Annotated in this window: 44 protein-coding genes and 1 pseudogene (2 of these 45 only partly in view); 31 read left to right on the forward strand and 14 right to left on the reverse strand. The window is 64.8% G+C overall.

The window, feature by feature from the left end:
* The 4 genes from SY91_RS27725 to SY91_RS27740 all read left to right on the forward strand — a co-directional run.
* Nucleotides 1-434, forward strand: partial view of a hypothetical protein gene (locus tag SY91_RS27725; protein ID WP_043888005.1) — the final stretch only. The gene continues 586 nt to the left of window position 1, outside the view; 434 of the gene's 1,020 nt are visible here — the last part of the coding sequence; the start codon falls outside the window, past its left edge; the stop codon is at nt 432-434.
* A 341-nt stretch (nt 435-775) separates the two neighbouring features.
* Nucleotides 776-3,820 (forward strand): ATP-binding protein, encoded by a 3,045-nt coding sequence (locus tag SY91_RS27730; RefSeq protein ID WP_043887999.1) that lies wholly within the window; start codon nt 776-778, stop codon nt 3,818-3,820.
* Nucleotides 3,821-4,488: 668 nt separating this feature from the next.
* On the forward strand, nt 4,489-5,145 hold the full coding sequence (locus tag SY91_RS27735; protein WP_023476986.1) for a response regulator transcription factor: 657 nt from the start codon (nt 4,489-4,491) through the stop codon (nt 5,143-5,145).
* A 190-nt stretch (nt 5,146-5,335) separates the two neighbouring features.
* Entirely contained in the window at nt 5,336-8,389 is a 3,054-nt protein-coding gene (locus SY91_RS27740; protein ID WP_023476984.1) for an ATP-binding protein, read from the forward strand.
* 113 nt (nt 8,390-8,502) lie between these two features.
* Here SY91_RS27740 and SY91_RS27745 read toward each other — a convergent pair whose 3' ends face one another.
* From SY91_RS27745 to SY91_RS27760, 4 genes are all read right to left on the reverse strand, one after another.
* Nucleotides 8,503-9,411 (reverse strand): fimbrial protein, encoded by a 909-nt coding sequence (locus SY91_RS27745; protein ID WP_260632460.1) that lies wholly within the window; start codon nt 9,409-9,411, stop codon nt 8,503-8,505.
* A 198-nt stretch (nt 9,412-9,609) separates the two neighbouring features.
* Nucleotides 9,610-12,243: a fimbria/pilus outer membrane usher protein gene (locus SY91_RS27750; protein ID WP_023476981.1), complete on the reverse strand. Its 2,634-nt coding sequence runs from the start codon at nt 12,241-12,243 to the stop codon at nt 9,610-9,612.
* Between the two features lie 195 nt (nt 12,244-12,438).
* A complete protein-coding gene (locus SY91_RS27755; RefSeq protein WP_043887994.1) occupies nt 12,439-13,182 on the reverse strand; it encodes a molecular chaperone in 744 nt (247 codons plus the stop codon).
* A 110-nt stretch (nt 13,183-13,292) separates the two neighbouring features.
* Nucleotides 13,293-13,889: a fimbrial protein gene (locus SY91_RS27760; RefSeq protein WP_023476979.1), complete on the reverse strand. Its 597-nt coding sequence runs from the start codon at nt 13,887-13,889 to the stop codon at nt 13,293-13,295.
* A 528-nt stretch (nt 13,890-14,417) separates the two neighbouring features.
* Here SY91_RS27760 and SY91_RS27765 point away from each other — a divergent pair.
* The 10 genes from SY91_RS27765 (at nt 14,418) to SY91_RS27810 (ending at nt 23,007) form a co-directional block, all read left to right on the forward strand.
* A complete protein-coding gene (locus tag SY91_RS27765; protein WP_043887990.1) occupies nt 14,418-14,960 on the forward strand; it encodes a hypothetical protein in 543 nt (180 codons plus the stop codon).
* Nucleotides 14,961-15,188: 228 nt separating this feature from the next.
* The gene (locus tag SY91_RS27770) at nt 15,189-17,357 is read left to right on the forward strand and encodes a TcfC E-set like domain-containing protein (protein ID WP_043887988.1); all 2,169 of its coding nucleotides are present in this window, start codon (nt 15,189-15,191) and stop codon (nt 17,355-17,357) included.
* Complete coding sequence (locus SY91_RS27775; RefSeq protein WP_023476976.1) at nt 17,354-18,040, forward strand: hypothetical protein; 687 nt, start codon at nt 17,354-17,356, stop codon at nt 18,038-18,040. Before SY91_RS27770 ends, SY91_RS27775 begins: the two co-directional genes overlap by 4 nt.
* On the forward strand, nt 18,031-18,510 hold the full coding sequence (locus SY91_RS27780) for a hypothetical protein (RefSeq protein WP_124478451.1): 480 nt from the start codon (nt 18,031-18,033) through the stop codon (nt 18,508-18,510). Before SY91_RS27775 ends, SY91_RS27780 begins: the two co-directional genes overlap by 10 nt.
* A 139-nt stretch (nt 18,511-18,649) precedes the next feature.
* Nucleotides 18,650-19,630, forward strand: coding sequence for a hypothetical protein (locus SY91_RS27785; RefSeq protein ID WP_124592500.1), 981 nt, complete (start codon nt 18,650-18,652; stop codon nt 19,628-19,630).
* Nucleotides 19,631-19,638: 8 nt separating this feature from the next.
* Entirely contained in the window at nt 19,639-20,187 is a 549-nt protein-coding gene (locus tag SY91_RS27790; RefSeq protein ID WP_023476974.1) for a hypothetical protein, read from the forward strand.
* A 23-nt stretch (nt 20,188-20,210) separates the two neighbouring features.
* Complete coding sequence (locus SY91_RS27795; RefSeq protein WP_185921242.1) at nt 20,211-20,429, forward strand: hypothetical protein; 219 nt, start codon at nt 20,211-20,213, stop codon at nt 20,427-20,429.
* Nucleotides 20,430-20,504: 75 nt separating this feature from the next.
* On the forward strand, nt 20,505-21,503 hold the full coding sequence (locus tag SY91_RS27800; protein WP_185921243.1) for a hypothetical protein: 999 nt from the start codon (nt 20,505-20,507) through the stop codon (nt 21,501-21,503).
* A gap of 8 nt (nt 21,504-21,511) precedes the next feature.
* Nucleotides 21,512-21,826 (forward strand): hypothetical protein, encoded by a 315-nt coding sequence (locus SY91_RS27805; protein WP_023476972.1) that lies wholly within the window; start codon nt 21,512-21,514, stop codon nt 21,824-21,826.
* 512 nt (nt 21,827-22,338) lie between these two features.
* Entirely contained in the window at nt 22,339-23,007 is a 669-nt protein-coding gene (locus tag SY91_RS27810; protein ID WP_043887984.1) for a hypothetical protein, read from the forward strand.
* Nucleotides 23,008-23,275: 268 nt separating this feature from the next.
* Here the strand turns inward: SY91_RS27810 and SY91_RS27815 are convergent, their stop codons facing one another.
* The 3 genes from SY91_RS27815 to SY91_RS27825 form a co-directional block, all read right to left on the reverse strand.
* Nucleotides 23,276-26,605 carry a GLUG motif-containing protein gene (locus SY91_RS27815; RefSeq protein WP_185921244.1) on the reverse strand — a complete coding sequence of 1,110 codons (3,330 nt, stop codon included), beginning with the start codon at nt 26,603-26,605 and terminating at the stop codon, nt 23,276-23,278.
* 279 nt (nt 26,606-26,884) lie between these two features.
* On the reverse strand, nt 26,885-29,587 hold the full coding sequence (locus tag SY91_RS27820; RefSeq protein ID WP_185921245.1) for a GLUG motif-containing protein: 2,703 nt from the start codon (nt 29,585-29,587) through the stop codon (nt 26,885-26,887).
* A 140-nt stretch (nt 29,588-29,727) separates the two neighbouring features.
* The gene (locus SY91_RS27825; protein WP_023476968.1) at nt 29,728-31,884 is read right to left on the reverse strand and encodes a ShlB/FhaC/HecB family hemolysin secretion/activation protein; all 2,157 of its coding nucleotides are present in this window, start codon (nt 31,882-31,884) and stop codon (nt 29,728-29,730) included.
* A gap of 348 nt (nt 31,885-32,232) precedes the next feature.
* Here SY91_RS27825 and SY91_RS27830 point away from each other — a divergent pair, with 348 nt between their 5' ends.
* The 11 genes from SY91_RS27830 to SY91_RS27880 all read left to right on the forward strand — a co-directional run bounded on the left by SY91_RS27830 (nt 32,233) and on the right by SY91_RS27880 (nt 45,201).
* Nucleotides 32,233-33,645: an undecaprenyl-phosphate glucose phosphotransferase gene (locus SY91_RS27830; RefSeq protein WP_023476967.1), complete on the forward strand. Its 1,413-nt coding sequence runs from the start codon at nt 32,233-32,235 to the stop codon at nt 33,643-33,645.
* 34 nt (nt 33,646-33,679) lie between these two features.
* On the forward strand, nt 33,680-34,915 hold the full coding sequence (locus SY91_RS27835) for a polysaccharide biosynthesis/export family protein (protein WP_052334997.1): 1,236 nt from the start codon (nt 33,680-33,682) through the stop codon (nt 34,913-34,915).
* A complete protein-coding gene (locus tag SY91_RS27840) occupies nt 34,915-35,403 on the forward strand; it encodes a low molecular weight protein-tyrosine-phosphatase (protein ID WP_043887977.1) in 489 nt (162 codons plus the stop codon). The genes SY91_RS27835 and SY91_RS27840 overlap by 1 nt, the downstream gene beginning before the upstream one ends.
* 7 nt (nt 35,404-35,410) lie before the next feature.
* Entirely contained in the window at nt 35,411-37,663 is a 2,253-nt protein-coding gene (locus tag SY91_RS27845; protein ID WP_185921246.1) for a polysaccharide biosynthesis tyrosine autokinase, read from the forward strand.
* A gap of 19 nt (nt 37,664-37,682) precedes the next feature.
* Nucleotides 37,683-38,861 (forward strand): non-hydrolyzing UDP-N-acetylglucosamine 2-epimerase, encoded by a 1,179-nt coding sequence (gene wecB, locus SY91_RS27850; RefSeq protein ID WP_023476965.1) that lies wholly within the window; start codon nt 37,683-37,685, stop codon nt 38,859-38,861.
* 28 nt (nt 38,862-38,889) lie between these two features.
* Nucleotides 38,890-40,134, forward strand: coding sequence for a UDP-N-acetyl-D-mannosamine dehydrogenase (wecC, locus tag SY91_RS27855; RefSeq protein ID WP_023476964.1), 1,245 nt, complete (start codon nt 38,890-38,892; stop codon nt 40,132-40,134).
* A 20-nt stretch (nt 40,135-40,154) separates the two neighbouring features.
* Nucleotides 40,155-41,423, forward strand: a complete 1,269-nt coding sequence (locus tag SY91_RS27860; RefSeq protein WP_023476963.1) for a hypothetical protein — start codon at nt 40,155-40,157, stop codon at nt 41,421-41,423.
* Nucleotides 41,420-42,667, forward strand: coding sequence for a hypothetical protein (locus SY91_RS27865; RefSeq protein ID WP_023476962.1), 1,248 nt, complete (start codon nt 41,420-41,422; stop codon nt 42,665-42,667). Before SY91_RS27860 ends, SY91_RS27865 begins: the two co-directional genes overlap by 4 nt.
* A 116-nt stretch (nt 42,668-42,783) precedes the next feature.
* Complete coding sequence (locus SY91_RS27870; protein ID WP_185921247.1) at nt 42,784-43,680, forward strand: glycosyltransferase family 4 protein; 897 nt, start codon at nt 42,784-42,786, stop codon at nt 43,678-43,680.
* A complete protein-coding gene (locus SY91_RS27875; protein ID WP_023476960.1) occupies nt 43,677-44,441 on the forward strand; it encodes a WecB/TagA/CpsF family glycosyltransferase in 765 nt (254 codons plus the stop codon). The genes SY91_RS27870 and SY91_RS27875 overlap by 4 nt, the downstream gene beginning before the upstream one ends.
* The gene (locus SY91_RS27880; RefSeq protein WP_185921248.1) at nt 44,398-45,201 is read left to right on the forward strand and encodes a heparin lyase I family protein; all 804 of its coding nucleotides are present in this window, start codon (nt 44,398-44,400) and stop codon (nt 45,199-45,201) included. Before SY91_RS27875 ends, SY91_RS27880 begins: the two co-directional genes overlap by 44 nt.
* 44 nt (nt 45,202-45,245) lie before the next feature.
* Here the strand turns inward: SY91_RS27880 and SY91_RS27885 are convergent, their stop codons facing one another.
* Nucleotides 45,246-46,262, reverse strand: a complete 1,017-nt coding sequence (locus SY91_RS27885; protein ID WP_023476958.1) for a 1-aminocyclopropane-1-carboxylate deaminase — start codon at nt 46,260-46,262, stop codon at nt 45,246-45,248.
* Between the two features lie 195 nt (nt 46,263-46,457).
* Between SY91_RS27885 and SY91_RS27890 the strand changes: the two genes are divergently transcribed.
* Both SY91_RS27890 and poxB read left to right on the forward strand, forming a co-directional pair.
* Nucleotides 46,458-46,958 (forward strand): Lrp/AsnC family transcriptional regulator, encoded by a 501-nt coding sequence (locus SY91_RS27890; RefSeq protein WP_023476957.1) that lies wholly within the window; start codon nt 46,458-46,460, stop codon nt 46,956-46,958.
* Between the two features lie 293 nt (nt 46,959-47,251).
* Nucleotides 47,252-48,973 carry a ubiquinone-dependent pyruvate dehydrogenase gene (poxB, locus tag SY91_RS27895; protein WP_023476956.1) on the forward strand — a complete coding sequence of 574 codons (1,722 nt, stop codon included), beginning with the start codon at nt 47,252-47,254 and terminating at the stop codon, nt 48,971-48,973.
* A gap of 441 nt (nt 48,974-49,414) precedes the next feature.
* Here the strand turns inward: poxB and SY91_RS27900 are convergent, their stop codons facing one another.
* Nucleotides 49,415-50,062: an RNA-guided endonuclease TnpB family protein gene (locus tag SY91_RS27900; protein ID WP_185921249.1), complete on the reverse strand. Its 648-nt coding sequence runs from the start codon at nt 50,060-50,062 to the stop codon at nt 49,415-49,417.
* Between the two features lie 175 nt (nt 50,063-50,237).
* On the opposite strand from SY91_RS27900, the gene SY91_RS27905 reads away from it, so the two are divergent.
* Complete coding sequence (locus tag SY91_RS27905) at nt 50,238-50,828, forward strand: class I SAM-dependent methyltransferase (protein ID WP_023475292.1); 591 nt, start codon at nt 50,238-50,240, stop codon at nt 50,826-50,828.
* A 233-nt stretch (nt 50,829-51,061) separates the two neighbouring features.
* Here the strand turns inward: SY91_RS27905 and SY91_RS27910 are convergent, their stop codons facing one another.
* The 4 genes from SY91_RS27910 to SY91_RS27925 all read right to left on the reverse strand — a co-directional run bounded on the left by SY91_RS27910 (nt 51,062) and on the right by SY91_RS27925 (nt 54,472).
* Nucleotides 51,062-52,201, reverse strand: coding sequence for an acyltransferase family protein (locus tag SY91_RS27910; RefSeq protein ID WP_023475293.1), 1,140 nt, complete (start codon nt 52,199-52,201; stop codon nt 51,062-51,064).
* Nucleotides 52,198-53,010 (reverse strand): OXA-1043 family class D beta-lactamase, encoded by an 813-nt coding sequence (gene blaOXA, locus SY91_RS27915; protein WP_043886907.1) that lies wholly within the window; start codon nt 53,008-53,010, stop codon nt 52,198-52,200. Before blaOXA ends, SY91_RS27910 begins: the two co-directional genes overlap by 4 nt.
* 248 nt (nt 53,011-53,258) lie before the next feature.
* Nucleotides 53,259-53,612 carry a hypothetical protein gene (locus tag SY91_RS27920; protein WP_124476611.1) on the reverse strand — a complete coding sequence of 118 codons (354 nt, stop codon included), beginning with the start codon at nt 53,610-53,612 and terminating at the stop codon, nt 53,259-53,261.
* Entirely contained in the window at nt 53,609-54,472 is an 864-nt protein-coding gene (locus SY91_RS27925) for a hypothetical protein (RefSeq protein WP_260632461.1), read from the reverse strand. Before SY91_RS27925 ends, SY91_RS27920 begins: the two co-directional genes overlap by 4 nt.
* Before the next feature lie 101 nt (nt 54,473-54,573).
* Between SY91_RS27925 and SY91_RS27930 the strand changes: the two genes are divergently transcribed.
* Complete coding sequence (locus tag SY91_RS27930) at nt 54,574-54,924, forward strand: hypothetical protein (protein WP_023475297.1); 351 nt, start codon at nt 54,574-54,576, stop codon at nt 54,922-54,924.
* 128 nt (nt 54,925-55,052) lie between these two features.
* Nucleotides 55,053-55,619, forward strand: coding sequence for a hypothetical protein (locus SY91_RS27935; protein ID WP_023475298.1), 567 nt, complete (start codon nt 55,053-55,055; stop codon nt 55,617-55,619).
* A 27-nt stretch (nt 55,620-55,646) separates the two neighbouring features.
* Here the strand turns inward: SY91_RS27935 and SY91_RS27940 are convergent, their stop codons facing one another.
* Nucleotides 55,647-56,522: a LysR family transcriptional regulator gene (locus tag SY91_RS27940; protein WP_006485479.1), complete on the reverse strand. Its 876-nt coding sequence runs from the start codon at nt 56,520-56,522 to the stop codon at nt 55,647-55,649.
* Between the two features lie 162 nt (nt 56,523-56,684).
* On the opposite strand from SY91_RS27940, the pseudogene SY91_RS27945 reads away from it, so the two are divergent.
* Nucleotides 56,685-57,671, forward strand: a pseudogene (locus SY91_RS27945) (DUF3422 family protein) (it continues 332 nt past the right edge of the window).

Here is a 57,671-nt window from a genome sequence, read left to right on the forward strand (position 1 = left end):
ACTGGTTGCTCGGCCCGCTGATGGTGGGCGCCGTGCAGGCGAACGTGTACATGAAGAACAACGCGTCGAACGCGACCTATACGTACGACGCGCTGGCGCCGACGTCGACCGTCAACGACTTCATCGCACAGGCCAACAGCGAAGGGGCGAAGGGTTATCGCGCGAAGGGCGGCATGGCATTCGGCACCGCGATCTCGTGGATCTACGTGAAGGATCAGACGCAGTCGCCGACCTTCTCGTACGAGTCGGCCGCGATCCAGTCGACCGGCGCGAGCTTCGTGCAGCAGGCGAACACGTTCGGCGCGCAGGGCGCCGCCTATCTGAGCGATATCGCGCTCGGCTCCCCCGCGCCGGTGATGGCGTCGTTCTATTTCACGCCGAAGAACTGCACGGGCTTCCTGTGCACGACGCTGAATCCGCTCACGCAGAACTGAGCGCACGCGCAACGAAGGCGGCCCGGCCGGCCGTCGCCGTTGCGCATCACGGCGCGCCGCCCGGCGCGCGCGATGGCGGCCCGCGCATCGCCGGCCGCCGGCTTTTCCCCTGTTCGGGCGGCTGCTGCGTGGCGGTCGTGCGACCGGATTTTCGGTCGAGTTCCAAATATCTACTCAATTCAGTTTGACTTGTACTAAAAGAGTCGAGCTCGACTGATTTTCGATGCACCGTTTGGCATGATCGGTGCACGTTCATTTCCAAAGCTCCAGCACGATGCAGGCGCTCGCCTGCCGGAAGGTGCATTTCCCCCTCCGCCCGCGAAGCCGCTCCGTGCAGTGTCATGCCAAACAGCACGCTCCAGTCCATTCGTCGCTACCAGAGCATTTCGATGTTCGGCGGCGGTATCGTCGTGACGATCCTGATCCTGATCGCCTGCGGGCTCGGGATGGCGTCGATCGTCTACGGCTACCTGAATGGCGAGCGGCGCAATTTCGCGAACGGGATGGAAGAGACGTTCGACGAGATACAGGTGAGCGAGACGTCGTTCCGCAACGGCGTCGCGAATACGCAACTGATCTGGCGCGAACTGGGCCCGGCGCCCCGCCGGATCGTGAACGATTTCTTCGACAACAACCAGCAACTCGCGATCACGCCGTATCCGTCGCTCGTGGTGGGCGTGCCCGGACAGACGGACGCGCGCGCGGAGGTCGCGCGCTATCTCTCGTTGTCGTTCATCCTGTCGCGCATCTGCGCGGCCAGCTCGCTCAATCGTGGGCGTGTGCTGGAGGGCTATCACTACAGCACGCGCACGGGCCTGTTCGGGCTCGTGCCGCATCTGTCGCGCGAGAATCCCGCGCTCGCGACGCCGGCCGCGCGTGCGGGCGTGCTGGAAGCGCTGCGGGTCGACTTCGCCGAACCCCGGTCGGCGTCTTCGCCGGCCCAGCCGCGCGTGCACTGGCTGCCGCCGTACGTCAATCCGGTCACCGGGCGCACGCGTATCCGGATCGCCGCCGAGGCCGTCGCGGAAGGCGAGCCGTTCGCGGTGCTCGTGACCGAATATGCGCCCGACTACCTGCTGTCGTGGCTCGCCGAGCGCACGTCGGAAGGCACGTTCTTCATCACGACCGCCGACAACCGGCTCGTCGCGATGGATCCGGCAGCCGCGGCGGTTCCCGGGCTGGCCGGGCGCCTGCTCGGGCTCGACGTCGCGCATGCGGGCACGGCTGCCGGCGCGCCGCTCGTGCGCGACGGTTTCGTCGTGTTCCGGGGCGCGCTCGGCAAGACCGGCTGGACGATCGCGTATGCGCTGTCGTGGTCCGATATCGCGTCCGGCATCGGTGTGCAGGCGGGTGCGCTGGCCGCTTCGACGCTGGTCGCGATCGCCGTGATGTGGTGGCTGTTGATCCGCTTTTTCCGGCGCGTGTTGATTCCCGTCTACGCACGTTCGCAGCGCGTGTTCGACAGCGAGGATCTGTGTCGTCACGTGGTCGAGATGGCGCCGGTCGGTATCGGGCTCGTGTCGCTGGCCGACCGGCGCATCATGCTCGCCAGTACCGCGCTGACCGAGATCGCCGCTCGGTTCGGCGGCGATCGGGCGGCGTTGTCGGAGCAGATCGTCGACCGTTACGAGGCTTTCCTGTCGAGCGGCGGCGCAGACGGGGCGATGCGCGTCAACCTGCTGATGGACGTCCCCGGTGCGGGCATGGATGCGGAGCCGATGCATCTCGAGGTGATCGCACGCGGTGCGCGCTACCAGGGCGACGTGGTGCTGATCGCGGCCGTCGTCGATGCGACCGCGAAGCAGCAGTTCGTGCGGAAGCTGGAGGAGGCCGTCCGCGCGGCGGATTCCTCGAACGCCGCGAAGTCGTCGTTCCTCGCGGCGATGAGTCACGAGATTCGGACCCCGCTCAACGTGATTCTCGGCAATCTCGAGCTGCTTTCCCGCTCGGCGCTGGACGCATCGCAGCAAAGCCGCGTCCAGACATTGCGCACGTCGGCCGAGGGCCTGCTCGCGATCGTCAGCGACGTCCTCGATTTCTCGAAGATCGAGGCGGGCGCGATGTCGGTGGAGTCGATCGAGTTCGACGTAATGGCGGTGGTCGAGCGCGAGCTTGCCGCGTTCGCACCCGTCGCGAAGGCGAAAGGACTGCAATTGCTCGCGGAAATCGACGCGTGCGGCGCGCAGCGCATGCGCGGCGACCCGACGCGGCTCGGCCAGGTGTTCGCCAACCTGCTGAGCAACGCGATCAAGTTCACGAGCGAAGGGCGGGTAACCGCGCGGCTGTCGGTGCGCCGCGACGCGCACGGCGTGTCCGGGCTCGCGCTGGAAGTCGAGGATACCGGCATCGGCATTCCCGACGAGCAGCGACAGAAGCTGTTCAAGGCGTTCTCGCAGGTCGACGCGTCGATCACCCGGCGCTACGGGGGCTCGGGTCTCGGGCTCGCGCTGTGCGACCGGCTCGTCACGGCGATGGGCGGTGCGATCTCGGTCGTCAGTGCGCCCGGGATCGGAAGTCGTTTCACCGTGCGCCTGCCGCTGGGCACGGAGATCGACGCCGATCCCGCGAGCGGCGCCTTCGCCGGCCGTACGCTGATCCTCGTCGCCGCCGAGAACGCGTGGCGCACGTTTGCACGGCCGCATCTCGAACGCTGGGGGTTCGAGGTCGTCGTCCATCGCAGCCCGACGCAGATCGCTGCCGCGAGCCGCGCGCGCGCGCACGCGATCGTGCTGTTCGGCGACTCCGATACCTGGCGCCGGGCGGAACTCGACAGCCTGCACGCGGGGGCGGCGCCAATCGTGTTCGCGACGCCGGACGGGCCGCTTCAGCCGTACGTCGCCGGCACGACGATTCGCGTATCGGGTTATTCGCTGACCGGGTTGCTGGCCGCGATGACGCTTGCGGCGGCCACGCCCGGCGAACGATGGGTCGTGCCGGAGGACGGTTACGCCCGCCGGAAGGACGCGCGCGGCGAGCGTCCGTTGCGCGTGCTGCTGGCCGGCGATCCGGCGTCCGGCAGTTCGATGCTCCGGGAGCAACTCGATGCACTGGGGTGCACGGTCGCCGAGACGAGGCGCGGCGACGCGGTGCTCGACCGGTTGGCGTCGTCGTCATGGGACATGCTGCTGCTGGGGGGCGATTTGCCCGACATGCGCGCGTCCGCGCTCGCGCAAGCCGTTCGCGAGCGCGGGCTGTCATGTGTGGTGGTGGCCGTCGTATCGTACCTGATGCCGGACGATGCCGATCGCTATGCGGCGGCGGAGGTCGCGCAGATCATGACGATGCCGGTCACGCTGGCGCAGCTGAAAGCCGTGCTGACCCGGGTGGCGCGACGGCAAGGGGCGCATGCCGGGTCGCATGCGTCGCGGGACGAGAGGGTGTCGTGAAACGCGGGCGCGCGGGCGGTGTTCGATCCGCAACGGTAGCGAACGACAAGAAGAAACTCGCGTGTCAGAAATGGAAGGCAGACGTGTCGCGCTGGCGCACCGGCGTGCACGATATTGAATCGACTGAAGGGGAAGGCCGTGCGCTATATGAATAGGGTGTTCAGGCTGCTGCTCGGATTTGCGATATTACCGGAGAGATCGAAGAAGGACTTTCTGACGAAGATGAACGAATTCCTGATCATGTCGCCGTCGCAAAAACGGCGTGCGATCAACGAGTGGCAGCAAGCAATGGACGACTCGGATGAGCAGACGATGAACCATTAGCGCGCGAGGTAACCGTGCGCACCGCGTAACGACATGGGTTTGCGCGGGCCGATGCCCTGGCCGCACGCGGGCCATCGACGCCCGGCGTGCTTGTCTGACCCGTTCGGCAAGGGGCGCCCGGACAGCGTGCGCATCCCGTCTGATCGAGGGCATGCGCGACTTCGGGCGAAGCGTGTGTCCCGAAAATGATGCCCGCGCGACGTTGCCTCGTCCGTTTATCTTAAAATTAGGCGACGCTTTGTCCGGCCGGCGTACGTAGTGGTTCGCCCGAACAGCGCATCGAGGTGGTTTCCGGCTGGGCGGAACATCAATTGCGGGCCGGACGTATCGGGAGAACACAAACCATGGATGAATTCTTTGTGCGAGTGATGGTGGCGGACGATCATCCATCGTCCGCGCTCGGGATGTCGCAAGCGCTTGCGGAAAGCAGCACGATCCGGCTGATCGGCACGGTCTCGAATTCGACGGATCTGGTCGCCGCGCTCGACGAGCATCCGAGCGACGTCCTCGTCGTCGACTACGTGATGCCGGGCGGCAAGTATGGCGACGGGCTGTCGTTGCTGTCGTTCCTGCAACGGCGGTTTCCCGCGCTACATCTCGTGACGATCACGATGATCGACAATCCGAGCGTGCTGCGCGCGATCCAGAAGCAGGGCGTCGGTTGCATCCTGAGCAAGTCGGATGCCACGTCGCATCTGGTCGGCGCCGTGCACGCAGCCTATGTCGGCGCCAACTATCTTTCGCCGTTCATCAAGCAGCTGCTGGAAAGCACGGACGTGTTGTCGTCCGCGCGACCGCTGACCACGCGTGAGATCGAGGTGGTGCGGCTCTATTGCTCCGGCTATACGGTCGGCGAAATCGCCGTGCAGCTTCATCGCAGCAAGCAGACGATCAGTTCGCAGAAAACCAGCGCGATGAAGAAGCTCGGCATCGTCCGCGACGCCGACCTGATCCGTTATGCGGACGAAGGCAAGCTGCCGGAAGCGTCGGAGGACGCATAGCGCGGCGGAGGGCGTGGCGCAGGGCCATCGTCGCGCATTGTGCCTGCCGACCCGGATATGTGTCGACGCGGTGCGCGGTGCGGCACATGTCCATGCGGCACGCATTGCGGCGTTGGCCGCCCGATCGTGAAAGCGGTCGCGCGGCGAACGACGATACGTCCCGGAACGGGACCGACGAAATCGAAACGACATGCCCGCAAAACTGAAAAGATTCATCGCACACGCCACGGCGGTGGGCCGCAAGCCGTTCGACCCGGACCGAGTCAGGCGTCAGCAGCAAATCCTGCTGTATGGCGGCGGCGCCGCGGTCACGGTATTCATGCTTGTGTGCGCGGCGCTCGTCGTGCGGCTCGACGTGCAGGACTGCCTTGCGCAGGCGCGTTCGATGTTTCTTCAGCGCGAAGCGCGGTTCAATGCCAATCTCCAGGGGGCCGACCGGTTGCTGATGATCTTCGGCGGCCGGACGGAGCAGTTCTGGAACGAAGGGGCGCGGCCGTCTCCGGAGGCGCTCCAGGCCTTCTCGGCGGCGCATGGCAGGCTGAGCGCGAGCACCGTGGCCGGCGTTGAGCCGTTCCTCGCACTGGCCGAGATCACGGCGGATCGGCCCGCCGAGTCCTATGCACGGTATCTGGGCGCCGTGCTCGGGCAGATCGACACGAGCGCCCCGCATCCGCCGCACATGGTCGATGCCGAGCCGGTGGGCGGCTACCTGATCGGGCTCGATGGCCCGTTCCTCGGCGTGATCGGCGCGGGGTACGTCGAGCGCGCGCGCTTGCTTCCGCCCGATACCGACCTGAACGCATTGATTGCCGCGTTGATGCCGACCGGCGCGTCGAAGCAGAAGCCGGACATGCGCAATCGCACGTTCATGCTCGACCGCCGCTTCGATCCGATAGCCGGGCGGCCCGTCGTGCGGTTCGCGCGGCGGCTGGACGACGCGGCCGGTCGGCCGTTCGGATGGCTCGTCTTCAACGGCCTGTTTCGCCTCGACGACGTCATGTCGCCCCGGTCGGACGATGAGGACGTCGCGGTCGTGGACGCACGCGGCAACATCGTGTTCGGGCGGCAACGCGATCCGGCGATGATCGAGCGCGCGCTGAACGACGCGCGCGAGCCGTTCGGCGAACATGTGGTCGTACGCCGGATCGGCACGCGCTTCATCATCGGCGACCGCCTGCCCGATTCAAGCCTGGTATTGATGACGACCTTCTCGTGGCGCAGTGTGGCGAGTGCGACCGCCGTCGGCGTGAGCACGGCGGCGGGCATCGCGCTGTTCGGCATCGCGCTGCTCTGGTTCACGATCGTCATGTTCGACCGGCGTGCATTGCGTCCCGCGCACCGGCGCGCGATCCGTCTGCTCGAAAGCGAGGCCTTCAACCGGACACTGATCCGCAACGCGCCGGCCGGGCTGCTGCTGCTGTCGGTGGCCGACGGCGACACGATGGTGCGCAACGACGCGGCGCTCGCGTACGAGCGTGGTGCGTCGGGGCTTCCGCTCGGCAAGCGCATCTGGCAGGCATACCGCGAGCGCGCGCTCGCCGGCGACCGGCGCCGCGTGATGCAGCAGGAACTGGCCGTCGAACGCGCGGATCACGGCACGACCTATCTTGCCGCGCATATCGTCCGGACCAAATTCCGCGGCGTCGATGTGCTGCTCTGCACGCTCACCGACATCACGGCCCGCAAGCTCACGGAAGACAAACTGACCGAGGCGCGCGCGGCGGCGGAAGACGCGAACAAGGCAAAATCGACCTTTCTGGCGACGATGAGCCACGAGATCCGCACGCCGCTCAACGCGATCGTCGGCAACCTGGAACTGATGGCGCGCGCCGCGCTGCCGTCGCGGGAGCAGCGTCGCCTGAAGACGATCGCGTCGTCGTCGGATGCACTGCTGCGCGTGATCAACGACGTGCTGGATCTGTCGAAGGCCGAATCGAACCAGATGGTGCTCGAACGGATACCGTTCGACCTGCGCGCGCTGCTGCACGACGTCGCGGCGATTTTCCGGCCGGTTGCGGACGCGAAAGGGCTGCTGCTCGAATGCCGGACCGCGTCCGATCTCGCGGATGGATACGTCGGCGATCCCACGCGGCTGCGTCAGCTCGTGTCGAATCTGGTCAGCAATGCGATCAAGTTCACGAAGCAAGGCGTCGTCGCGATCGATGCGCGGATCGCGGCCGGGCATGCGGGCGCGCGTCGCGTCGAGATCGCGGTGCGCGACACGGGCGTCGGCATTCCCGCGGATGCGTTGCCGACGCTGTTCGACGTCTACATGCAGGCCGATCCGTCCGTGTATCGCCGCTTCGGCGGCACCGGGCTCGGGCTGCCGCTGTGCCGCCGCATCGCGAGGCTGATGCACGGCGAACTGACGGTCGACAGCCGGCCTGGCGACGGAACGACCTTCACGGCCGCGTTGCCGCTGCCCGATGCGCCGTCCGGCTGGCGGAATGCGTATCCGGAAGCGGACGCCGCGTTCGATTCGGACCCGGAGCACGGACCGGGTCGGGATGACGATGCCGTGCCGCTTCGCGTGCTGGTCGCCGAGGATCATCCGGCGAGCCGCGCGCTATTGCGGGATCAGCTCGATGCGCTGGGCTACGACGCGACGATCGTTTCGAACGGCAAGGAAGCGATGCGTGCGTTCTTCGAGCATCCGTTCGACGTCGTGCTGACCGATCTGGGCATGCCGGAACTCGACGGCTTCGCGTTGACGAGATTCCTGCGCGAGCAGGGCGCGAAGGTGCCGGTGATCGCGATGACCGCGCATGCGACCGACGACGATTACCGGCGCTGCGAGCAGGCGGGGGCGGCGGAGGTGGTGCTCAAGCCGCTGTCGATTGCAGCGCTCGATGCGGCGCTGCGGCGGCAGACGGCGCGGGGCCGTGCGGTCGTACCGGACGATACGCGTGCCGATGGTGGCGAGGCCGACAGCCGGCCGGCGATATCGGACGAGATTCGCGTGACGCTGCGTGCGGCGACGGTTCGTTCGCTGGCGGTGATCGGCGATGCGTTGTCGCGTGGAGAAATCGAACCGGTGAAAATCCAGCTGCATTCGATGCGCGGGGGCTTTGCGCTGGCGGGCGACATCGAGGCGCGCGACGCGAGTGCGCACATGGAGCGTGCCGCGAGCGAAGGCGGCATGGAAGCCTTGAAGCGACACTGGCCTGCGTTCCGGAAGACGATCGAGGCTGCACTGGACCGGCTGCTCGAAGCGAACTCACGTCGGTTCGAAGGCGAGACTTAAGCAGGCGTGGTGTGACCCATGCACGAACATGGGCCGATATCGGTCAGCGTGACATATCGAAAGCAGTACGGCCGATTGCACCTCCGGATTCGATGCCCGACCACGCAGGCTTGCTACTGATAGCTCAGCGTGAATGTCGCGCGGGCATTCGCGCTGCCCGGCGTGACTTTCTCCCCGGTTTGCACGTAGCGGGCGCTGAGCGGAATTTTCAGGTTCGCTTGCCCCTGCGCGATCGTGCCCGCATACCATTGGTTGGTGTTGCCGACGGCTGCGGAGTCGGGCCCGAAGCCCAACGGCGTGCCGTTTTTCAGGATCTGGATGCCGACGCCCGATGCCTTCGAGTCCTTGGTCAGGGACAGCGTCGTCGAGGTGTTGCCTGGCATCGTTGTATCGGTGAGCGTCACGTAAGCGTTGGTCGACGTTCCCGCGACACCGCCCGAGCAAGCCAGCGCGATCTCGAACGGGTTCGGAGTGGTCGTCGTGCCGACGCTTTTGAAAAGTGCCATATGTACCGAGGTCATCGGCACCGCCACGGCTGGTGTCGAAACCTTGCAGGTCGGCACCTTGGGCTGGACAACGACAGGCGACGCGAATCGGTGCTCGACGAGAAGCTGTCCGTTGGCGCCGTTCGCGCGGTATTGCGCGAATGCGCCACTCAGCACCCCGCCTGCCGTAATGTTACCGATCTTGATCAGCTCAATTCTGAGCTCGTGTTCGGTGGCAACCCATGGATGCGATGTCCAGTAACCACTCTCCAAATACGGGAATCTCACCGAAGAATAGTTTTCGATAATTCTGATTCCAATATTGGGAATTGAAGTCGGGTAAATATCGTTGCTCTGCACTCCGATTCCCATGGCGTAAGTGCGCGTATAAGAATCGCAGGAGACTAAGCTGGGGTACGGGGAAGAGCTGCTCTTGTTGACGACAGTCGGATACGCACTGTAGGAGTAGATGACACTTCCTACAGCAAACGCACCAGGATCGAACGCGGGCGGATTGAATCCGGAAATATGCGTCACGTAATAGCTCGATCCGTCATTGGTGTACGTCTCGCAGCGAGCCATTGCCGAATCGGGGTGAAGTGATAAGGCGCAGGCGATGACAAACGTAAGCCTGAGTAAGTAATGTCGCATATTGTTGATTCCAATTTCGGTTCGGTGGATGGCTGAACACAAGGGGTATTCAGGTTGATTTTCGCGACGAGCAACGACCACGACCTATATCGCATCTGCCCTGCATACGCCGCCAACCTGCTGGAACCCGTGCGATCGACGTACGCTCGTCTTGACCGGCAGGTCGTAAGCAATGCGGCACACCGAACGCGCATCGTCGCCCCACTTCACCGTCAATTCGCCCTGGTCCTTCAGCCCGCGCACGAAAATCTTGCTCGCCTGGCCGACGACGCCGAGGCTCTTGCCGGTTTCGTCGGTGACTGCCGCGCCGAACGGCAGCGGCGTGCCGTCTGACTTGCGTGCCTGGATCAAGGCGGCGCGCCCGGTATCCGTGTCGAACTTGAGCAGCGGCACGGCGCCGGCGCGCGGCGCGACCTGCTGGCTCGTTTCCTTCAGTTCGACGTCCATCGAGATGCCCTTCGGGTCCAGTTCGACCATGTTCATGTTGTACGGCGTGAGATACGGCACGATCGCATAGCCACGGCTGTCGACCCGCACGCCCGATGCATTCGTGACGCGCGCGCCTTCCGCGCCCTTCGCCTCGACGATGCCGAAAGTCTCCGAAAGCGGTTGCGACAGCGTGATGCCGCCGTGATGCGCGACCGCTGCGCCGCGAATGCCGATCGAACCCTGCTGGTAGGTCGAACTGCCGCCGGCGCTCAGGTTGAGCTCGGCGAAGCGTGCGCGGTACGTGAGGCTGCCGCTGCCGTCGGTGCTCGCGTTGCCCTGGCCGTTCGTATGATTCGCGGCAATGCTGTACGACAGGTCGTTGTCGACGCCGAGCGAGCCCGCCAGCATCGACTGCAGTTGCGTGCGGCCTTGCGTATCGCGCGACACGTTGCCCGTCAGCGTCACCGGGCTGGACTTGCCGAGCGGGATCGTCACGCTGGCGTAATACAGCGTGCTCATGCCGCCGCCGAAGTCGCGCTGGCGCGTCGCCGACAGGCTGTACGAGATGTTGCGGAAAGAGTTGTTGTAGCCGACCGAGTAGTTGACGTCCGAGCCGGGGCGGTTCCAGTAATTCGCGGCCGACGCGGTCAGGCTCAACTGCCCGCCTTTCTCGCCGAGACGCTGGCTGACCATCAGCGACGCGCGATTGCGCTGCCGCCACACGGTATCCACCGAATAGCCGGTGCGGACCGCATCGCGCGCGCTCATCGCGTCGTTGAGATTGAAATAGCCGTTCGTCGAGTAGCGGTACGCGGCGATCGACACATCGGTGCCGGTCGGCGCGACGGACTTCGAGTAGCTGATCCGCAAACTCGAGCCGCTGAAGCGCTTCACGCCGGGGATCGACGTGGTCGCCTGCGTGAAGTCGACGCCGAGCGCGCCGAGTGGCGTGTTGAACGCGCCGCCCAGCATCGCGGACGCATAGCCGGCCGCGACGGTGACGCCGCCATAGCCGGTAATGAGGTTCGTCAGGCCGCGCTGGTAGGTCGCCTGTGCAAATAGCGGATTGCTGGTGTTCTGCTGGCTGCGCAGCGCGCCCGCGACGAAACTGTAGCGCTGGATGCCCGGCCGCAGCGACAGCGGCACGGCCGCGTACGGTACCGAGAACGTGTGCACCGAGCCGTCCGCTTCCGTGACGGATACCTGCAGGTCGCCGCCATAGCCGGTCGGATACAGGTCATTGATTTCGAACGGACCCGGCGAGACTGTTGTCTCGTACAGCGTCACGCCGTTCTGACGGATCGTCACCTTCGCGTTGCTGTTCGCCACGCCGCGCACGACCGGCGCATAGCCACGCAGCGAGTCGGGTAGCATCCGGTCGTCGGTCGACAGCCGCACGCCGCGAAACTGGGTCGAGTCGAACAACTCGCCGGACGTGAACGTTTCGCCGAGCACGAGTTGCGACGACAGCGCCGGCAGATCCCGCTGCATGTAAGTCGAAACGTTCTGATAGCGGCTGCCGCCGCGCTCGGACCACGAGTACGACCCGTTGTGGCGGAAATGCCAGTTGCCGATGTTGACGCCGCCGTTCAGCCCGAGATAACCCTGCGTATCCGCGCTGCTGCCCTTGGTCTTCGAGCTGTAGACGTTCAGGTTGTAGTCGAGCATGCCGACGGGCACGCCGGCATCCCACTGATCCGGGCTGACGTACCCGCGCGCGCGGTGCACGAGCGACGCCTGCGGAATGCTGAGCGTCAGGCGCTGTTCGCTGAAGTCGAACGACGCGCTGGCCTCGGGAACGAGCTGGCCGATACGCCGGCATTCTCCGTCGATCGTGACTGCCCTGACGGTTTCCGAGGGAAGCTTCGTGAAATCGACGCCGATACGGCGCAGCATTTTCTCGTCGAAGCATGGCTGCGCGTCCGGCGTGCCGGGCGTGGCCTTGAATTCGATGTCGAATCGTCCAACCCATTCTTCCCCGACGACGAGATCGACACCGTACGTGCCTGGCGTCGTGAGGTTGCCGCGCTCGAAACGCTTGAGGTCGACCGTCTGGCCGTTGCCGTTGTTCAGGAAGCCCGGATCGAACCGGGCCTGCGCGAATTGCGTCTGCGCGAGGTCGACCTGTGCGGTCTGCATCGTCTCGGGACCGGCGGGCACCGGGTTATCGGTGTCCGCACGGCCGGCGATCGGCCACGCGGCCAGGCTCGACAGCACCAGCGCGTATATCGGCTTGAGCCGTGGCGTGTCGGTCGCATCCGGGCGATCATGTCGGATCGACGAATTCATTCCACAGGACTCCTATTGATATCGGGTTAAGATCGGAAGCAGTGCACTGGGCCGGACTACCCGGTGGGGCGGTCGGCGATTCGGGTGATGTCGAAACCTGGCGGCCGGGCGGTACGCAGGCGCGATTCGCGCGAGCCCGGCGGGGCGTTCTGTTATTGGCCGGAAGGGCGTGCCGGCACCGCGCGCTGCGCGGCGTTACTGCGTCGACACAGGCACTTCGTTATTGGTCGATGCGCCCCAGTCGTTGATGCTGCCGAACTGGACCTTCGCGTTCGCCGCGGGCGGAGCCTTGAGATCCGCGATCGGGAATTCCTGTGTGGTGCCCGGCAGCACGAAGCCCGCGCCGGCGTCGTATTTGTGCCCGTCCGAATGAAGCTGGGCGCTGCCGATGTTGACGACGTAGGGCGTAGGGTTGGTCGCCTTGAGTACGTAATGACCTTCCGTGCCGCGTGCGACCTGCCAGCGGACCTGCATCGGCGCGCCCTGTGCGCTGCCTTGCAGATCCTGCGGCCGGAACATGATCTTGATGCGCGTGCGGAACGCGACCTGAAGCCGATTGCTATCGGCACTCTCCGAGGCCTTCGGCGGGATTTCGAGTACGTTGAGCCAGAACAGCGACTCCTTGTCTGCGGGAAGCGGCTCGTTCGTGTACACCATCCGCAAGGTTTGTCCCTTGTGCGGTTCCATGCGGAACATTGCAGGCGTCAGCGTGAATGGCACGTCGATATTGTCGGGAGAAGCGTTCGCATCGCCCTTGTCGATCCAGGTCTGGACCAGCGCCGGCGTCGGGCCGTCGTTCGTGAGCTTGACGGTGACTTCGCGGTCGTTGCCCGGAAAGATGATTCGGGTTCCCGAGATCACGACGCTCGCGCAAGCTTGCGAAGCGATCAGTACAGTGGACAGTGCGATGGCTTGGAGCGATTGGGTGATGACGTTCATGACGACTCGGATGGATTTCTAATAATTGTTGTCGGGCGGGTAGCCGGGCGGCGTGCGACGCACGCCGCCCGAGCCCCTCGTACAAGCGGGGCCAGGCGTGAGCGCGAGGCTTACTGGTAGACGAGCGAGTACTGGACCTTCGAGTTCGCGGAACCGCCGGTTGCCGCGCCCGTCGCCAGATATTCGGCGAAGAAGTCCAGGTTTGCCGTGCCGTCCGTGCCGATCGACACGACCTGCGAGTTCTGGTCGCTTGCGTTTGCGCCGACCTTGATCGGGCTCTGCTTGTCGTTGAGGATCTGGAGAACGACGTTCTTCGCTTCGGGCGCTTCGGTCGAGCCCTTGTCGAGCGACAGCTTGCCGTCGGCCGTCACGTTCGTCGCGTTTTCGAACGAGACCTGGATCTTCGTCGGGTTACCCTTCGATTCGGCGGTATCCACCGCGCAGCCCGTCAGCTTGAAGCCGAATGCGGTGCGGCCGGCGACCGAGCCTGCCGCGTTCAGCGAGCCCGAGCTGACCGTCGGCATGGCGACCGACTTGTTCGAAGTCGCGCCGGCTGCGGTGCCGTCGATCTTGCAGGTCGACGCGGTGACGTTGCCGGTGAATGTGATCGTGCCGTCTGCCGCGTGGGCGGCGGACGCCAGACCCAGGCCTGCCACTGCCAGAAGCGTCGAGATGAGTTTGGTGCTGGTTGCAAGTTTCATTGTCATGCTCTCAATCGATGGTTGACGTTGTGAAGCGTGCGTGCATCACTTATTGGGTGTATTTAAATGATGTGGCGCGATTCGGTGTCTATTGTCTGGGCTTCATCGATCGGTGGAAATTGGACATGTCTTAATTGGTCTGCTTTTCCTTTGGTACAAGTACTAATTTGAATTTTCTTCCATAGGGAAGAGAACGGTTGCCGTCCGAATTGTTACGGTGATTGTCAATTGGCACGACGAGATCGGAATCCCGGAACCTGGTCTCGCGCAAGATGGTCAGTCGGGGCCCCGGCGGCGATCGGGAGGTCGCGAAATTTGTAAAATCGATCTAACAATCAACGATATAAATACGTATAAAACACAAATTCATGCTTGTACTATGATTCGGGGGCTGGATTATAGAATTCGTCCTATTCCGTGCCGGGCGTGACTCATCGAAAATAACGCCAGTGGAATTGATCTTCCACGCGGAGAATGCTCATTTAAATCAGGCATTCATTATCGCAACGTTATTTTTTGAATAGAGATCATTCGATGAAACTCAGCAAACTCGTTCTGGCTATGAGCATCACCGGCGCACTGTTCGGTATCGCACACACGGCGCAGGCCGACACGACGTCGAAGAAAATCACGCTGACGGCACAGATCAACGACGGCATCTTCGTGTCGAAGCCGGACGGCTCGACCTGGTACGGCACGGAAGAACTCGAAGCCAACGACTACACGCAGACGAAGTTCTCGAAGACGCTGCCGGTTCGTGTGTGGACGAAGAATCCCGACTTCAACATTTCGCTGGCGCAGCCGCTGAAGCTGTCGAGCGGCCACTACGAAATGAAGAACGCGAAGGTCGCGCTGACCAGCCAGGCCGGTGAATCGGAAGTCAAGTTCGGCGCGGTCCAGAAGATCACGCAAACCACCGCGGGCAACGGCGGCTACGACGAAATCCACAACCTGAAGATCAACGTGGAATCGCCCACGCAAGTCGGCGCCGTGAGCACCAACGGCAGCTACAGCGGCGATCTCGTCATGCTGTTCGAGCCGGTCGCGGCTGCTGCACCGGAACCGACCACCAAGTAAGCAGGTTGACGGGAAGCCCGCGTCGGCGGGCTTCCTTTCCTGAGCAGTGCCAAGAAGCCATCGCATGCCGATCCCTCAAAATCCTCCATAGATAACAGCGTGTTCGCCGATCAAGTTCCTTTCCGATTCAACAAGCTGTGGCTGGGTGTACTTCTTTTTGTTTCGTCGAACTCGTTCGCAGAACTTAAGGTATCGTACGGCGTTCCGGAAGGGTTCAGTGCGGCCGAGATGGACGACACCGCGAATTACGTGGCGACGTTCAATGGGCGGACGCTCCCGGGTTTCATCAGCTATTCTCAGGCGGATGGCGCCCTGACGTTCGACGCGAGCAAATATGAAGAAAACGGCATTTCGCCGGAGGATATCGGCACTTTAAAGAGCGTCGTTTCGCAACTGGACTACAAGCGTTGCAGCAAAGGTTGCGACCTCGAGATCGGCGGTTACTACGTTACCGTCGACAAGATGAAGCGATCGATTTCGATCCGCGATACGCGCGACGACTATGTCGCGCCGCCGACGAACCTGGGCATCGTCAACAATCAGTCGCTGGACCTGCGCGCCGCGTCCGACGGCTATCGGGCGGCGAACGTCAACGGCAATACCTGGGTCGGTCTCCCGTCGCAGAGCTTCGGCTACGTGAGCTGGTATGCGAACCAGACCGAGTCGCGCAACAACAGCAGCAGTACGCGCGGCGTATCGTCGTATTACCTGCAGAAGAACTTCTCCAGCACGTACGTGCGGGCGGGCAAGCAGAACAACATCGACTATGCGTCGGGCACGGTCGGCACGCTGCTTTCGCCGAGTTTCGATCAGTTCGTCACGATCGGCAGCCAGACGCATTTGCAGGTCAACAACAATGCGGGTTCGCTGATTCTGTATGCGACCGCCGAAGGGAATTACGAGTTTTACCGCAACGGCCGGCTGATCATGAAGCGGCCGGCGGCGATCGGCCGTAACGAAATCAACTTCGCCGATCTGCCGGGCGGCTACTACTCGATGGAAGTGCGCCTCGTCGACCGCAACGGCAACGTGATTACCCGCGAAAACCGCGAAATCAACAACCTCAATTTCGGGGCGACGGGTGGCGGCAATTCGTGGCACGTGACGGCCGGCAAGGACATGGGCGAAGGCGGGTTTCTGGTCGAGGCCGGGCTGAGCCGGAACCTGAAACAGTTCTATCTGAACGCGTCGATGCTCGCCGGGCACAACGGCAAATGGGCGGCCGAAGTCAACGTGACACGCCCGACGCAAATCGCCGGCATCGAGGTCACGCCCACGCTCGGGGTGCTGAGCGGCGAACGTGGCGCCGGCGGTTACGTGAACCTCTCGATGGCGAGCGAAGCGCTCGGCAGCCTGACGGTGAGCCGTTACCAGAACACCGACGTGTCGCGTTTCTATCAGGGGCAGCCGAGCACGTCCGCGAGCTACAGCCGCAACATTCGCGGCGCGACGTTCGGCTACAACTACCAGCAGTCGAATTTCGGCGCGTCACATCAGGCGGAAGTGCGCTGGAACTATCGGCCGAACGGTCTGTGGTCGACCTTCGCGCTGGGTGTGCAGAAGGGCGGCTTCCAGAGCGGCAGCCGCGGGTATGGCGTGTACTTCAACATGACCATGATGCTGGACAAGGTGCAGGCAAGCTTCAGTGCCGCGCATTCAGGCGGGCAGACGCAATTGAGTGGCGATGTCCGCAAGGATTTCCAGGATAACTTCGGCACGTCGACCATCGGGCTGAACGCCAATCGCGTTGGCAACGAATACAGCGTCAATGTTTATGGCAGCCGGTCCGGCACGCGCGGCGACGCGTCGCTGAACCTCGGCCATAGCAGCGTGGGCAGCAACGTGGACTTCAACTACCGCGGCATGGTCGCGGCGAACAAGGACGGCGTCGCGTTCGGGCGCTACAGCTCGAGCGGCAGCGCGATGCTGCTGAAGACGCCGAATATCGACGGCATGAAGTACGGCTTCAACGTGGAAGGCAACCCGGTGGCCGGCAACAGCACCTATGCGGTGCCGCTCAACGCATACAGCGATGTGCCGTTCGCACGTGTGCTGAGCAGCAGCCAGGATCTCGACATGAACATCGAGGTGCCGGCCAACATCGTCCGTGCGCATCCAGGGCAGGTGTATTCGGCGAAGGCGCGGGTCGATATCAACATGATTTACAGCGGTTTCCTGACGGATGCCGATGGCAAGCCCGTGAGCGGGAAGGTGGCCGAAACCGGCGATACGGTCCATCGAAACGGGCTGTTCTCGGTCGTCACCAAGAAGATGCTGCGGCGGATCACCGTCGAGCAGGACGACCGCCGGTACAGCTGCGACCTGAAGGACGCAAAGGGCAGCTATTTCCGCTGCGAAGTGGCGGCGGACGCGAATACAGGAGAGGCAACGAAATGAACATCAAATGGCGAACCATGCTTCCCGCGCTGTGCGGGTTGTGGATGGCGACGGCGCAACCGGCCCATGCGGAGGGCGAACTGATGGTGCTGCCTGCTACGACCAAGCTGTTCAACGCGCACGAGCAGAAGGTGACGGTGAAGAACATGGGGGACGCGCCGCTCTATCTGAACGTCTCGGTGCTGAAGGTCACCAACCCGGGCATGACGCCGGAAAAGAAGGTCGAACTGGGCGACCTCGAGCGCCCCGGCATGCTGGCGAGCCCCGACAAGGTGACGCTCGGCCCGGGCCAGACGCGCGCGATCGTCCTGAAATCGCTCGCGGAGCCGGAGCAGGAAGCGCTGTACCGGCTGTATATCGTGCCGGTGCGGTCGTTCAAGGTCGACGATGCGCCGCAAGACAAGATCACTGCGCCGATGTCGGTCGCGATCGGCTACGGCGTACTGGTCCGGCACATGCCGCCGCCGGGCAAGCAGCGCGCGGGCTGGACCCATCGTTGCGAGCGCGGCGGGGTGACGCTGGAGAACACGGGGAATATCCGTGAGATCTTCAACGACGTGACGGTCGACAAGGCCACGCCCGCGCAGACCATCGGCGTGTTTCCCGGCACGCCGCAGCATTTCGCGACCAAGCGCTTGTCGCTGCGTATCGACGACAAGCCGATGACGCTGGAATGTCCGTGATGAAGCATATGCGGCGCTGGGTGCTCGGTGTGCTGGCGGTGTTTTGCTGCACGAGCAGTATGGCGGCGGGCATTTTGAAATTGTCGCGCACTGAACTGACGTTGGCGCCAGACAAGCCGGTGCCCGAGCTGTGGGCTGAAAACGTCGGGGATACCCCGTTGTATCTCGACGTGACGCAGCGGCTGCTGGCGAACCCGGGCGAAATACCGGAGCGACTGGTGCCTGTAGAGGTGGTGGATCATCCGGGATTGTTGGTTCTTCCCGGGCGACTCACCCTGGCGCCAGGGCAGAAATACAAGATGGTGTTGAAGGAACTGGACGTGTCGATGCAGCCACAAGTGTGGCGCGTGACCTTTCGTCCGCGGGAACATATCGTCGTCGAAGCGGGGCAGGAGGGGAAAGCATCTTCGCCGCTGTTTGTCAGCGTGGGGTATGGGGTCGTGATTTATCAGCGAGCTAGTATCAGGTAGCGATGGCATTGCAACATATATTTTCAATCGTAAACGACATTTGACTGAATTTGGATTGACGAATGGAGAGTGTGCGTTCTGATGCCATTGATCGACGATCGGTCGGCATGGAGGGGAAATGAGGTTAAAGTGCTTGTGTGTGCCAGGTTTTTATCGGGAATTTTTTAAGTTAATAACTGTGATTTTGATTGCGGTTTATTCGAATTCATCGTTTGCTTGGAAGGTTTGGAATGCAACCGGTTGTACGTGGACGCCACTCAGTGATGCCATTATGCTTGATTTTACGGTGTCCGTTGGGAATACGTCTACTCATGAGGATATTGATGGCTCAAAGGCATTGGTGATATATCGATATACCAAAAGCGGTACTCTTGATGCGGTTGATGGGGAAACGACTACGGCAGTAGAAAAAAGTGGTCCATACCCCGGAGAAAATCATTTCAGGGATTATCGGACGATATTTTATACTGGGCCGAATGGCTCCAATTTTTGGAAAATATCTGATCTGAATCAGGTAATTGATTATCGGGTGGTTGTGAATAAGAAAGAAATTAAGGATTGGCCTGCGATTGGTGTGCAAATAGGGCGCATTTATTTCAAGGACAACTACCCCCTTTCGACTCGTGAAGTGGTTTACATAACTGAAGAAAATATTGGTGGAGTTGGTAGTTGCACGTTATTTAAGGATCAAACGGTGAAGCCGCCGCCGCCGCCCATTTCGCTTAACGTCAATGCGCCGGACTGGAATCTGGGTGAGTTATATCAAGGCGAAAATATCAAGAAATTCTCCAGTGTGAAAGAGCAGCTTTGCTTTACTTACACTGGCACGGCAGTCAGCGAAAAATCGTTCATCATCAATGCAAGCAACGTTAATGGTATCGCCAGTAACACGTACCGGCTCAGGAATCTGAATGACTCGTCGCAGCTCGTGCCATACAGTGTGACCCTGGATAGCGGCTCATCAACCGTATCGCTGCCGAACATGAGCAATGCAGCGCTATCGCTCGACAGTTCGGGCAAGACTTGCTTCGTGCCGACATTCAAGGCTTCGGTCGGATCGAGTGTGAAGGAAGGGAATTACAGTGATGTCCTGACGTTCACTGTCGTCACCAAATCGTAGGAGATCCAGTGAAAACGTCCACAATCTGTAGCGGGCTGATCGCGCTGCTGTGCATGCCGGCCATTGCGTTGTCACAGACCGTGAACCTCTCCGGCAAAACGCAGAGCAAGGTTACTGCGCATGTGACGAAGCGCGACGTGCTGACCGTGACCGACGACAAGGGCGGCTGGTTCGAGCGTGGCCTGGAAATGCAGCAGGTCGGCGACTGGACCACTCCGTATGAAGTACAGGCTCGTTTGAAAGTCATATCGACGAGCGGCAAGTTCCAGGTCCGCATGGACGAACCGCTGACGATCCGCAACCAGGCCAAGCCGACCCAGGTGTTCAGGTCGCCGAAGGTCAGCCTCGGCAATGAAGGCGGCGACCCGAAGACGCTGTCGGTCGGCAAGAACACGCAATTCCAGAATCCCGCGCCGCCTGTCGCCGGCAAGGACTCGGAAGGTTTCTACAATCTGTCGATCGCTGCCTATCCACCGGATGGCGATTTCAGGAGCACCGCCGGTACTTACAGCGGCGTGCTGTCGATGACATTCGAACCGGTGGTCAAGGCGCCATGATGCGGTACTCCCATCTTCCATTCGTGACGCAGCCGCTGTTGGCGAGCCTTGGCGAAATACCGGAGCGACTGGTGCCTGTAGAGGTGGTGGACCATCCGGGGCTGTTGGTTCTGCCTGGGCGGCTCACGCTGGCGCCGGGGCAAAAATACAGGATGGTGTTGAAGGAACTGGACGTGTCGATGCAGTCACAAGTGTGGCGCGTGACCTTTCGTCTGCGGGAACATATCGTCATCGAGCAATGACATTGCACGATGTATTCGCTCTCGGGAGAGTACGCGTTCTGACGCTGTTGATCAGCAATTGGTCGGTGTGTGGGGATGATGCTAAAGTACTTGTCAAGTTGCTTTGTTGGGAATTTTATTAAGTTGGCAATTTCAATTTCGATTGCCGCTTATTCGAATTCGTCGTTTGCTTGGGAGGTTAGAAATGTAACTCAGTGTATATGGACGCCAGGCGAGAATAGTATCACACTCAATTTCAGGGCGTATCTTTATCCAACTCCTTTTGTTGATGAGGATGTTGACGGCTCAAAGGCGCTTGTGGTGTATCGATATAACAAAGACGGTAAGCCTGGAGCTGTTAATGGTGCGTCGACTACGGCAATAGAAACAAAATATGGATATCGCGGAAAGGTCCATGATATTGGTTATCGGACGGTGTTTTATACTGAGCGTTCGGATGGTAACGCATGGGCAATATCTCAATATAGTGAAGCGGTAGACTATCAGGTAGTTGTGAGTAAGAATGAGATTCGAGAGTGGCCTGCTATTGGGGTGCAAATGGGGCGGTATTATTTCTCCAACGGCGCTCTGTCACGCGCTGACTTGGTTTATATAACGGAAGAAAATATTGGCCAAGCTGGTGCTTGCAAAGTTTTTAAAAATGAGACGGTGCCGCCGCCGCCGCCGCCCATTTCGATCGCCGTCAATGCGCCTGACTGGAACTTGGGTGAATTGGAGCAGGGCGAAAATATCAAGAAATTCTCCAATGCGGCTGAGCAGCTTTGCTTCACTTATACCGGCACAGCGGTCAGCGGAAAATCGTTCATCATCAATGCAAGCAACGTTAATGGTATCGCCAGTAACACGTACCGGCTCAGGAACCTGAATGATGCGTCGCAGCTCGTGCCGTACAGCGTGACCCTGGATAGCGGCTCCTCAACCGTATCGCTGCCGAACATGAGCAATGCAGCGCTATCGCTCGACAGTTCGGGTAAGACCTGTTTTATGCCGACCTTCAAGGCTTCGGTCGGCTCGAGTGTGAAAGGAGGGGATTACAGTGATGTCCTGACGTTCACTGTCGTCAACAAATCGTAGGAGATCCAGTGAAAACGTCCACAATCTGTAGCGGGCTGATCGCGCTGCTGTTCATGCCGACCATTGCGTTATCACAGACCGTAAATCTCTCCTGCAAGACGCAGAGCAAGATCACTGCGCATGTGACGAAGCGTGACGTGCTGACCGTGACCGACGACAAGGGCGGCTGGTTCGAGCGTGGCCTGGAAATGCAGCAGGACTGGGAAGGTTTCTACAATCTGTCGATCGCTGTTTATCCACCGGATGGCGATTTCAGGAGCACCGCCGGTACTTACAGCGGCGTGCTGTCGATGACATTCGAACCGTTGGACAAGGTGCCTTGACGCGGTACTCCCGTCTTCCATCGCACGGTCGAGCACATTCGACTCAAGCCGTTTCGTACGGCTCCATGCCATGCTGAGGCAACAGGCCGACGTTGTCAGATAGCAGCAGTGAGGCGGCGTCGCCCGGCAGCAGTGGCCGGGTGCAGGCCGCTCTAATATTCATGTCGTCGGTGTACACAAGCACGGTAGCGTGGAATTGTCCTAACGTCCTGAAGTTCACCGTCGCAAGCTAGTCATGGCCATGCAGCCCGATGCGCGGCAGACAGGCTTTCCGCCCTCGACGCGCTTGCAGGCGGCGGGCGTGAACTTCGAAGGCAAGATCGTCGGCAAGTCGCTGCGTGCGTGTCCGAATCGACTGTTCCGGTTTCGCCGGTGCCGCGCGGGTTGCCGCGACTTCGACACAGAGCATCTGCGCCGCGCGCCGAACCGGCGCGGCCTCCCGCACCGTACACTCGCATGACGTTTGAAGCGTCGTTCGTCTCATCTACACGTTCGAAGACTGACACATAGACATGAAGCAACTTACGTCCACATTCCCCATTGTTTGCCTTGCCGCATGCATGGCCATCCCGGCGCCATCCTTCGCTGCGATCGATCTGCTTCCGAAGGAAGTGACGGTCGACGCGGAGGCGACGACCGTGCGGGTCGTCAACAATGGCGACCGGCCCGAATACGTGAGCATTTCGCTGTCGCGCCTGCTCAATCCCGGCGTGCCGCTGGAGGATGAGCGCCTCGAGCCGATCGGCGACGCGACACAACCGTCTCTCTACGCATTCCCGTTTCGCATGACCCTTGCACCGGGTCAAACGAAGATCCTGACGCTCAAGCCGTTGCGCGCGGTCGAGATGGAGACGGTATATCGGCTCGACGTCAAGCCGGTGGTCAAGATGCTCGGTACCGGACAGAAGAAGACGGCCGCCAGCGTGGTCGTCAATCTGGCCTTCAGCGGGCTGGTGCGTCAATTGCCGGCGAAGCCGCGCGAAGCGCTCTCCGTCACATGCGGTGCGGACGGCGCGCGTCTGCAGGCCACCGGCAACGTGCGTTATCACGTGAAGGGCGTCAAGGTAGACGGTCGCGATCTGGACGGCTTCAACGTGTATCCCGGTGTGCCGTTGCCTGTGAAAGGGCATGTCGTCGAGATTCCCGATCATCCGCCGTGCAACGGGGCGACGGGTCAATAAGGCCGTTGCGCGGAGTGCCTTCCGATTGCTGCATGCGTGAACGCATGACCTGAGCCACACACCTTGCCGTGTCGAGCGATACGCCGGACGCTTTGGATACCTGTCCGCCCCCGATCGTTCGACATCGTTGTTGCGATGTCACGAAGACCCGACGCGCGGCCATGACCGACCGTCCGTCGGGCATCGATGCGAAAAAGCATTCATCGACACATCACGAAAACCGGCGGCGTCACCAACACGCGCCGCCGGTTCCCACGCACTTCGCCGCTTAGTCCTTCAGCCGGCCGAAGTTGATCCCGACGAGCCGGACGCTGGTTGCCGCGCCGGTCGCGGTATTGCCGTTCAGCGAGCCGAAGTTGAGGCCGGCAAGCGCCCCGCGGAAATTGCCGGAGCCATCGGTGAATGCGACGCGGCTGCTGGTCGTCGACTGGTTCACCCAGCCGTAGTTGCTGCCGATCAGTCCGCCGAGCCTCGTGGTGCCGCTGCCGGACACATTGCCGCTCGACGAAGACGCGTTGACGGTGCCGCTGTTGTTGCCGACAAGCCCGCCCACGTTACTCGTGCCGGTGCCCTTGACCGACCCGGTGGCCCGGGACGATTCGATCAGGCCCGAAGCATGGCGACCGACGAGCCCGCCGATATCGCTGAGCATGTCGCCGTCGACGTCGCCCGACGCAGACGAGTGCAGAATGCTGCCGCGCTCGTTCAGGCCGACGAGTCCGCCGAGCTGGCTGCCGACGCCTGCCGAAACCGCGCCGCTTGCCTTCGATTGCGCGATGATGCCCGTGTTGACGCCGACGAGCCCGCCGGCCATGCTCGCGAGCCCGGCGGCGACCTTGCCGGCGGCTTCGGACGCGTTGATGTAGCCCGCGTTGACGCCGGCCAGCCCGCCTGCCTTGCTCGACTTGCCTGCCCGCACGTTGCCGAACGCACGCGCTGCGTCGATGCTGCCGTTGTTGACGCCGACCAGCCCGCCGGCCGTGCTGTCATCGCTGGCGGTCACCGTGCCGTGCGCGTCCGACGTCTCGACAAGGCCTTCGTTCAGCCCGACGAGCCCGCCGAGCGTGCCGATGCCGTCCACCGTCACGTTGCCGTGCGCGACCGATCCGCGGATATCCGCTTGCGCGCCGTTGACGCCGACGAGACCGCCCGCGCGGCTCGATGCGGCCGCCATCACGGCACCGTTCGCTCGCGAGTCCTGAATCTGGCCGTCGTTCGCGCCGACGAGGCCGCCGACGTTGCTGGATGCGCCGGCCTTGACGTCGCCGTCGGCCATGGAGGCAAGGATGTCGCCGTTGTTCTTTCCGACGAGGCCGCCTGCGATGCCGGCGTCGCCAACCGTCACCGCGCCGGTCGCACGCGACGCGTCGATCATGCCGTCGTTCGCGCCGACCAGGCCGCCGGCCACGGCATTGGCGCCCGCCGTCACGATTGCCGACGACGACGAACGCTCGATGGTCGCGCCGCGTTCGTTGACGCCGACGAGGCCGCCGATCATCGCGGCGTTGCCCGTCGCGACGACGCTGCCGGCGCTCGACGAATCCGCGATGACGCCCGCGTTGTAGCCGACGAGGCCGCCGGTGGCGGCATCGCGTGCCGCCGTCACGCGGACGTTCGCATGGCTGTTGCTGATCCGGGCGGCAGCGCCGCCATGAAGCGTGACGTTTTCGCCGACCAGGCCGCCGAGATAGGCCGTCTCATGATCGCCGTCGACGCGCCCGGACACGCTCGCGCCGTCGATCGTGCCGCTCAGGTTCGAGCCGACGAGGCCGCCGGCGGAGGCGCCGTAACCCTTGGCCGTGACGACGACGTCGCTCGCCTTCACGTTGGAAATGGTGCCGAAGTTATAGCCGGCCAGCGCGCCGACGGAGACCGGCGAGCCGTATTGCGTCGATCCGGTCGCCGTGATGCTCTGCAGCGCGAGGTTCGCGATGCGGCCCGCGTTGACGCCGAACAGGCCGACAACCGCCTTGCCGGGGTTCGTTACCTTCAATCGGCTCACGGTGTTGCCGAGGCCGTCGAATACGCCGGTAAACGAATGATCGCCGCCGATGCTGCGGAAGTTCGCGCCGTTGCCGTCGAGCGCGTTGCCGAGCACGTAGCGGCCGTTCAGGTTCGCATCGACGTTGCGCAGGTCGTCAACGGTGTGCAGCACCGTGTAGTCCTCGCCGTTCGAGCGGTACGACGCGTGCTTGCCCGACAGCGTGACGACCGCCTTGTCGTTCGTGAGCGTATGGCCCTTCGCCGAATTCAGTTCGAGGTGGGCGTTGTCGCCGGTGAGCTTGACGGCGTCGTTCACGCGGATTTTTTCCGCTGCATTGACGACGAGATTCGCGTTCGCGCCGGTTGCCTGCAGCGTCTTCTGCAGATCGACGTTGCCCTTGCGCGCGGTCAGCGTCAGCGCGTTGTCGCTCGTCCACGATACGGGGCCGCCAACCGTCAGGTCGCCCTGCGTGTTCACGAGTTCGACGTTCGTCGTGCCGAGGTTGCGCGACAGCGTGTCGGCGTCGATCGAGCGACCAGCGGCGTCCGTGCCGTTCACGCCCGCGTTCGCCGCCTCGATCGTCCATTTGCCGGCCGCGTTGCCGGCGCGCGTGTCGACCTGCGCATCGTGTGCGACGTCGACGCGTTCGCCGCGCGTCACGACCGTGCCGGCCGGTGCACCGGCTTCGGCCGCGCTCGCGTCGAGCTTGCCGGCGACCTTGACGGTGCCGCCGTCGAGCGTGATCCTGCCGCCGCGGCTTGCCAGCCCCTTCGCCTCGATCGTGCCGGTGTTGTTGACGACCGCGCCGAGCAGGTTGCCGGCCGCGCGCGCGGTCATCAGCACCTCGCCGCCGTCGGCCTTCAGCAGGCCGCCGTTGTGCGCCTGCGCATCAACGGCGCCGCCTTCGACCTGCAGGTTCAGCAGCCCGTTGCCGTCGAAGTTGACGTTGAACGTGTTGCCCGCGCCGAGTGCGACGCGGCCGAGCTTCGCGTGGATCACGCCGTTGTTCGACACGCGCGCGCCGAGCAGCGCGACGCTGCCGCCGTCCGCGGCGGTGATCGTGCCGTCGTTGACGATCGACGCGGCCGACGTGCCCGAGAAGCGATAGCGGCCGGCGAGGAAGTCGGCGTCGGTGAGATTCTGGGTCGATGCGACGAGGCCGCCGACGTTGATCTGTGCGCCGGCGCCGAACATCACGCCGTTCGGGTTGACGAGGAACACCTTGCCGTTCGCTTCGATCTGGCCGTCGATGCGGCTGCCGTTGTTGCCGATCACGCGGTTGAGCGCGACCGATTGGCTACCGGGCTGACGGAACGACACGCGCTCGCCGCCGCCGATGCTGAAATCCTGCCAGTTGGTGACGAGCTTGTCGGTGTGCTGGTTGATGTTCATCGAGCGGCCGTCGTCGGTGCGGACGATGTCGGCCTTGCCGGCGGTGATCGCTTCGCCGGTGGGCAGCGCGAAGGCGGGCAGCGCGGCGAGGCCGAGCAGCGACACGGCGGCGGCGGCGACGCGCTTGCCGCCGCTCGATTTGCCGCGGCGGCGCGCGGTTTCCCCGACCGCGTTCCAGCAGCGCTGGGTCGGGTTCCAGACCAGTGCGTAGGTCTTGTTCATGGTTCTTGTTTCCTCGTGACGAGAACAGGTGGATGAAATTCAGTTGCTCGGTATACCTAATCAAGCAATTGAAGGAGAGGCGAAATGGATCCGCTTTCCCCGCATCGCGGATGGCGTGTGCCATCCATGCGGCAAACGGCTCGAGCCGTTTCCGGATCGGACTGTTCGCCGCCGGCCGCCCGGAAATGTCGGGTGGCCTCCAACGGGAAGCGCGCCGGGCGTGCATGTGCCGATCGCGGCAGCGATCGGGACGACGATCGGGGCGCGCTTCCGTGAGCGTTAGAAATCGGTCTTCGGGCCGGATTGCGCGTTGCCCGTGCCGGTCACGGCGACCAATTGGCCGACGTTCACTCCGACGGTGGCGCTGGCGAGGCTGTCGCTGCCGGCTCGAACGCTGCCGGTCGCGGACGCGTTCGCGAGCTTGCCCCAGTTGAATCCGACAAGACCACCGGCGAAGCTCCAGTTGCCGGCTTGAACGTTGCCCGTCGCGGTTGCGCCGTCGATCGTGCCCAGGTTGAACCCGACCAGGCCGCCAGCATGGCTGTCGTTGCCGGCCGTCACGTTGCCGTTCGCGCGCGAGGCCCGGATTTCGCCGGTGTTGTACGCGACGAGCCCGCCGACCGCGCTGTCGTTGCCGGCCACGACGTTTCCGCTCGCCGACGCCCCGTCGATCTTGCCGGTGTTGACGCCCGCGAGGCCGCCCGCGTTGCCGACATCGCCGAGCGTCACGTCGCCGCTGGCCCGCGATGCGGTGACGGTGCCGGCGTTGAGGCCGACGAGCCCGCCTGCCACCGCATTCCGGCCCGCCGTCACGGTGGCGGACGACGAGGACGAGGAAGACTTGATGACGCCGCTGCCCAGGTTGAGACCGGCCAGCCCGCCGATCATCGCCGCATCGCCCGTCGCGGTGACGCGACCCGCGCTCGACGATGCTTCGACGAGGCCGCCGTTGACGCCGACCAGCCCACCCGCCGCGCCTTGCCCGGCGGTGGCGACGCGCACGTCCGCGTGGCTGTCGCGGATCGTCGCGCGGGTGCGGGACTTGCCTTCCGGCGTGATGTTCTCGCCGGCGAGACCGCCGATCGCGGTCGTATCGCGATCGCCTTCGACTTGCCCGCTGACGGTCGCGCGATCGATCGTGCCACCGAGGTTGGAGCCGACCAGGCCGCCGACGGTCACGCTGCCGCGTCCCTTGACGTCGACGTCCTTCGCGACGACGTTCTCGATCGTGCCGGTGTTGTAGCCGACCAGCGCACCGACCGCGCCGTTGCGCGAACCCGACGACGTCGCCGTGATGCCCTGCAGGATGAGGTTCGCGATGCGGCCGCCGTTCGACGCGAACAGGCCGACGCCCCGCTCCGTGTTCGAAACCGACAGCTTGGCGATCGTGTTGCCGAGGCCGTCGAACTTGCCGGTGAACGTTTCCTTGCCGCCGATGCTGCGGAAGTTCGCGCCGTTGCCGTCGACCGCGTTGCCGAGCACGTAGCGGCCGTTCAGGTTCGCGTCGACGTTACGCAGGTCGTCGACCGTGTGCAGCACCGTGTAGTTCTCGCCGTTCGAGCGATACGACGCGTGCTTGCCCGACAGCGTCACGATGGCCTTGTCGTTCGCCAGCACATGGCCGTTGGCCGAATTCAGTTCGAGGTGGGCGTTGCTGCCGGTCAGCTTCAGCGCGTCGTTCACGCGAATCCTGTCGGCCGCGTTGATCACGAGGCCGGCTTTCGCGCCGGTCGCCGACAAGGCTTGCCGCAGATCGACGTTCGCCTTTTTCGACGTCAGCGTCAGCGTGTTGTCGCTGGTCCATGACACGGGGCTGCCGACGGTCAGGTCGCCCTGCGTGTTCGCGAGCTCGACGCTCGTCGTGCCGAGGTTGCGCGCCAGCGTATCGGCGTCGATCGAGCGGCCGGCAACATCGCCACCGTTCACGCCGGCGTTCGCCGCCTCGATCGTCCATTTGCCGGCTGCGTTGCCGGCGCGCGTGTCGACCTGCGCGTCACGCGCGACCTGCACGCGCTCGCCTCGGGTCGTGACGGAGCCGGCCGGCGCACCGGCTTGCGCCGCGCTCGCGTCGAGCTTGCCGGCGACCTGAACCGTGCCGCCGTCGAGCGTGATCCTGCCGCCGCGGTTTGCCAGGCCTCTGGCCTCGATCGTGCCGGAGTTGTTGACGACCGCGCCGAGCAGGTTGCCGGCCGCGCGCGCGGTCATCAGCACCTCGCCGCCGTCGGCCTTCAGCAGGCCGTGGTTATAGACCTGCGCGTTGACGGCGCCTTCGTCGACCTGCAGGCTGAGCAGGCCGTTGCCGTCGAAGTTGACGCTGAATGTGTTGCCCGCGCCGAGCGCGACGCGGCCGAGCTTCGCCTGGACCACACCGGTATTGATGACGGTCGCGCCGAGCAATGCGATGCCGCCGCCGTCCGCGGCGGTGAGGTTGCCCTGGTTGATGATCGCTGCCGCGGACGTGCCCGAGAAGCGATAGTTGCCGGCGAGGAAGTCGGCGTCCGAAATGTTGCGCGTGGACGCGACGAGGCCGCCGACGTTGATCTGCGCGCCGGGGCCGAACATCACGCCGTTCGGGTTGACGATGAACACCTTGCCGTTGGCATCGATCGGACCGTCGATGTTGCTGACGTTGTTGCTGATCACGCGGTTCAGCGCGACCGAGTTGCTGTTCGGCTGAAGAAACGCCACGCGCTCGCCGCGGTCGACGCTGAAATCGCGCCAGTTGGTGATGAGCTTGTCGGTCTTCTGGTTGATGACCATCGTGTGGCCGTCGTCGTAGCGGAGGATGTCCGCCTTGCCGGCCGTGATCTTTTCGCCGCCGGGCAGTGCGAACGCGGGCAGCGCGGCAAGGCCGAGCAGCGAGACGACTACCGTGGCGACGCGCTTGCCGCCGCTCGATTTGCCGCGGCGGCGCGCGGTTTCCCCGACCGCGCTCCAGCACGCCTGGGCCTGGTTCCAGACCAGTGCGTAGGTCTTGTTCATGATTGTGCGTTCCTCGTATCGAATACGGGTGGTTGAAGAAGGCCGCTGCGTATGCGTGATGAAGCGGCCGAAAGGGAAGCGGGATGCCTGCCTGCTTCCTGTACTGCGAATGACGCCGGGCGTCCGGGCCGCCCTGCGGTTCAGAAATACTGAGCGGCCTGCAGCCATACGCTCGGCGAGCGCGTGACCGTGACGACCTTTTCCGTGTTGCCCAGCGGCAACGCGGCCGTCACGCTGACCTGGCGCCCGGTGCCGAACCAGGTCGTGCCGATGCCGATCGACGACAGTTGCACGCCGTTGCGCTCCCGTGTCCACGGCTGTTTGTTGAACTGCACGTGCCCGGTATCGATGAACGTGCTGATCTGCCAGCCAGGCGTGGCGAGATAGCGCAGTTCGGCGCTTGCCAGCCAGCCGTTGTCGCCGCTGCCCGCGCCGAGCGCGTAGCCGCGCACGCCGTAAGGGCCGCCGAGGCTGAATTTTTCGGACGCGTCGAGATTGCGCGACGAAAGCTGCGCGCTGAACTGCGTGAAGAACTGCATCCGGGCGCCGAGCGTCTGCAGTCGTAACGCGCTGACGTTGAGCGTCGTGAATCGGCCGTGCGTTTTCGCGAACCGGTTCGCTTCCAGCGGATCGTTGCCGCTCATGCGACCGTTGCCGACGCTGACCGAAAAGCCGCTGCGCCCGCCGCCGAGGAGGGTGTCCTCGCTGTTGCCGCTGATGCCGATCGACCAGAGGTCGACGCGCTTGTCGCTGACGATGTCGAAGGCGCCGTAATCGTCGCGCAGATGCTTGTTGTCGTAGGCCAGGCGGACGTCGATGCTCGCGCGGCGGCTGCGCACCAGCGGCTGCGTGACGAACACGCTGCGCACGTTTGCGTCGCCGCGAAAGCCGAGTTCCCGGAATTCGCCGCCGAGCCGGTAATTCATGTCGGAGTATGCGATGCCGATGCGCGTCGACGCCGGCCCAACGGGGACTTGATACGCGGTGCGGTAATAGCGCTGGTTCTTGTTGCTGATGAGCCCACGCAGCGAGAACCGGTCGCCGAGCCGCAGCGGCGTGTTGACGTCGATGCTGCCGGTGGCGCGGTAGCGCCCGGTGAGCGGATCGCCGAAGTTGTCCAGGTCGATCGAGCCGGTGGCGAACGGCCCGCGCTCGGCATCGATCACGAGATCGGTGGTGCCGGGCTCCGCGCCTGCGCGCAACGTGCCTTTCGCGTTGACGCCGGGTATCTCGTCGAGCAGCATCAGGCTGCGCTCGAGCGGCGCGCCGCGTACCGCATCGCCAGGCTCGAGCACCGCGAGCGGCTGGCGCAGCGCGCGGTCGAGCACGCGTGTGCGGTTGTGCAGCTCGACTTTCCCGTAGCGGCCTTCGGTGACGGCGATACGGACCACGCCGCTGTCGATGTCCTGTTGCGGGAGATAGGCACGCGCGAGCACGTAGCCGCGCTCGCGGTAATAGGCCGTGATCCGGTTGGCGGCTTGCTGAAGCTCGCCGAAGCTCAGGTCGCGGCCGACGAGATCGGCCAGGACCGGCTTCAGTTGCGCGGCGGTGAAGACCGTGTTGCCTTCGAGGTTGAACGCGTGGACGGTGACGTGGGGGCCGGTGTCGCGATCGGTTTCCTGCGGGGTCTCCGTTCGCGGAAGGTCGATGTCGGGCCGTGTCGCGGCCGGCAGCGACGGGCGGACGGTTTCGACGTCGCGTAACGATTGGCCCGCGCTGGGCACGTGCGTTTGCGCACGGACGAGCGCCGGAAGCAGGAGCAGGGCGGCGATGCCGAGCGCGTATCGCGTGTTCTGGCCGGATCCGGACACATTTCGAATTCCTTTGCATTTGAAGGTGGCGTTCACGCTCGGCGTGGACCACGAGCTGACCAGGTATTCGACGGTTTCATGAGTCGGGCGAGAACGCCTGGGCTTCCTGATACGGTAAATGAAGCGAATGTCCACGCGGTCTTTCCTTGTTCCTTGAGCAGCTTCCTGCTTTGTCAGATCGATGTATCGAGAGCCGTCGGATATTAGGGGCGATCTCAGGCGATTGATATTGAACAAGTACGAGAGACATATCGCGTTCCATTTGTCTTGTCGGATTTTTTGAAGCCGTCGGAAATGCTCGTGATTTCCCGGCGTGGGACCGCTCGATGGACGGCTCGTCCCGGACGCGTCGTGCGAGTCAGGGATCTTGCCTTTTTCCCATGGCGCGATCGACGGCGCGCGTTTGATCCGGTTTTTGGCAGGTGTGCAAAGCAGGGGCTTGACCGAGATGAATTCTTCGGGCTGGCGACATGTTGAGAAATGCATCGCGCCAATATAGGACGAGTACTAGAGCATTGAATATTGTTTTGGAAGTCGTCCGATTTGATCTGCATGATTGCGATGGCACCATTAAAACCATCACGAATTTTCCCGTGACGTTTGCGTGAAAGGTGTCGCAATTGGTGGTTTTCAAGCGTCTTGATGTACGTCGTTGAGACGATCGATTTGACACATGGTGACATTCGTGTCGATCGCATTCGTCAGTATTTTCGTAATCCTGAAAAGTCGCTTTGACAGATCCGAATGAGATTCGCGATGGTGCGGTCACGTCCAATGAAACGGTACGCGTCTGTCTCCGCCTTGTCCGGTTCAGTAGAAATTCAATGAGGTGTTATGCGTTTGCTCGACTCCGCGCGGCACGATCCGATCTTCAGGAAAACGATTTTCCGCGGGACCCTGCTGGATGTTTGCCTGCTTGTCGTCGCCGCCGTCGTGGCCAGGTCGTGGATCGGCGAGTGGTCGCCCGCGACGCTCGACTACTTGATGGTCGCGATCTCGGTCCCGCTCGCATGGATCGTGTTCTCCGTGGCCGGCCCCCACGTGGATCGTGTGGGTGGCGCGCGCTGGCGTGCCGCCGGTATGGCGCTTGCCGGTCCGGCGATTGTCGTCGGGACGGGGTTCGCCACGGCATTCGCGCTCGACGGCCGCTACTGGCCCGTTCCGGGCTGGGTCGTCGTCTGGTTCGCGCTGTCGGCGGCGGGGCTCGCCGCGCTGCGGGCCCTGAGGGGCATGTGGACGCGGTGGCGCGGCCGGGCGGCGAAACGGCACGCGACGCGCGAGGCCGTCGGCATCGTCGGGCACGGCGCGCTCTACGACGCGCTGGCGAAGCGCGGCCCGGATGCGTCGCGTCGTGTCGAGGCGGTCTTCGACACGTCCGGCCTGCCTGCGACGAGCATGGAAGGCGTGCGGTCGCGTCGCAGTCTGGCGCGTTTCGTCAAGCGTGTGCGCCGCGAGGGCGTCGGCGAAATCTGGATCGTGCTCCCGCTGTCGGATGCGGACCGCATCGGCGAGCTGGTTCGCGTATTCCGCAACGAACTCGTCGACATCCGGTTCGTGCCGGAACTGACCGGCATGGCGCCGTTCGAGACACGGCCGGCCAGTATCGCCGACATGCCGGCGCTCGATCTCGTGGCGTCGCCGCTGTCGATGCGGGCGCGTATCGGCAAGGCGCTGTTCGACCGCGTCTTCGCGTGCGTCGCGCTGATCGCGATCGCGCCGGCGCTGGCGGCGATCGCCGTCGCCGTCAAGTTGTCGTCGCCCGGGCCGGTGCTGTTCCGGCAGCGGCGGATGGGGGCCTATGGCCGGATCTTTTCGATCTACAAGTTCCGGACGATGCACGTGCATCACGCGGCCACGCCCGGCGAGGTTCGCCAGGCGACGCGCGGCGATCCGCGCGTCACGCGCATCGGCGCGCTGCTGCGGCGCACGAGCCTCGACGAACTGCCGCAGTTCTTCAACGTGCTGAAGGGCGACATGTCGGTGGTCGGCCCACGCCCGCATGCGGTCGAGCACGACAACGCCTATCGCGATCTCGTGGACGGCTACATCCACCGGTATCGCGTGAAGCCCGGCATCACCGGATGGGCGCAGGTCAACGGTCTGCGCGGCGAAACGGATCGCGTGGAGAAGATGCGCAAGCGCGTCGAGCACGATCTCTATTACCTGAACAACTGGTCATTTTCGATGGACTTGCGGATCGTGGCGGCAACGATCCGGTATGGATTCACGCATCGCAACGCCTATTGAGCGACGCATCGACGCGCGCAGACTGGATACGGATATGGAAACTGGAAATGGGGCGCGCCCATGGGCGCAACGCTTGCGACCGGCGCTGACGGTCTTGCCCGCGATACTGCTGCTGTCCGCTTGCGCGGTCGAGCCGGGCATGCACATGGATCTCGCGAACGATGCGTCGCGGGACGGCGGCATCGCGACACGGATTCACGAAAGCGGCCTGACGGTGTCGACGCATCGCATCGACGCGGCCTCCGTCGGTCGGCCGCAAGGCGGTTCCGCTTCGGGTGACGCGGCGTCGATACCGATCGGGACGATCGACGGCGACCTGATCGCGGCCCAGCGGCGCGAGGCGCGCGCGCAGGACGAACGCTCACGTGCAGCGCTTCTTGCCGAGCCGGCGCCTTACGCGATCGGCGTGGGCGATGTGCTGCAGATCACCGTGTGGGATCGTCCGGAGCTGGCGGCGGCGCAGGGCAGCCCCGGCGCGCAGCAGGCCCGTCCGGCCGATCCTCCGGCCGGCTTCGTCGTCGATCAAGCCGGCAACCTGGCGTTTCCGTATGCAGGCGAACTGCATGTCGCGGGCATGAGCACCCGCGAGATTCAGGCCGCGCTGCGCGCGCGGCTCTCGAAGTGGTTCGTCGCACCGCAATTGACGGTGCGCGTCGCGTCGTATCGCGCCAATCGCGTCTATATCGACGGCGAGGTCCATGCCCCGGGTGCGCAACCGCTCAACGACACGCCGATGACGCTGCTCGAAGCCGTCACGCGCGCGGGCGGCTTCACGGCCGATGCCGATCAGAGCCGCATGACGCTCGTGCGCGCCGGTGTCGCCTATCCGGTCGATCTGCCGGGCTTGATCCGCGAGCGTCTCGATCCGTCGCGCATCGTGCTGCGCAATGGCGATCTTCTGCAGGTCGGCGCACGCGACCAGTTCGGCGTGTACGTGATGGGCGAGGTCAACAAGCCGACGACGGCGCTGCCGCTGCGCAACGGCCGGCTCACGCTGGCCGACGCGTTGTCACAGGCCGGCAGCGTCAATCAGGGGACTTCCGATCCGAAGCAGACCTATGTGATTCGCGCCGGCGAGGCACGGCAAGCGCAGGTGTTTCATCTGGACGGACGATCGCCGGTGTCGATGGTGCTGGCCAACGAATTCGAGCTGCAGCCGCGCGACGTCGTGTACGTCGACAGCACGAAGCTCGCGCGCTTCGGACGCGTGCTCGCGCAACTGCTGCCGGCCATCAACGCGGGCCTGACCGCCGCGATCGTCACGAAATGATGAACCGGATCCTCGTGGTGTGCACCGGCAACGTCTGCCGCAGCCCGGCCGCGTGGGCGCTGCTGTCTCGCGCGGTGCCCGGCCGCACGATCGAGTCGGCCGGCATCGCGGCGATCGGCGGAACGCCGATCGATCCGGTGATGAACGAATTGCTGGTCGCGCGCGGTTTCGGGCGCGCTCCGCACCGGGCCCGACGCGTCGACGACAGCATTTGCCGGTGGGCCGACCTGATTCTCGTGATGGAGACCGCGCAGCGTCATCTGATCGAGCGGGCCTACCCGATGACGCGCGGCCGCGTATATCGCCTCGCCGAGCGTTATCGAACCGACGTTCCCGATCCGTACCGCCGAAGCCGTCACGTGTACGACTACGCGATGAAGCTGATCGAGCACGGCGTCGCCGACTGGGCCGTGCGGATCGCCCGTCTCGAATCGAACCCGTCGCGACGTCCGGATGCCGGCGCGGTTGCGCCGGAACACATGAAGTGAGTCTCAGATGAACACAACCAACCCAGGTCGATCCCTTGCGCGCGATGCCGACGAGCTCGACGTGCGTGGCATCCTCGACGTGCTGATCGCGCACGCCGGCCGCATTTTCGCGGTCACGGCGGCGTGCACCGCACTCGGCGCCGCCTATGCGCTCGTCGCAAAGCCGGTCTACAAGGCCGACATCGCCGTGCAGGTCGAAAGTGGCGGCTCCGACCTGCGCAGCATGGCGGAAGGCGGACTCGTAGGCGGCCTCGGCGCGCTGTTCGACGTGAAGTCGACCGACGACGGCGAAATGGAAATCCTGCGCTCGCGCCTCGTGACGGAGCCGGTCGTCGACGTCCAGCGCCTGTATATCGAAGCGCTGCCGCGCCGCGTGCCGCTGATCGGGGCCGCGATCGCGCGCTTCAATCACGGGTTGTCGACACCCGGCCTGTTCGGGGTCGGCGGCTTCGTGTGGGGCAACGAGCACATCGACGTGACCGCATTCGACGTGCCGCCCGGCTTCCGCGAACACCCGTTCATCGTCACGTTGCTGGGCGGCGGGCGCTATCGGGTGTCCGGAAACGATCTCGACCGCGATGTGGAAGGCGAGATCGGCGCGCCGCTGCGCGTGAAGACGGCCGCCGGCGACGTGATGCTGCAGGTCGCCGGCATCGAAGCCGCGGCCGGTGCACAGTTCGTCGTGAAGGCCGGGTCGAAGCAGGTCGTGCTCGCCGAATTGCGGAAGAAGCTGGCCATCGCGAACCGCGGCAAGGATCAGTCCGGCGTGATCGGCGTGTCGTACGAAAGCCACGATCCGGTGCGCGCGGCGGCGGTGCTGAACGCGATTGCCGACAACTACGTGCGGCAGAACGCGAACCGGAAGGCGGCGACCGCCGAGAAGTCGCTCGCGTTCCTCAGCGATCAGGTGCCGACGGTGGAGCGCCGGTTGCGTACGGCGGAGGATCGTCTCAACGCGTACCAGGCTCGCCATGAAATCGTCGATCTGACCGAACAGGCGAAGGCGATGCTGACGCAATCGACGGCCGTGCAGACGTCGCTGTTCGAACTTGAACAGAAGCGGCTTGCGCTGGCGTCGACGTTGACGCCTGCGCACCCGGAACTCACCGCCGTCGACCGGCAGATCGCCGCGGCTCGCGCCCAGATCGGGACGGTCAACGACGCGATCCGGCGCTTGCCCGACGCGCAGCGCAACATCGTGCGGCTGCGTCGAGACGTGACCGTGCAAACCGAAATCTACGTCGGCCTGCTGAACAGCATCCAGCAGCTTCGCGTCGCGACCGCGAGCAAGATCGGCAACGTGCGCGTGATCGATCGCGCGATCGTGCCGGACGAACCCGTACGGCCGAAGCCGGTACTGGTCACGGCGATTGCGGCGCTGGTGGGCCTCGTGCTCGGCACGTGCGGCGTCATCGGCCGTGCGGTGCTGTTCGGCGGCATCACCGATCCGGCCGAGATCGAGCTCGACACGGGCCTGAACGTGATGGCGACGATTCCACACAGTGCCGCCCAGCGCCGGCTCGCGCAGCGCGCCGTCGCGGCGCAGGGCCATGCGCCGATCCTGTCGCTGGCACGGCCGAACGAACCCGCGGTCGAGGCGCTGCACAGCCTGTGCACGGCGCTGCGGCTGCAGCTGCTGGACTGGCCCGAAGGCAACCGCGTGTTGATCACCGGGCCTTCCGCGGGCGTCGGGAAATCCTTCTTGTCGGCCAACGTCGCCGCGTTGCTCGGACAGTCGGGCCAACGCGTGTTACTGATCGACGGCGACTTGAGACGCGGGGAACTGGCGAAGCGCTTCGGGGTGCGGCCGGATGTCGGCCTGTCGACCGTCCTGCGTGGCGGCGCGGCCGTCGACGACGCCATCGTGCGCGATATCGCACCGAACGTCGATCTGCTGCCGGCCGGCCCGCGTACCGACCGGCCGGTCGAGCTGTTGTCGTCGGATCGCCTGGCGGCATTGCTGACGCAGGTCGGCCGCGATTACAGCCTCGTGCTGCTCGACGCGCCCCCGCTGCTGCCGGTGACGGACGCCACCGTGCTGGCCGCCCATGCGGACACGATCTTGCTCGCCGCGCGCTCCGGCGTGACGACCACGGGCGAACTCCTTGAATCGGCGAAACGCATCGAGCGCGTCGGCGCGCGCACGACGGCCGTCGTGTTCAACGACTTCCGGCCGGGACTGCGCTCCGCGCAGTACGGCAACTACGGCGCCTACGCATATGGCGGCGCCGATTCGCATACCGCCGCGGATCGCGCGTGATCCGCCGACGGAGAATCCGATGACCCATCACTACGAAAACATTCTCGTCACTTTCGGCACCCGCCCGGAAGCCATCAAGATGGCGCCGCTCGTCCATGCGCTGCGGGACCGCGAAGGCGTGCGTTGCGGCGTCTGCGTGACGGCCCAGCATCGCCAGATGCTGGACCAGGTGCTCGACCTGTTCGGCATCGTGCCGGATTTCGATCTCGACCTGATGCGCGCGGGGCAGACGCTCGGCGGCCTGACCGGGCACATCCTCAATGCGCTCGACCCGGTGCTGGATACGTTCCGGCCCGATCTCGTGCTCGTGCACGGCGATACCACCACGACCCTCGGCGCGACGCTCGCGGCTTACTACCGGCGCATTCCGGTCGGGCACGTGGAAGCCGGTCTGCGTACCGGCAACCTGTATTCGCCATGGCCCGAGGAGGCGAACCGCCGGGTGACGGGCGCGCTCGCGCTGCATCACTTCGCGCCGACCGAAACGTCGCGCGCGAACCTGCTGGCCGAGGGCGTCGAGGCCGGCCGGGTTCACGTGACCGGCAACACGGTGATCGACGCGCTGCTGACGATCACCCGACGCCTGACGCGCGATCCGGCGCTGGTGCAGCAGATGCGCGAGCGGTTCCCGTTCGTCGACGACGCACGACGCATGATCCTCGTCACCGGCCACCGCCGCGAGAACTTCGGCCGCGGCTTCGAACAGATCTGCGAGGCGATCGCGACGATCGCGAAGCGCTATCCGGAGTGCCGGATCGTCTATCCGATGCATCTGAATCCGAACGTGCGGGAGCCGGTCACGCGGCTGCTCGGCGACATCGACAACGTCGTGCTGATCGAGCCGCAGGAGTATGTGCCGTTCGTCTATCTGATGAGCCGCGCGTGGTTGATCCTGACCGATTCCGGCGGGATCCAGGAAGAAGCGCCGTCGCTCGGCAAGCCGGTGCTCGTGATGCGCGACACCACCGAGCGGCCGGAAGCCGTCGCGGCCGGCACGGTTCGCTTGGTCGGCACGGAGGTCGAGCGGCTGGTCGGCGCGGTGGTCGAGCTGTGGGAGGACGGCCACGCCTATCGCGCGATGAGCCGCGCGCACAACCCGTACGGCGACGGCCGCGCGAGCGGGCGGATCGCCGATCTGCTCGTGTCGCCGCCGACGTTGACGCAGGGGCCGGCGTATCTGGCCGGCTCGCTCTGCTGAATTCCCTGACGTCTGGAGAACCTCGTTCATGTCATTCGAAACCGTTTCCGTCATCGGGCTGGGCTATATCGGCCTGCCTACCGCCGCAGCCTTTGCCGCACGCCGCAAAAGCGTGATCGGCGTCGACGTGTCGCAGCATGCGGTCGACACGATCAATCGCGGCGAGATCCACATCGTCGAACCCGAACTCGACATGCTCGTGCATGCGGCCGTGACGCAGGGCCACCTGCGTGCGACGACGACGCCCGAGCCGGCCGATGCGTTCCTGATCGCGGTGCCGACGCCGTTTACCGACGGCAACAAGCCCGACCTGAGCTACATCGAGGCCGCGTGCCGGTCGATCGCGCCGGTGCTGAAGAAGGGCGACCTCGTCGTGCTCGAGTCGACGTCGCCGGTCGGCGCGACCGAACGGATGGCGGCGTGGCTCGCCGCGCAGCGACCGGACCTGACGTTTCCGCAGCAGGCCGGCGAGCGCTCGGACGTCCGGATCGCGCATTGTCCGGAGCGCGTGCTGCCGGGCCACGTGGTGCGCGAGCTCGTGGAGAACGATCGCGTGATCGGCGGGATGACGCGCAAGTGCGGTACGCGCGCGCAGGAGCTGTACGCGGTGTTCGTGCGCGGCGAGTGCATCCTGACCGATGCGCGGACGGCCGAGATGTGCAAGCTCACCGAGAACGCGTTCCGCGACGTGAACATCGCGTTCGCGAATGAGTTGTCGGTGATCTGCGACCAGCTCGACATCAACGTGTGGGAGCTGATCCGGCTGGCGAACCGCCATCCGCGCGTCAGCGTGCTCCAGCCGGGGCCGGGCGTCGGCGGACACTGCATCGCGGTCGATCCGTGGTTCATCGTCGATTCGGCGCCGGAGCATGCGCGGCTGATCCGCACGGCGCGTCACGTGAACGACGACAAGCCGCATTTCGTGGTCGAGCGGGTGCGGCACGCGGCGAGCCGGTTCCGCGAGCCGGTGATCGCGTGTCTCGGCCTCGCGTTCAAGGCCGATATCGACGATCTGCGCGAGAGCCCGGCGATGAAGATCGTCGATGCGCTGGCCGAGCATGTCGACGCGACGCTGCTGGTCGTCGAGCCGAACGTCGATGCGTTGCCGGCGTCGCTCGACGCGAAGGCGCGGCTGTGCGATCTGCATACCGCGCTCGCGGAAGCCGACGTGATCGTCGTCCTCGTCGATCACGCGCCGTTCCGCCGGATGGACCCGGTGCGGTTGCAGACCAAGGTCGTGATCGACACGCGCGGCGTGCTCGCGCGCGCGTAACGGGCGGGATGCGCAACGTCATGATGCGGAACGCCGATGCCGGGAAGCTGCTGGGCCGTCTCGAGGCGCTCGTCTGTACGGGCGCGCCCGGCCTGTATCGCGTGCTGACGTTCTGGGTCATCCAGCGGATCCATTCGCTGGACGAACTCGGACACGTAGCATCCAACCTGTCGATCGCGCAGATGATCGGCTTCTTCACGGCCATCGGCTGGGCGACGCTGATCCTGGTGCGCGTGCCGGCCAGCGACGGGCGGCAGGCGGCGCGCGACGCGTTCTATTCGTTGGTGTCGATGGCGGGATGGACGGCATTGGCCGCCACGCTCGCGTGCGTGCTGGTGTCCGCGACCGGGCTTGCCGCGTTCGATCTCGGCGGCGTGGTCGCGTTGATGTGGGGCTGGACCGTGTATCAGCTCGCGCGACATTTCTTCGTGTCGACCCGCCGCTACCGGATCACGATTGCGTTCGACTGCCTGCTGATCGCGGGCTCGTGCGCGATGCTTCAGGTCGGCACGCGTCACGGCTATTCCGCGTCGCTGTGCTTGGCGCTCACGCTGATGGGGGTGGCCGTCGCGATGTTCGTCGCGATCGGGGCGCCGGGGCGTGGCGTGTTCGCGATGCGTCTCGACATGAAGGGGCTGCAGTTCGGGCTGACCAATTTCCTGTCCGGCGGTATCGCGCTGGTGACGGTGCCGGCGGCCAAGGCGATGTGCGGCGCGTCGTTCGCGGGGATGCTGTCGCTGTTCGCATCGGTGACCGCGGTCGGCAACCTGCTGCCGCGCGCCATCTCGATCGCGCAATTGCCCGATCTCGTGAAGCGGAAGAAGGACAAGGCGCCGCTCGATACGACGCTGGGCGCGATGCGGCGCAACATCGATCTGTCGAACCTGGTCGTGCTCGTGATGAATCTGGCGATGGTGGCGGGGCTGACTTATCGGGCGGGGTTGGAGGGGGATGACCGGTACATGGCGCTCGCGGGCGGCGTGTTGCTGGCGATTCAGTGCGCGGCCGGGGTGCTTGGTGTCGTCGGCAGCAACGTGATGATGGCGTTCGAGAAGAGTGCCGTCACCGCGCGAATCAACATCGGTACGTCGACGCTGTTCGTCGCGTTGCTCGGCGGCAGCGTCGCGATCGGCGGCGAAGCCGGGTTCTTCTGCATGCTCGCGTCGGCGGTGGTTGTGACGCTGATCCGCAACGGGATCGTGGTCTTGCATGCGCGACGGGTATGTTCGTCGTATGCGGCGTCGATCGGCGCAGAGGACATTCCGGTCCCGTCGGGAGCGCGCCCATGAGCGTCGCGATTCGAGCGCCGGCGATGGCGGGGCGTCGATCGCGGGTCGCCGATCTTGGCGCCGGCCTGCTTGCGCTGGCGTATTGGGTCTTCTGCGTCAGCGATACGCTGCTCACGCTCGACGACGATCGTTCGCAGATCGTCAAGATGGGCGCGTTCGCGCTGGTGTTCATGGCGATCCTGCTGCGTCCGCGCTTTCACCGGCTGGCCGTCGTTGCGCTTCCCGTCGCGGTGTCGCTGTGCATCGGGATGCTGCTGTCGTTCAACCCGGCTGCAGGGATCGAGGAACTCGTCCGCTTCCTCTTTCCGGTCGCGATCACGGTGGCGATCTTCCCGTACCGCGACCGGCTCGACGTGCTGGTCAAGACGTTCATCGGCGTGGTCGTCAGCAACGATCTGTTTCAGTTGTACTTCTACGTTTCGTACGCGATCGGGCTGCCGCTGTTCATGCCGGTCCGCATCGACTCCGGGCTGTTCCTGCGCGCACAGGGATGGATGGGATTCTTCTCGGAATTCAGCTTCATCAATCTCTGCGCATTCCTGCTGTGCCGCTGGTACTGGTCCGGCCGCCGCGCGGCGATGGCATCGTGGGGCTTCCTGCTGTTCGGGTTGCTCGGTTTCTCGTTCAAGCTGTTCGCGGCGCTGGCGTTCTACCCGTTCGTGCGGAACGTGAGGGACGTGCGCGCGTGGCTGGCCGCGGCCGGCATGGCGGGCGCGATGCTCGTGCTGATGGCGATGGGCATGCTCGATTCGCTGTTGAAGGTCGGCATGGCAAAGATCTTGTTCTATGTCGTTGCGGGCAATTCGGCGCGCGCCGAATCCTATCGCGTGATGTTCGAATCGATCCGCAACGGCAATTTGCTGGGCGAGGGGCTGGGCAGCTTCGGCGGTCCGGCATCGGTGAAATTCTCGTCGCCGCTCTACCAGCTTTATCACTTCGACTGGTACGGGCTCGGCGGGCTGTTGAAGACCACCGATACGTTCTATCCGCATCTGTTCGTCGAGATGGGCGTGTTCGGCGCGATCGCGTGGCTCGTGTTCGTGCTGGCTTACGGACAGGCGCGACGCAAGCCGGCCGTCTGGTTCTACATCGTCGGCGCGTTCTGCTTCGACAACATCTTCTCGATGGCGTTTGTGTCGCCGTCTTACGTATTTTCCGCACTGCTGGCCATGTACGCGTTCTCGTGGGGACGGCCAGGCGCCGGACCCACATCTCGCCGTGGTGCGGTGGAGATTCGATCATGAAAATTCTCGTCGTCACGAACATGTATCTCGGCAGCAACCGTACGAGCCCGTGGCAAGGCGTGTTCGTGACCGAGCAGGTCGAGGCGCTCCGGCGCTCGGGCGCCGGCACGGTCGACGTGCTCGTCATCGAAGGGTATCGCGACAAGGGCGAATACCTGCGATCGATCGGGCAAGTCTGGAAGGCGGCGCGCGCGGGACGATACGACATCGTGCATTATCACTTCGGCCTGAGCGCGTGCTCCGCACCGCTGGTTCGCCTGCTTACCCGGGCGCGAGTCGTCATCACATTTCACGGCACCGACATCCTCGGCCCGCTATGGATGCGGCTGGTATCGAAAACGATGGCCTGCTTCGCGCACGCGTGCATTGGCGTCAGCGCGGAAATTTCATCGCGTTTGATCCGGCTGCGCCGGCGCTGCGAGACGATCCCGTGCGCGGTCGACGAGACGGTCTTCGTCGAGCACCGCGACGATGCGCGTGCTGAATCCGCGTTGCCGATCGTCGTGTTTCCGTCTTCCGCGCAACGCCCGGAAAAGAACTATCCGTTATTTGCGCAGGTGCTTCGGCAACTGTCGGCGCAACATGGCATCCGGGTGCAGGAGCGGCATATCGACGGTCTGGAGCGCAGCGAGGTGCGTGACCTGTTGGCGCGTGCCGCGTGTCTGCTGATGACGTCGACCCGCGAAGGCTCGCCGCAATCGGTGAAGGAAGCGATGGCGGTCAATCTGCCGGTGGTATCGGTCGATGTCGGCAACGTGCGGCAACTGCTCGACGGCGTGTCGCCCGGCATGGTCGTGTTCGACCACGACGCGGGACGGCTCACGAACGAGCTTGCGGATGTGTTGCAGGCCAGTATGCGATCCAACGGGCGGGAGCGGCTTGCGGCGCTCGGTTACTTCTCCGCCGATGTGTCCACGAAGTTGAAGGCGCTGTATGCGTCGCTTTGCCAGCCGCCGCGATTCGCGCACGCGGTGCCCGATACCGAAAAACGCGATAACGAGGCCATGCGATGAACCGCGCCGAATTTTTCTCATGCCCGATCCACCTGATGTCGATGAACGAGACGGTCGACTGGATCGGCGCGAGAGTCGAGAAGCGGGAATTCACGCAGCACGTGGTCGTCAACGTCGCGAAGGTCGTTCATCTGCAGCGCGATGCGGAGCTTGCCGCGTCGGTCCGCGCATGCGACATCGTCAACGTCGACGGCATGGGCGTGGTGTGGGGCGCGCGGCTGCTCGGTATCCCGGTGCCGGAGCGCGTCGCGGGCGTGGATCTGTTCGATCGGCTGCTGGCGCTGGCCGACGCGAAAGGGCTGCCGGTCTATCTGCTCGGCGCGACGCGGGAAGTCGTCGAACAGGTTGTCGCGGTGGCGGCGGCGCGTTATCCGGGGCTGCCGATCGCGGGATATCACCACGGTTATTTCTGGGACGACGAACAGGCGGTCGTCGACGATATCCGCCGCTCGGGCGCCCGAATGCTGTTCGTCGCGATCACGTCGCCGCGCAAGGAGAATTTCATCGATCGCTGGAAAGCGCAGCTGGGCGTCGATTTCGTGATGGGCGTGGGCGGCACGTTCGACGTGGTGGCGGGGAAGGTGAAGCGGGCGCCGCTGTGGATGCAGCGCAGCGGCCTCGAATGGGCGTTTCGCGTGATCCAGGAGCCGGGGCGGATGTGGAAGCGCTATCTGTCGACCAACAGTCGGTTCCTGGCGATGCTCGCAGGCGCGTATCTTGCCCGGTTGTTTCGGCGCAAAGGAGCGGCCGATGCGCAGTAGATGGGTTATCGCCGCATGCATGTTCGTCGTATCGGCTTGCCACGCGGGCCCGTCGGGTGGCGCGCATGAGGAAACGCGTTTCTATCGGTCGGACTGGACGCGCGGTATCGATTCGCGGCTTCGTCTGCAGGAACCGGCACCACAGAACATCACGACGGGCGAATTGTTCGGCATTCGCGACACGCTGCTGAAGGTATCGATGAACCGTTCGCAGGACTTCAGCGAGGTGGCGAGCGGGACGCCCCGTTCGGAAGTCAGTTTTTCCCCTGTGTTTCGCTTCGTGAACGGCCGCGATTACGAGGTGCGCTGGTCGACGGTGATTCCCGCCGATTATCGGTTCGATTCCAGACAGCCGGAACTCATTGCCCAGTTGCATCAGGGCGGTAACGATGGATCGCCGCCGTTCGCGTTGCTGCTGCACAACGGGAAATATGAAGTCGATGTACGCGGTGCGCCGGGCACGCCGAGCCGGTCGTTCGCGTTTGGCGACCCGATCGCGGATCGTGGGGAACCGGTCTGGTGGATGCTCCGGTATCGGCCTGACGATCGCGGCGTCGATGCGTTGGCCGACGTCTTCCGGAACGGGGAACGCGTCGTGCATGTGACGGGTGTACCGAACGCGTTCCCGAACGACCATCAGGCCTACTTCAAGCTCGGCCTCTACAAATGGTGGTGGAAGACCCGGCCGTCCGATGTGACCGAGCGGACCCTGTATTACGGCGACATCGAAATGAAGGTATTGCGCCAGTCGGCCGACTGAGCCGAGCGGCACCGGGCGCATGTCGCGCATGCGCCCGCACCCTCTCAACCCTCCCGAAAAATCCCGTTATACGCACTCAACGCCGGTGCCCCGCCGAGATGCGCATACAGCACTTTCGACCCCGGCTCGAATTCCCCGAGCCGCACCTTGTCGATCATCCCGTGCATCGATTTCCCTTCGTAAACGGGATCGGTCAGCATGCCTTCCAGCCGTGCGCACAGCCGAATCGCTTCCAGCGTGCCGTCGCTCGGCAGCCCATATTCGGGCCCGCCGTAACGCGTGTCGAGCACGACGTCCTGTTCGACGATATCGCGGCCCAGCCCCACCAGCTCGGCCGTATGCCGCGCGATGCGCGTGATCTGTTCGCGTGTCTGTTCCGGCTTCGCCGATGCGTCGATGCCGATCACGCGGTCCGCGCGTCCGTCGGCCGCGAAGCCCACGACCATCCCGGCCTGCGTGCTGCCCGTCACCGAGCAGACGACGACGTAGTCGAACCTGAAGCCGAGCTCGGCTTCCTGCGCGCGCACTTCTTCCGCGAAGCCGACGAACCCGAGGCCGCCGAGCGGATGCTCGGAGCAGCCGGCCGGAATCGGATACGGCTTGCCCCCCGCCTGTCGCACGCTCTCCATCGCTTCTTCCCAACTGCGGCGAATGCCGATGTCGAAACCGTCGGATACGAGCCGCACGTCGGCGCCCATCATCCGCGACAACTGGATGTTGCCGACCCGGTCGTACACCGGATCTTCGTAGTTGACCCAGTGCTCCTGCACGAGCACGCATTTCATCCCGAGATGCGCGGCGACGGCCGCGACCTGGCGCGTCTGGTTCGACTGCACGCCGCCGATCGACACGAGCGTGTCGGCACCCTGCGCAAGCGCGTCGGGAACGAGATATTCGAGCTTGCGTGTCTTGTTGCCGCCGAACGCGAGGCCGCTGTTGCAGTCCTCGCGCTTCGCATACAGCTCGACCTTGCCGCCGAGATGCGCGCTCAGGCGCTTGAGCGGCTGGATGGGCGTCGGGCCAAACGTCAGCGGATAACGGGGGAAGCGTTGCAGATTCATCGGCGGGGCTCCGGAAGGGGAACAAGGCGGGAAATCGGATCGTTCGGGCGCGGCCGGCAGGCCGTGCGCCGATGACGAAAATGATAGGCAGAAGCGCGGGAAATGAGCTTGCGAAATGAATTGCGTCGACCTACTTTATCGAAGTTAATAATTAAAAATAGACAATTCCGATTCGCTGAAAAGGAGATTGGCGCAATGAAATTAGATCGCGGCAGCGCATCACCCGCTGACGCCGCACCGGCGCTCGACCGCATCGACCGCGCGATCCTGCGGCAACTGCAGCAGGACGCGTCGATCTCGAACGTGAGCCTCGCGGCGAAAGTGAAACTGAGCGCGCCGGCATGCCTGCGGCGCGTCGAGCGGCTGAAGGAAATGGGGCTGATTCGCGGCATCGTCGCGCTGCTCGACCCGAAGCCGCTCGGTGCCGGGATGCTGGTCGTGATCGGCTTCGTGCTCGATCGCTCGACGCCGGAAACGTTCGCCGCGTTCGAGAAGGCCGCGCAGAAAGTGTCAGGGTGTGTCGAATGCCATGTCGTGACCGGCGAATTCGACTATTTCATGCTCGTGCGGACGCGCGACAACGACAGCTTCAATCGGCTGCATGCCGAACAACTGCTGTACCTGCCGGGAGTACGGCAGGTGCGCTCGTTCATGGTACTCAAGGAGATCCTGTCGACGCATGCGCTGCCGGTATAGCGCATGACGTCCGCGCGTGGCCGGGCGGACGCTCCAGGACGAAGCGGCGTCCGGCCGAGTCCGCATCGGCCCGCGTGCACGGATTGCCCAGGTGGCAGCGACGCTCTTCCGATCGCGCGGAAAGAGCGGGCTGGCCGCGCGAACGGGCCCGGCCGCGCTGTCGCGCATGCCATGCCGTTTGCACCGTCACGACGCCGCTCGGCGCGATCGCGTATGCTCGTCCCGTCATCTCGGCGAAGGCCGCAGGCGCCGCAGCCGGATCAATCGACGACCGATCAACGAGCGAGGGCATCATGGCAAGACAGACGATGGCGGAATACCTGGCGAAGACGCTGGCGGCAGCGGGCGTCGAGCGCATCTGGGGCGTGACGGGCGACAGCCTGAACGGCCTGTCGTTCAGCCTGAGCCAGATCGGCTCGATCCGCTGGATGCACACGCGGCACGAGGAAAGCGCGGCGTTCGCGGCCGGCGCCGATGCCGCGTCGACCGGGCGGCTCGCGGTGTGCGCGGGCAGTTGCGGGCCCGGCAACCTGCACCTGATCAACGGGCTGTACGACTGCCACCGCAATCACCAGCCGGTGCTCGCGATCGCCGCGCACATTCCGTCGACCGAGATCGGTCTCGGCTATTTCCAGGAAACCCATCCGCAGGAGCTGTTCCGCGAATGCAGTCACTTCGCCGAGCTCGTGACGAACGCGTCGCAGTTTCCGCGCGTGCTGGCGCGGGCGATGCGCACCGCGATCGAGGAGCGCGGCGTGGCCGTGATCGTGCTGCCGGGCGACATCGCGCTCGGCGACGGCCCGGACGAGGCGCCGGCGTGGAGCGAATCGGCGCCGCCGTCGATCCTGCCGGCCGATGCCGATCTCGACCGGCTCGCGGCGCTGCTCAACGGGTCCGACGCGGTCACGCTGCTGTGCGGCAGCGGCACGCAGGGGGCGCACGACGAAGTGGTCGCGCTGGCCGACACGCTCGGCGCGCCGGTCGTGCATGCGCTGCGCGGCAAGCAGTTCGTCGAATGGGACAACCCGTTCGACGTCGGGATGACGGGGCTGATCGGTTTCAGTTCCGGCTATCACGCGATGGAGTCGTGCGACACGCTGCTGATGCTCGGTACGGATTTCCCGTACCGGCCGTTCTATCCGACGAACGCGAAGATCGCGCAGATCGACTGGAAGGGCTCGCAGCTCGGCCATCGCGCGCCGCTCGCGCTCGGGCTGGTGGGCACCGTGAAGGAAACGATCGCGGCGCTGCTGCCGCGGCTGACGCGCAAGACGCAGCGGCGCTTCCTCGAGAACGCGCTGAAGCACTACGCAGCCGCGCGCAAGGGGCTCGACGATCTCGCGGTGGCCGAGCCGCCGGGCCGCGCGATCCATCCGCAGTACCTGACGAAGGTCGTCGACGAAGTCGCGGCCGACGACGCGATCTTCACGGCCGACGTCGGTACGCCGACGCTGTGGGCCGCGCGCTACCTGACGATGAACGGCAAGCGGCAATTGCACGGGTCGTTCAATCACGGGTCGATGGCGAACGCGATGCCGCAGGCGCTCGGTGCACAGGGTGCGCATCCGGGGCGGCAGGTCGTGTCGCTGTCGGGCGACGGCGGGCTGTCGATGCTGCTCGGCGATCTGCTGAGCGCACGCCAGCTCAAGCTGCCGATCAAGGTCGTCGTGTACAACAACAGCCTGCTCGGCTTCGTGTCGATGGAGCTGAAGGCGGCCGGCTATCTCGACACGAACGTCGACCTGAGCCCGACCGACTTCGCGGCGATCGCGAAGGGCGCCGGTATCTTCAGCGTGCGCGTCGAGCATTCGGAGAACGTCGAGCACGCGTTGCGCACGGCGTTCGAGCATGACGGGCCGGCGGTGGTGGACGTCGTCACGTCGAAGTACGAGCTCGCGATGCCGCCGAAGATCGAACTCGCGCATGCGAAGGGCTTCAGCCTGTTCATGCTGCGCGCGATCCTCAGCGGTCGCGGTGACGAAATCGTCGAGCTCGCGAGAACCAACTTGCGCTGAGGAAATGCCGCGCGCCGTGCATTCAGTATGGCGCGCGGTGCTTTACAGCCCGGGCCGGGCCGCCCGCTCGCGCGCGCGCGGCTTCGACGAACCACCTCAACGCGGCGGCCGGATGGCGGTTCGCGGGCGACAGACCTCGCACGCGACAAAGTTTTCGACCCCATTTAGGTTGCGGTGGGCCCACAGCCGACGATCGCGCCGCGATCGACACGGCACTGCGGCCGTCCCGAATCACCGGCAAGCGTTATCCCGTGCACTTGCAGCAGCAAGCCGATCGCCGATTGTGAATCGGAGGAGCGCTGATCCAGCACGAATTGGTCAGGCAAATCAGGGTCAATCTTCACGTCACCTTAAGTTTGCGTTTCCTAGAATCGATTGACCGTCGCGTGTCCAGCGACGGACCGATTCGCCCAGGAGGATGCGCTTGACGTCCTCCTCTCCCTAAAGGGAGAGGCTTCCCACACCTGGCGATGCACGTCCGCATCGGAGAATGTTCAGCGCAGCGTTGATATCACGATCATGCACGACACCACATCCACTGCAGGCCCATTCTCTTATTCGCAGTCCCGCGATACCTTTCGGCCGCGTCGTGCTGTCTTTCGACCCGCACGCCGAACAGGACTGGGTCGAACCGCTTTCGTCGACTTCTTCGAACGTGGCCCCGTGCGCGATCGCTTTATAGCGGAGCTTGTTCCGGAACGACGACCAGGATGCGTCGTAGACGCTCTTCGCCATCCTGGTTCTGGCGAGTTTGACGGCAGATACGTTGCCGACCGCGATGTAATCGAAGCGCCGCACCAGATCGACCGCGAGCTTGTGTTGAAAATCGGCACGGGCATTTGCCACCTTGGCGTGCAACTTCGCGTATTGCTCGCACGTCGCGTTGACCGTGCCGGAGTGAATACCGAGTTCTTTGCTGCTGCCGGTCGTCAGCACGTTCAGGTCGAATCCCGTCGGCCACTTCTTGCCCCACTTGAGCGCGTGCTTCTGCGTGTCGTTGCAGAAGTTCCAGACGTAGTTCACCGCGCGGCTCTGCTTGTTAAGCAGTCCGTTGAGCGACTTCACGCGGTAGCGGTAGACAAGGATCATGCCGGTGATCCTAACCCGTGGAAGAAGCTGTCTGTCAACAGCACTCCTTTCCTCCCCGTCCTGAAGGACGGGGTTTCTCGGAGCAACTGATGAACCCTACCCGTGTCGCAGTAGCCCTGTTCCGCGCAGTCATCGGCACACCGCCGCCAACCGCGCAAGCGCGGGAGCCCCGCCTATGATGTGGCCGAACGCGTGGCGTGTCTCGGCACTGTTCGTGCGCGAGTGGGTCGGCCGGCCGGCCGCGGTGGGCGCGTTGTGCCCGAGTTCGCGGCATCTGGCGCGCGAAATGGCCGACGCGGTGCCGGATGGCGACGGGCTGGTCGTCGAGCTCGGCGGCGGCACCGGTGCGATCACCGCGGCACTGCTCGAGCGCGGTGTCGCGCCGCGGCGCCTCGTGGTGGTCGAACGCTCGCCGGCGTTCGTGCAGCATTTACGGCGGCGCTTTCCCGGGATCTCGATCGTGTCGGGCGACGCGCGGCGGCTCGAACGGCTGTTGCCGCCGGGCGCCACGGTCGATGCGATCGTGTCGTGCCTGCCCCTGCGCACGCTGCCGCGCGAGGACGTGGCGGCGATCGTCGGTCAATGTCAGCGGGTGCTGTCGGCCGACGGCGTGATGATCCAGTTCACGTACGATTTGCGCCCGCCCGGCCGCCATCCGCTCGGCGATGCGGCATTCGTCGCGTGCGACAGCCGGATCGTGTGGGCCAATCTCCCGCCGGCGCGCATCGTGACCGTGCGCTGCGCCGCCGCCGCATACGCCGGTTGAACCGGGGAGTGCGGGGCGCCCGGACGTGGCGCCCCGTCGCATCCTTTCAGCGGCCGTACCGATCCTTCCAGTTTCCTTCATCCTGCCGTCACATCCGGTTCCTGCCATCGCCTTTCATTTTGAAAGCATCCGCGGTGAGCAGAACAGGCTACTTGATGTGCTCGACTGCCTGAAGGCAGGGATTCCGATGTTGACGTCGGCGCCGGCTTTTGTTCACCGCCGCACGCGGAAAACTAGACGCGCGCGCTGTCGGTCATCCGCGCCGTCGGCCGCGATGCGATGCGCTTGATGAAGCGGTCGAGCGGCGTTGCATAGCCGCGCGCGATGATCGCACTTGCTCCTGCCGACAGCGCCAGATACGCGACGAGCAGCGCCAGCTTGCCGTCGCCCTGCGTGACGGACGGCGGCCAGAGCGTGCGCAGCGCGCCGAGTACGATCAGATGGAACAGATACAGCTCGTAGCTGAGCCGGCCGCTCCAGCGCAGCGGCGCGAGCAGGCGACCGTGAGCGGGGGCGTGTTCGGCGTGTGCGCCGATCAGCAGCACGGCCGTGCCGAGCGCCATTGCCGAGACGCCGAACACATGGCTTTGCGCGATCGGCCACGCGAGATAGAGCGCGGTCATCAGTGCTGCGACCAGCCATTGCACGGGCGCCGCCGCGAGCATCGGCCAGCGCGCGCGTTCGGCGAGCAGCGCGGTGCAGCAGCCGATCGCGATACCGTCGAAGCAGGCGAAGTACGCGTACAGGAAGCCGCCTTCGTCGCCCGGATGCGTGTAGCGGTACACGGGACCGATCGCCGCAATCAGCAGCCAGAACGCGAACAGCCGCGTGTCGCGGCGCAGTGCGATGCACAGCAGCGGGAACGACAGGTAGAACACCTCTTCGACCGACAGCGACCACAGCACGCCGAGCGCGTAGTTGACCCATCCGTACGCGCCGATCAGCACGTTCATCCAGAACGTGAGCGATGCCAGATTCACGAGCCAGTACGACACGGCGATGCCCTGCGGCGCATGGTTCGTGAAGATCGGCACGCCGGCCGCCGCGAGGCCGTTGACGAGCGCGAGCAGCAGAAGCAGGCACGGGACGATCCGTGCAATGCGCGACACGTAGAACGCACGCACGTCGAGCGCGCCGAGGCTGCCCCAGCGGCGGCGCGCGTTCGACGTGATCAGGTAGCCCGAGATCGCGAAGAACATCGTCACGCCGTAGTTGCCGTTGCGCACGATCGCATGGATCGTGTCCCAGCCGAGCACGCGGGCGAGCGCGGTGTCGCGCAGCGGATATGCGATGTTGAAGTGATGCAGCAGGACGAGCAGGATCGAGACGCCGCGCAGCAGGTCGATGCGGGCGTTGCGGGGAGCGGCGCTCATTGCGGCGGGGCCGCGGCGGCGAGCGTCGGCAGCGCCGCGAGGAACGTGTCGCGCGAGCGCAGGCCGGCATTGGGCGTTTGCCGCTCGTCGTCCTGGATCAGGTTCGCGAACACCAGCGTGCGCGATCCCTTCGTCGCCCAGCCGACGAACCAGCCGTACGCGTGTGCCGCGTCGTACTGGATGCCCGGCGAGCCGGTGCCGGTCTTGCCGTGCACCGTCCAGCCGCCCGGTCGCGCGTCGAGCAGCGTGATGCGCGCAGTCATGTCATACGCGTGCGCGCTGACGGGCAGCGTCCGCTGCACGATCTTGCGCATGAACGCGACCTGTTCGAGCGGCGAAATCCGTAGCGACGAATTGACCCACGCGCCCATCATGCCGGGGAGTTCGCCCGCTTTGCTGGTGACGTCGGCGTTGCCGTAGTCGAACGCGCTCGTGTACTGCTGGAAGCGTGCCTGCCCGAGCGCCTGCGTGACCTGCTCCGAATACCAGAAGACCGACAGCCTCATCCAGCGCGCCGGATCGGTCGGTTCGCGCCACGGCGCGCCGCCCCAGTCGGGGTAGCCGGCGTGGAACTCGAGCGTGGGCGCGTGTTCGTCCTTCAGCACGCCGGCGTCGAAGCCCATCAGGCCGATGGCGACCTTGAACGTCGATGCCGGCGTTACGCGGGTCGAGCAGTCGCCCTGCTGCACGAGCAGCTTGCCGGTGGCGGCGTCGGCGACGACGGTGCAGACGGGGTGCGCGTGAGAGGACGCGGCGGCCAGGAGGCCGGCGAAGGCGAACAGCGCGTAATGCCAGTGCTTCAAGTGCAATTCCTTGGAAAGCGTGCGGAAGATGCGCGGGGCGGACGGAAAGCGGGAAGCCGTGCGCAAGCGAAGCGGCGGCCGGCATCGGTGAGGGCGATCGCGGCCGTCGGGATGGCTCACAGTGTATCGGCGGATCGCCGGCTGTCGACCTGTCATGGTTGACGGGGCGCGTGTGCGCCCTGCACCGTTACGGCTGCGGCTGCGGGCACGCCGGCGGTGAGGCAGTGGTAGGGGCCGCCCGTGACTGCGCGGCGTTACAGATCCGGATCCAACCCGAAGTGCAGGAGCGTTTCCCGGCGACAACGCGCTTCGGCGTCGGCTATCGAGATGACGCTCAGCGTGCTCTTCGATCGGTCGATCGGTGCCACGTCGAAGACTTTTCGTTGCGGCGGTGCAGCCGAGTGGCGGAGCAGCCGTGTATCGGGCGCGACGGTAGCCGTATTTGAAGCAGGCGTGTGCGCATCACGACGTTCTTGCGTGATGAGCTCGTCAATGAGCTGCTTGAACTGCGAGAAGCGAATGGGACGATTGGCGTTCGGCGCGCGACCGCGTCCGGCCGTGGGCTTCTTGATCCGGAACCCGGCAATTGGACGGTGTTTCTGAGTCATCCGTATATCCCTTTTTCGATCAAGTATCGTTGCAATGCCAGCACCGACGTGCCATCAGGCGCAACGTTGAACGTCATCACGCGATGCGATCCGGCCACCCGCCAGAAGTCTCGTCCGGATCGAGTCGCGTAAAGCGCTTGCAGAGACCGGAGCGACCCATCGGCCAACCCGACCGGATAGCCCTGAAAGTACTGGAACAGTGCGGCCTCGTCGCCATGCAGGCCGGGAATGGGCGCATCGAAACCAAACCGCGGCCATGCGTAGTATCCGCAGAGACGAAGGCGGCCGGGTTCAGGTGGCGCTTTACGGCCGCCTATTGCGAATGCGCTGATCCGCGCGATCTTCAACCTATCACACGCCCTGACGATCCGCCACAGCATTGCCGCACCGAGCCCGGCGACAGCGTTATCGGCAAGATCGACGGTCCCGAGTTCGAGTACGGACGCGTCGTGGGTTTGAAGCACGGATACGCGGTTCTCCGATCGGATCAGTCCCGGATGGGTCACGGAGAATGTCAGTCGACTCGCACAATCGAGATACACCTGAATGTCCGACCCGGCAGGCGCGCCACACAGCGAAACCAGCAGTTCGTCCGAGACGTCGCCGTCCACGCCGAGGCACGCGGCGATATCCAGATCGTTTCGATCGACCGTCAGGCGATCGTCGAAGTACGTCATCTCGTATGGCAGGACGTGACTGAGATCGACACGCTGGACGGGCATGGTTGCGGGCGACGAGTGGAAAGCGCCCAGCATATCGCCGCGAACCCGGCGGGCCGAGTCCGCCAAACGGCTGATCGGGCGTCGAAGTGATTGCTTCGACGCCACAAGCGACGTGCGGGGCGCGATCCCGGCGCGCATGCCGTTTTTTGCACGGCCGCCCCGTTTTTTTGCACGGCGTTTATACCGCCTCTTCTAAGCTGGGGACGTGTCGAACAGCCGAGACGGCTTCTGTCCGCGCCATGACCTTCATTCATCCCTTTCCCCCGTTCGATGTCGCCGGCCGGCGGTTGCGTGCCGGCGCACCCGGCAGCGTCGCGCCGTTCCCGCCGCCGCGCCCGCGCCTGCAATTGCCTGTCACGCTGACGGCCGACTCCGTCGAGGCGGCGCACGCCCGGCTTGCCGCGCTGCTGCATTCCCCGCTCGGTGTGTATGTCGTCAGCGCGCGCACCGTGCGCAACGTGATTCACGTGCATTTGGACATCGCCCCGGAGGATCTGGATTTCACGCTGCACACGCTGATCGCGCAGCATGTCGACGCGGTGATCGGGCCGATCGCGCGCCAATTGTGCGTTCCGGCTGGCGCGCGCTGAGCCGGGAACGCCGATTGCTTGGCTAATCCGCCGCCGATTCGCCGGCCGCCGTGCTGTCCGCCGGCCGCCGATGGTGGACGTTTGTGCGCTGCGTCGAACGCGGCGCTACCCCTGAACAGGGAGGGCCTATGTACCTTACGGAAGAAGTGCGTATTGCGCGCCCGGCTGCCCGTCGCGCGCATACCGCGGCGTTGCCGTCGGGCAGGCAGCTTGCCCGGCAGTTGATGGTGACGGTTCGCACGGCGGACGTGCTGCTGCGCCAGGCGATTCGCGTGCCCGATCGCCATCAGTGGCTGGTCGACGCCGAACGCGTCGATGCGGCCGGCGGGCCGCTCACCGCGTGGGATTCTCACGTGACGTTCCGCATCGTCAAGGCATTCGCACCGGCGTTCGATGCGGATGCGTGTGCGGCCGACCCCGATCAAGCGGCGGTCGAGATCCGCCTGTTTCTTCCCGAACAGGCTTATGTCGCCGAGCGGCGCATCGGCATCTTCGGCCGGCGGCATGGCCAGCGGTTCAGCGCGACGCTGTCGGTCACGGCCGGTTCGCAGTGGGGCGGCCGGCGCAATGAGCACGTTCCGCCGGCAGGGCGTCACGTGCACGGCGACACGCTGGAAGCGCTCGTCGACACGGTGGCCGGTATCGTCAACGCGGCGTTGCGCGTGGCCGGGCATGGCACGACCGGCCACGGGTGACGCGGCGGCGCGCGGCCGCCGGCGGGCTCACGCGTCGCCGGTCTGCCCGGTCTGCCGCTGCAGGTCTTCCATCAATTGTTCCGCCAGGAAGTCGCACGGCGGCCGTTTCGACTTGGTGCTGCGCGCGAGGATCAGCTCGAGCGGCGGCAGGTCGGGCAGCCCGTGCGAGCGGCCGAGCATCGACAGTTGCGCGGGAATCGCGCAGCGGGCAAGCGGCGCGACCGCGAGGCCGGCCTCGACCATGCTGAGCAGCCCGAGCAGGCTCGGGCTTTCATACGACGTGCGGTACGGCACTTTCGCGCGTTCGAGGCTGCGGATCGCGTTCTCGCGCGCGACGCTGCCCGGCATGAACACCGCGATCGGCAGCGGCCGCTCCTCCCAGACACGCGGCCCGTTCGTCATCGCGGCCCACGCCATCGGCTCGTGGCGGATGAAGTCGCCCGACAGCCCCTTGATGCGCGTCCCGCACACGAGATCGACGGTGCCCTCCTTGATCAGCGGCGCGAGCGCGCTGCTCGGCAGCCCCATCACCTGGATCTCGACCTTCGGGTAGGTCGCGGAGAATTTCTTCAGCACCGACGGCAGCAGCGACGACGCATAGTCGTCCGGCACGCCGATCACGACCTTGCCGGTCACCTCCGGCCGCACCACGGCTGCCCATGCTTCGTCACGCAGCGCCAGCATTCGTCTGGCGAATCCCAGCAGCACCTCGCCTTCGCGCGTCAGCACGATGCTGCGCGGCTTGCGCACGAACAGCGGCCGGCCGATCGCGTCCTCCAGGCTCTTGATCTGCATGCTCACGGCCGACTGCGAGCGGTTCACGGCCTCGGCTGCGCGGGTCATGTTGCCGGTTTCCGCGACGGCGACGACGGTGGCCAGCACGTCGTGATCGAGCATCTTCATGGGTATCAGGAAAACTGAACGTAACGATCAGCATTATGCGTTTTTATTGTTGCTGTGTGTCTGCCATAGTGCGATCACGCTGGCGTTTCACCCGAGGGTGGCGCGGCGGTCGGGCCGCGCCAATCCGGCGTGCGGGACTGAACAGGGAAGCGTGGTGAATCGATGATGGACCATCCGTTGCGCGCCGCACTGGCCGCGGAATTGCACGCCCGGCCGTTCCTGCGGCTCGCCGAAGCCGTGTCGCTCACGCACTACGCGATCTATGCGGACGGCCAGCCCGACATCCACGAAACGCTGCTGCACGCGCTGTGCCGCGATACCGGCATCGACGCGCCGCACGAAGGCGCGACGCACTACGCGGTGCAGTCGCCGTGCGGTTGGCACCTGAAGTGGGAGCGCCACACCGAATTCTCGACCTTCACGTTCGTCGCGCCGCGTCGCGACACCGGTTATTTCGACGATCTCGCGATCGACGGCATTCCGGCCGCGTGGTTCGCGCGGCTGGCCGGCATCCGCTTCGTCGCGGTGCGGATGGAGCTGCTGTCCGGCGACGCCGCGCGGCGCGTATGCGGCGACCTGCGGCGCTGGATCGACGGGCCCGCGCTCGTCGGCAGCCGCGTGCTCGGCGGCGGCAAGGTGTTCTGCGACTGGCACGTGCGCGACGACGGCTTCATGCGTTTTCTCGTGGTCGACGAGGATTTCCGCGAGGAGCAGGGCGGCCGGCTGTTGCAGCGTCTGTATGAAATCGAAACGTACCGGATGATGGCGCTGCTGGCACTCCCCGTCGCGCGCCGGATGAGCCGCGAGCTCGACGAGATCCATGCGGCGCTGCACGCGCTGATGCAGCGGATGGATGCGAGCGGCGCAGACGGCGACGATGCGGCGTTGCTCGTCAAGCTCACGCATCTCGCGGTGCGGGTCGAATCGTTGTCGGGATCGGGGCGCGCTTCAGCGCGTCGCGCGCGTACGAAAAGCTCGTGCTGGCGCGCATCCACGAGCTGCGCGAGGAGCGTATCGAAGGGATGCCGACGATCGCCGAATTCATGGAGCGGCGCTTCGCGCCGGCGATGGAAACCTGCCGCAGCGTGTGGGCGCGCCACGAACAGATCGCCGCGCGGATCGCACGGGCGGTCGACCTGCTGCGCACTC

It is taken from the genome of Burkholderia cenocepacia (assembly GCF_014211915.1).
In the GTDB taxonomy this organism is placed as follows: Bacteria; Pseudomonadota; Gammaproteobacteria; order Burkholderiales; family Burkholderiaceae; genus Burkholderia; species Burkholderia orbicola.

Bases quoted from the DNA above. Each gene is read 5' to 3' on its own strand.
- SY91_RS27730 (WP_043887999.1), top strand. From the start codon at position 776: ATGCCAAACAGCACGCTCCAGTCCATTCGTCGCTACCAGAGCATTTCG.
- SY91_RS27735 (WP_023476986.1), top strand. From the start codon at position 4,489: ATGGATGAATTCTTTGTGCGAGTGATGGTGGCGGACGATCATCCATCG.
- SY91_RS27740 (WP_023476984.1), top strand. From the start codon at position 5,336: ATGCCCGCAAAACTGAAAAGATTCATCGCACACGCCACGGCGGTGGGC.
- SY91_RS27750 (WP_023476981.1), bottom strand. From the start codon at position 12,243: ATGAATTCGTCGATCCGACATGATCGCCCGGATGCGACCGACACGCCA.
- SY91_RS27755 (WP_043887994.1), bottom strand. From the start codon at position 13,182: ATGAACGTCATCACCCAATCGCTCCAAGCCATCGCACTGTCCACTGTA.
- SY91_RS27760 (WP_023476979.1), bottom strand. From the start codon at position 13,889: ATGACAATGAAACTTGCAACCAGCACCAAACTCATCTCGACGCTTCTG.
- SY91_RS27765 (WP_043887990.1), top strand. From the start codon at position 14,418: ATGAAACTCAGCAAACTCGTTCTGGCTATGAGCATCACCGGCGCACTG.
- SY91_RS27770 (WP_043887988.1), top strand. From the start codon at position 15,189: ATGGACGACACCGCGAATTACGTGGCGACGTTCAATGGGCGGACGCTC.
- SY91_RS27775 (WP_023476976.1), top strand. From the start codon at position 17,354: ATGAACATCAAATGGCGAACCATGCTTCCCGCGCTGTGCGGGTTGTGG.
- SY91_RS27780 (WP_124478451.1), top strand. From the start codon at position 18,031: ATGTCCGTGATGAAGCATATGCGGCGCTGGGTGCTCGGTGTGCTGGCG.
- SY91_RS27800 (WP_185921243.1), top strand. From the start codon at position 20,505: ATGATGCTAAAGTACTTGTCAAGTTGCTTTGTTGGGAATTTTATTAAG.
- SY91_RS27810 (WP_043887984.1), top strand. From the start codon at position 22,339: ATGAAGCAACTTACGTCCACATTCCCCATTGTTTGCCTTGCCGCATGC.
- SY91_RS27815 (WP_185921244.1), bottom strand. From the start codon at position 26,605: ATGAACAAGACCTACGCACTGGTCTGGAACCCGACCCAGCGCTGCTGG.
- SY91_RS27820 (WP_185921245.1), bottom strand. From the start codon at position 29,587: ATGAACAAGACCTACGCACTGGTCTGGAACCAGGCCCAGGCGTGCTGG.
- SY91_RS27825 (WP_023476968.1), bottom strand. From the start codon at position 31,884: ATGCATTTCTCAACATGTCGCCAGCCCGAAGAATTCATCTCGGTCAAG.
- SY91_RS27830 (WP_023476967.1), top strand. From the start codon at position 32,233: ATGCGTTTGCTCGACTCCGCGCGGCACGATCCGATCTTCAGGAAAACG.
- SY91_RS27835 (WP_052334997.1), top strand. From the start codon at position 33,680: ATGGAAACTGGAAATGGGGCGCGCCCATGGGCGCAACGCTTGCGACCG.
- SY91_RS27840 (WP_043887977.1), top strand. From the start codon at position 34,915: ATGAACCGGATCCTCGTGGTGTGCACCGGCAACGTCTGCCGCAGCCCG.
- SY91_RS27845 (WP_185921246.1), top strand. From the start codon at position 35,411: ATGAACACAACCAACCCAGGTCGATCCCTTGCGCGCGATGCCGACGAG.
- wecB (WP_023476965.1), top strand. From the start codon at position 37,683: ATGACCCATCACTACGAAAACATTCTCGTCACTTTCGGCACCCGCCCG.
- wecC (WP_023476964.1), top strand. From the start codon at position 38,890: ATGTCATTCGAAACCGTTTCCGTCATCGGGCTGGGCTATATCGGCCTG.
- SY91_RS27860 (WP_023476963.1), top strand. From the start codon at position 40,155: ATGATGCGGAACGCCGATGCCGGGAAGCTGCTGGGCCGTCTCGAGGCG.
- SY91_RS27865 (WP_023476962.1), top strand. From the start codon at position 41,420: ATGAGCGTCGCGATTCGAGCGCCGGCGATGGCGGGGCGTCGATCGCGG.
- SY91_RS27875 (WP_023476960.1), top strand. From the start codon at position 43,677: ATGAACCGCGCCGAATTTTTCTCATGCCCGATCCACCTGATGTCGATG.
- SY91_RS27885 (WP_023476958.1), bottom strand. From the start codon at position 46,262: ATGAATCTGCAACGCTTCCCCCGTTATCCGCTGACGTTTGGCCCGACG.
- SY91_RS27890 (WP_023476957.1), top strand. From the start codon at position 46,458: ATGAAATTAGATCGCGGCAGCGCATCACCCGCTGACGCCGCACCGGCG.
- poxB (WP_023476956.1), top strand. From the start codon at position 47,252: ATGGCAAGACAGACGATGGCGGAATACCTGGCGAAGACGCTGGCGGCA.
- SY91_RS27900 (WP_185921249.1), bottom strand. From the start codon at position 50,062: ATGATCCTTGTCTACCGCTACCGCGTGAAGTCGCTCAACGGACTGCTT.
- SY91_RS27905 (WP_023475292.1), top strand. From the start codon at position 50,238: ATGATGTGGCCGAACGCGTGGCGTGTCTCGGCACTGTTCGTGCGCGAG.
- SY91_RS27910 (WP_023475293.1), bottom strand. From the start codon at position 52,201: ATGAGCGCCGCTCCCCGCAACGCCCGCATCGACCTGCTGCGCGGCGTC.
- SY91_RS27920 (WP_124476611.1), bottom strand. From the start codon at position 53,612: ATGACTCAGAAACACCGTCCAATTGCCGGGTTCCGGATCAAGAAGCCC.
- SY91_RS27925 (WP_260632461.1), bottom strand. From the start codon at position 54,472: ATGCGCGCCGGGATCGCGCCCCGCACGTCGCTTGTGGCGTCGAAGCAA.
- SY91_RS27930 (WP_023475297.1), top strand. From the start codon at position 54,574: ATGACCTTCATTCATCCCTTTCCCCCGTTCGATGTCGCCGGCCGGCGG.
- SY91_RS27935 (WP_023475298.1), top strand. From the start codon at position 55,053: ATGTACCTTACGGAAGAAGTGCGTATTGCGCGCCCGGCTGCCCGTCGC.
- SY91_RS27940 (WP_006485479.1), bottom strand. From the start codon at position 56,522: ATGAAGATGCTCGATCACGACGTGCTGGCCACCGTCGTCGCCGTCGCG.